General features: G+C 56.8%; 45 protein-coding genes and 1 tRNA gene (1 of these 46 running past the window's edge). 30 read left to right on the forward strand and 16 right to left on the reverse strand.

Translation table 11 applies throughout. The features are described 5' to 3' along the window. A partial coding sequence (locus tag VM163_13235; GenBank protein ID HUT04844.1) for a two-component regulator propeller domain-containing protein occupies positions 1-1838 on the reverse strand: 1838 nt, incomplete at its 3' end. A 699-nt stretch (positions 1839-2537) separates the two neighbouring features. On the opposite strand from VM163_13235, the gene VM163_13240 reads away from it, so the two are divergent. Continuing rightward, positions 2538-4271 (forward strand): 1,4-alpha-glucan branching protein domain-containing protein, encoded by a 1734-nt coding sequence (locus VM163_13240; GenBank protein HUT04845.1) that lies wholly within the window; start codon positions 2538-2540, stop codon positions 4269-4271. A gap of 49 nt (positions 4272-4320) precedes the next feature. Here the strand turns inward: VM163_13240 and VM163_13245 are convergent, their stop codons facing one another. Then, the gene (locus tag VM163_13245; GenBank protein ID HUT04846.1) at positions 4321-4992 is read right to left on the reverse strand and encodes a tetratricopeptide repeat protein; all 672 of its coding nucleotides are present in this window, start codon (positions 4990-4992) and stop codon (positions 4321-4323) included. A gap of 873 nt (positions 4993-5865) precedes the next feature. Here VM163_13245 and VM163_13250 point away from each other — a divergent pair. The 4 genes from VM163_13250 to rsmI all read left to right on the forward strand — a co-directional run bounded on the left by VM163_13250 (position 5866) and on the right by rsmI (position 11416). Further along, complete coding sequence (locus VM163_13250) at positions 5866-7347, forward strand: hypothetical protein (GenBank protein ID HUT04847.1); 1482 nt, start codon at positions 5866-5868, stop codon at positions 7345-7347. 109 nt (positions 7348-7456) lie between these two features. After that, positions 7457-9964, forward strand: coding sequence for a DUF3160 domain-containing protein (locus VM163_13255; GenBank protein ID HUT04848.1), 2508 nt, complete (start codon positions 7457-7459; stop codon positions 9962-9964). An 88-nt stretch (positions 9965-10052) separates the two neighbouring features. Continuing rightward, positions 10053-10616: a hypothetical protein gene (locus VM163_13260; GenBank protein ID HUT04849.1), complete on the forward strand. Its 564-nt coding sequence runs from the start codon at positions 10053-10055 to the stop codon at positions 10614-10616. A gap of 23 nt (positions 10617-10639) precedes the next feature. Beyond that, positions 10640-11416 carry a 16S rRNA (cytidine(1402)-2'-O)-methyltransferase gene (gene rsmI, locus VM163_13265; protein ID HUT04850.1) on the forward strand — a complete coding sequence of 259 codons (777 nt, stop codon included), beginning with the start codon at positions 10640-10642 and terminating at the stop codon, positions 11414-11416. Between the two features lie 114 nt (positions 11417-11530). Here rsmI and VM163_13270 read toward each other — a convergent pair whose 3' ends face one another. The 5 genes from VM163_13270 to VM163_13290 all read right to left on the reverse strand — a co-directional run bounded on the left by VM163_13270 (position 11531) and on the right by VM163_13290 (position 15516). Further along, positions 11531-12031, reverse strand: coding sequence for a hypothetical protein (locus VM163_13270; protein HUT04851.1), 501 nt, complete (start codon positions 12029-12031; stop codon positions 11531-11533). 609 nt (positions 12032-12640) lie between these two features. Continuing rightward, positions 12641-13690, reverse strand: coding sequence for a lipopolysaccharide heptosyltransferase II (gene waaF, locus VM163_13275; protein HUT04852.1), 1050 nt, complete (start codon positions 13688-13690; stop codon positions 12641-12643). Then, positions 13687-13869 carry a hypothetical protein gene (locus tag VM163_13280; protein ID HUT04853.1) on the reverse strand — a complete coding sequence of 61 codons (183 nt, stop codon included), beginning with the start codon at positions 13867-13869 and terminating at the stop codon, positions 13687-13689. Before VM163_13280 ends, waaF begins: the two co-directional genes overlap by 4 nt. A 23-nt stretch (positions 13870-13892) precedes the next feature. Then, positions 13893-14729: a hypothetical protein gene (locus VM163_13285; GenBank protein HUT04854.1), complete on the reverse strand. Its 837-nt coding sequence runs from the start codon at positions 14727-14729 to the stop codon at positions 13893-13895. 22 nt (positions 14730-14751) lie between these two features. Further along, the gene (locus tag VM163_13290; GenBank protein ID HUT04855.1) at positions 14752-15516 is read right to left on the reverse strand and encodes an SDR family oxidoreductase; all 765 of its coding nucleotides are present in this window, start codon (positions 15514-15516) and stop codon (positions 14752-14754) included. 341 nt (positions 15517-15857) lie between these two features. Here VM163_13290 and VM163_13295 point away from each other — a divergent pair, with 341 nt between their 5' ends. The 5 genes from VM163_13295 (at position 15858) to yidC (ending at position 20050) form a co-directional block, all read left to right on the forward strand. After that, complete coding sequence (locus tag VM163_13295) at positions 15858-16676, forward strand: MotA/TolQ/ExbB proton channel family protein (GenBank protein HUT04856.1); 819 nt, start codon at positions 15858-15860, stop codon at positions 16674-16676. Between the two features lie 17 nt (positions 16677-16693). After that, positions 16694-17092 (forward strand): biopolymer transporter ExbD, encoded by a 399-nt coding sequence (locus tag VM163_13300; protein ID HUT04857.1) that lies wholly within the window; start codon positions 16694-16696, stop codon positions 17090-17092. A 182-nt stretch (positions 17093-17274) separates the two neighbouring features. Then, entirely contained in the window at positions 17275-17409 is a 135-nt protein-coding gene (gene rpmH / locus VM163_13305; protein ID HUT04858.1) for a 50S ribosomal protein L34, read from the forward strand. 39 nt (positions 17410-17448) lie between these two features. Continuing rightward, positions 17449-18084: a ribonuclease P protein component gene (gene rnpA / locus VM163_13310; protein ID HUT04859.1), complete on the forward strand. Its 636-nt coding sequence runs from the start codon at positions 17449-17451 to the stop codon at positions 18082-18084. 13 nt (positions 18085-18097) lie between these two features. Then, entirely contained in the window at positions 18098-20050 is a 1953-nt protein-coding gene (gene yidC / locus VM163_13315; GenBank protein HUT04860.1) for a membrane protein insertase YidC, read from the forward strand. An 89-nt stretch (positions 20051-20139) separates the two neighbouring features. Here yidC and VM163_13320 read toward each other — a convergent pair whose 3' ends face one another. Together VM163_13320 and VM163_13325 are read right to left on the reverse strand one after the other, a co-directional pair. Continuing rightward, positions 20140-21567: an interleukin-like EMT inducer domain-containing protein gene (locus tag VM163_13320; GenBank protein HUT04861.1), complete on the reverse strand. Its 1428-nt coding sequence runs from the start codon at positions 21565-21567 to the stop codon at positions 20140-20142. 484 nt (positions 21568-22051) lie between these two features. Then, the gene (locus VM163_13325; GenBank protein HUT04862.1) at positions 22052-22372 is read right to left on the reverse strand and encodes a TRL-like family protein; all 321 of its coding nucleotides are present in this window, start codon (positions 22370-22372) and stop codon (positions 22052-22054) included. A 319-nt stretch (positions 22373-22691) separates the two neighbouring features. Between VM163_13325 and VM163_13330 the strand changes: the two genes are divergently transcribed. Beyond that, on the forward strand, positions 22692-24458 hold the full coding sequence (locus VM163_13330; protein HUT04863.1) for a right-handed parallel beta-helix repeat-containing protein: 1767 nt from the start codon (positions 22692-22694) through the stop codon (positions 24456-24458). Between the two features lie 99 nt (positions 24459-24557). Then, positions 24558-25148: an endonuclease III gene (locus tag VM163_13335; GenBank protein HUT04864.1), complete on the forward strand. Its 591-nt coding sequence runs from the start codon at positions 24558-24560 to the stop codon at positions 25146-25148. Between the two features lie 378 nt (positions 25149-25526). Here the strand turns inward: VM163_13335 and pyk are convergent, their stop codons facing one another. After that, positions 25527-26930: a pyruvate kinase gene (gene pyk, locus VM163_13340; protein ID HUT04865.1), complete on the reverse strand. Its 1404-nt coding sequence runs from the start codon at positions 26928-26930 to the stop codon at positions 25527-25529. Between the two features lie 641 nt (positions 26931-27571). Here pyk and VM163_13345 point away from each other — a divergent pair. The 10 genes from VM163_13345 (at position 27572) to VM163_13390 (ending at position 43136) form a co-directional block, all read left to right on the forward strand. After that, positions 27572-27991: a hypothetical protein gene (locus VM163_13345; protein HUT04866.1), complete on the forward strand. Its 420-nt coding sequence runs from the start codon at positions 27572-27574 to the stop codon at positions 27989-27991. A gap of 118 nt (positions 27992-28109) precedes the next feature. Further along, entirely contained in the window at positions 28110-30317 is a 2208-nt protein-coding gene (locus VM163_13350) for a hypothetical protein (GenBank protein HUT04867.1), read from the forward strand. Between the two features lie 778 nt (positions 30318-31095). Beyond that, the gene (gene rho / locus VM163_13355) at positions 31096-32349 is read left to right on the forward strand and encodes a transcription termination factor Rho (protein HUT04868.1); all 1254 of its coding nucleotides are present in this window, start codon (positions 31096-31098) and stop codon (positions 32347-32349) included. A gap of 36 nt (positions 32350-32385) precedes the next feature. Continuing rightward, complete coding sequence (locus VM163_13360) at positions 32386-33366, forward strand: glycosyltransferase family 2 protein (GenBank protein ID HUT04869.1); 981 nt, start codon at positions 32386-32388, stop codon at positions 33364-33366. Positions 33367-33489: 123 nt separating this feature from the next. Further along, positions 33490-35709: a hypothetical protein gene (locus VM163_13365; GenBank protein ID HUT04870.1), complete on the forward strand. Its 2220-nt coding sequence runs from the start codon at positions 33490-33492 to the stop codon at positions 35707-35709. Between the two features lie 232 nt (positions 35710-35941). Then, a complete protein-coding gene (locus tag VM163_13370) occupies positions 35942-37261 on the forward strand; it encodes a cation:proton antiporter (protein ID HUT04871.1) in 1320 nt (439 codons plus the stop codon). Then, on the forward strand, positions 37251-38540 hold the full coding sequence (locus VM163_13375; protein ID HUT04872.1) for a cation:proton antiporter: 1290 nt from the start codon (positions 37251-37253) through the stop codon (positions 38538-38540). Before VM163_13370 ends, VM163_13375 begins: the two co-directional genes overlap by 11 nt. 121 nt (positions 38541-38661) lie before the next feature. Then, positions 38662-39132 carry a PTS sugar transporter subunit IIA gene (locus tag VM163_13380; GenBank protein HUT04873.1) on the forward strand — a complete coding sequence of 157 codons (471 nt, stop codon included), beginning with the start codon at positions 38662-38664 and terminating at the stop codon, positions 39130-39132. A 35-nt stretch (positions 39133-39167) separates the two neighbouring features. Further along, the gene (locus tag VM163_13385; protein HUT04874.1) at positions 39168-39500 is read left to right on the forward strand and encodes a hypothetical protein; all 333 of its coding nucleotides are present in this window, start codon (positions 39168-39170) and stop codon (positions 39498-39500) included. Positions 39501-39539: 39 nt separating this feature from the next. Further along, complete coding sequence (locus VM163_13390) at positions 39540-43136, forward strand: ATP-binding protein (protein HUT04875.1); 3597 nt, start codon at positions 39540-39542, stop codon at positions 43134-43136. Positions 43137-43146: 10 nt separating this feature from the next. On the opposite strand, the gene VM163_13395 is transcribed toward VM163_13390, so the two are convergent. From VM163_13395 to prmC, 5 genes are all read right to left on the reverse strand, one after another. Then, positions 43147-43734 (reverse strand): hypothetical protein, encoded by a 588-nt coding sequence (locus tag VM163_13395; protein ID HUT04876.1) that lies wholly within the window; start codon positions 43732-43734, stop codon positions 43147-43149. A 77-nt stretch (positions 43735-43811) separates the two neighbouring features. Next, entirely contained in the window at positions 43812-44183 is a 372-nt protein-coding gene (locus VM163_13400) for a hypothetical protein (GenBank protein HUT04877.1), read from the reverse strand. Between the two features lie 175 nt (positions 44184-44358). Continuing rightward, the gene (locus VM163_13405) at positions 44359-44934 is read right to left on the reverse strand and encodes a polymer-forming cytoskeletal protein (GenBank protein HUT04878.1); all 576 of its coding nucleotides are present in this window, start codon (positions 44932-44934) and stop codon (positions 44359-44361) included. A gap of 39 nt (positions 44935-44973) precedes the next feature. Beyond that, positions 44974-45049 (reverse strand) — tRNA-Gly (locus tag VM163_13410). Positions 45050-45115: 66 nt separating this feature from the next. Beyond that, on the reverse strand, positions 45116-46024 hold the full coding sequence (prmC, locus tag VM163_13415) for a peptide chain release factor N(5)-glutamine methyltransferase (GenBank protein HUT04879.1): 909 nt from the start codon (positions 46022-46024) through the stop codon (positions 45116-45118). 133 nt (positions 46025-46157) lie between these two features. Between prmC and VM163_13420 the strand changes: the two genes are divergently transcribed. The 4 genes from VM163_13420 (at position 46158) to VM163_13435 (ending at position 51792) form a co-directional block, all read left to right on the forward strand. Next, positions 46158-47477 (forward strand): acetate kinase, encoded by a 1320-nt coding sequence (locus tag VM163_13420; GenBank protein ID HUT04880.1) that lies wholly within the window; start codon positions 46158-46160, stop codon positions 47475-47477. A 215-nt stretch (positions 47478-47692) separates the two neighbouring features. Continuing rightward, complete coding sequence (locus VM163_13425) at positions 47693-50602, forward strand: YfhO family protein (protein ID HUT04881.1); 2910 nt, start codon at positions 47693-47695, stop codon at positions 50600-50602. 1 nt (position 50603) lies between these two features. Further along, the gene (locus tag VM163_13430) at positions 50604-51185 is read left to right on the forward strand and encodes a hypothetical protein (protein HUT04882.1); all 582 of its coding nucleotides are present in this window, start codon (positions 50604-50606) and stop codon (positions 51183-51185) included. 223 nt (positions 51186-51408) lie between these two features. Next, complete coding sequence (locus tag VM163_13435; protein ID HUT04883.1) at positions 51409-51792, forward strand: CBS domain-containing protein; 384 nt, start codon at positions 51409-51411, stop codon at positions 51790-51792. Positions 51793-51900: 108 nt separating this feature from the next. Here the strand turns inward: VM163_13435 and VM163_13440 are convergent, their stop codons facing one another. After that, positions 51901-52677, reverse strand: coding sequence for a methyltransferase domain-containing protein (locus tag VM163_13440; GenBank protein HUT04884.1), 777 nt, complete (start codon positions 52675-52677; stop codon positions 51901-51903). Between the two features lie 273 nt (positions 52678-52950). Here VM163_13440 and VM163_13445 point away from each other — a divergent pair, with 273 nt between their 5' ends. From VM163_13445 to ybeY, 4 genes are all read left to right on the forward strand, one after another. Continuing rightward, positions 52951-53721, forward strand: a complete 771-nt coding sequence (locus VM163_13445; protein ID HUT04885.1) for a hypothetical protein — start codon at positions 52951-52953, stop codon at positions 53719-53721. Between the two features lie 69 nt (positions 53722-53790). Next, entirely contained in the window at positions 53791-54810 is a 1020-nt protein-coding gene (locus VM163_13450; protein ID HUT04886.1) for a PhoH family protein, read from the forward strand. Between the two features lie 38 nt (positions 54811-54848). Next, positions 54849-57326, forward strand: a complete 2478-nt coding sequence (locus tag VM163_13455; GenBank protein HUT04887.1) for an HDIG domain-containing protein — start codon at positions 54849-54851, stop codon at positions 57324-57326. Positions 57327-57369: 43 nt separating this feature from the next. Further along, positions 57370-57671, forward strand: the 5' portion of a protein-coding gene (gene ybeY / locus VM163_13460) for an rRNA maturation RNase YbeY (GenBank protein HUT04888.1). Its footprint extends 145 nt past the window's final position; 302 of the gene's 447 nt are visible here — the first part of the coding sequence; the start codon lies at positions 57370-57372; its stop codon lies off the right edge, out of view.

Below are 57671 nucleotides of genomic sequence, written 5' to 3' on the forward strand. Positions count from 1 at the left end.
TCGTATGAGAGCGCAACCGTCATCGTGTCGCCCGCGTGATACTCGTCGCTGTCAGTCCCTATCGTTATCGTCGGTCCCGGCGGCTTGACGCCAGACTCGTGGCAGAGAAGCCCAGCCGGCGTGGCAAACCAGACGTCGCCGTTCGGGGCTATCGAGATGTCGCGTATCTCGTTGACCGGAAGGCCGCTGTCGATGTCCCACATCGTCCACTCGTGGCCGTCGAAGTAGCCCAGGCCATCGTTCGTCCCAACCCAGACGTTGTTCGCCGCATCGCACTCGATACAGCTTATCGCGTTCGAGGGAAGCCCATCATCGACGGTGTAGTGCGCCAGCTCCCCCGAAAAATCGACCAGGGCTAGTCCTGTGTCCTTGAACCCTAGCCAAAGCGCGTCCCCGCCTGCACAGGCGATCGCCGTTACGTTCTGATACTCGGGCAGCCATTTGACAACGCTGTTGCCCAGAAAAGCCGCGACGCCCGCAGGGATGCTGACCCAGACCTTGCCGAGCTGGTCGAGCGCGATGGCCTGCGGACTACTCCACGACTCGGTTGGCCACGACATCCACAAGGAGCCATCATATCTCGCAAGGCCGTCCAGAGCGCAGACCCAGAGCCTACGCTCGTAGTCGCAGCATAAGGCTTTGCAGTAGCTGAGAGGTATCCCTTCGTTCCCTGCCCTGGAGTAGTTGATGAACGTGCCCTGCCACTTTCGCAGCATGTCCTGTTGGCCAAACCAAATCGCGCCTGTTCCGTCGAAAACGATGTCATAGACGGCGTTGACGCCGTATGCCTCAGGACGGTAAAGGACCTCCCAGTTCGGGGCGTCGTAGTATCCGATTTCGGCCTGTCCACAGCCATAGAAGACCTTGCTTCGCTCATCAACGGCGACGGAGTGCACGTCGTTGCTCATCAGCGTGTCTCCGGCGTAGTTGCTCCAAAGACCGTTCTTGTAGCTGGCTATGCCCGCCGGTGTGCAGATGAACGCCGTGCCGTCCGGGGCGCAGGCGACGCCGGTGGTGACGTTCGATAGCAGCCCGCTGTTCAACGTGTTGAAAACAGTCCAGTTCGCCCCGTCGAACATCGAGACGCCTCGATTATAGCTGCCGACCCAGACTCGCCCGTCTGGAGCTACGTCCACATAAGTCGCTGTGTAGGCAGGCAGGCCATCGTCCGGCCCGTATGAATGCACGAGGACGCCATCCTGAAATCGATGCGCCATATTCCAGTCGGTGACCCACACCTCGCCCGGCGCACCCACGGCCATGTCCGTCGGCTCCCCGAAGGGCAAGTTGTCGAACACCCTCCACACGCCGTCTTTGTACCTGGCAAGCGAGCCTGGTGGGCCCATGTAGGCAAACCATCCGGTCCCATCATCCTCAAAAACTACCCGCTTTGCACAGTCGTCCGCGGGTGCGCCATCCACAGGCTCCCAGGCGTCGCCCTCGAAGCGCCACAGCTGACCCCACGTCGAGCACCACACACTTCCATCGGGCGCTGCGGCCAAAGCCCCAATACCATCGTCGAACTCGTGCCAGGCAACGAAATCCTCAGCTATGCAGAAGACCTTGTTCCACGAGCCGACCCACACCCAGCCCTGGGTATCGATAGCGAGACCTATCGACCAGGAGTTCGCCTCCACGTAGTGGGTCTTATACTCGCCGGTCGATGGCACAAAGCTGACGACTGCTGCATCACCAGCCCTAAACCATAGCGTCCCATCGGAGGCGACCTCCGGGTAATCGCCGTTAACGAACACGTTCTGATACCACACGAACTCCTCAGCATAGCCAACCGAGCAAAATACGAACAGAATCAAACAGCCAAACACAAACCTCTTCATCTAATCCTCCTCAATTCAGTAAATTGTGCATGGGGCCCGGGCACGGCCCGGGCCGCTCTGGCTGGCCGGCCGAGGGGCGTTACGCCTCTTGGTCGGCTTTTTCATCTCGGGATTATCGAGGCGAAAGTTCTGCGCGGCGCTCATAGGTGGGCCTCCTTCGGTCGGGCCCGCCTTCGCCGAAGTTATGGCGGACGGAGAGGAGCGGCGCCTAGCTATCTCCGTACTACATATTGTAGCACCTGAGAATGACAGCACAGGATGCTGAAACCTCATCCCATTCCCCTATTTTATCCTACAACCTTACTTAAAATATGACGCCTGCAACCAGAAGAGTCAAGCACTTTTTTGCGGACGTAAACGCCGTCCAAAGCACCGGTTGTGTTTTAGGGCGCTTGACAGGCGCCGCGAATCCCTGGACGAATCCCCCTGAAGTGACTGTGTTTGGCGTCGGCAAGCGTGTCTGGGTCGGTGTTGCCCCGCCCTAGTGTCTGCGCTGCCAAAGCTGGTCTTAACAGCGAGCGAACTAGTGCGGCGTCGCTGAAACTGAGCCCACGTCAAACTGTGCGCCTCGCAGTAGGCTACAGCCGGAGGTGATAGCTTTGAGGCGAGCGCGGCTTTTTGGGGTTCATGTTTTGTGCGAATACGTTATAGTCAGTCTGGTTAGTCGAAAGGCGCAGAATTTATGCGGGGATGCGTGCAATGAAAGGTTACTTGTCAATAGTCCTACACTCTCATCTTCCTTATGTTTTGACTCACGGGGTCTGGCCGCACGGGGCCGATTGGCTGAACGAGTGCTGTGCCGAGACATATATCCCGCTGCTTGACGTTTGCTTTCAGCTTGTCTCGGAGGGAGTCTCGCCGAAGCTGACTATCGGGCTGACGCCAGTGCTGTGTGAACAGCTGGCGGACCCGGCATTTGTTGGCTCGTTCACGACCTACGTCGATCACAAGATCGAGAGCGCCGTCTTGAACGCTGACGAGTTCGGGCGCACCGGTCTGCGGGACAGGGCACGGCTGGCGGAGATGTGGCGTGATTATTATATTGGAGTTAGACGAGCCTTTCTGAAGACCTATGACAAGGACCTTGTGGGCGCATTTAGGAGGCTTCAAGATGATGGCCACGTGGAGATAATTACCAGCGCCGCGACGCACGCGTATCTCCCGCTGCTTTATGAGGATGGCAGCATAGACCTTCAGATCGCCGCTGGCAAGGCGAATTACGAGAAGTTCTTTGGCCGCGAGCCGTTTGGCATCTGGCTTCCTGAGTGTGCATACCGGCCGGGCTACAGGTGGAGCTCTCCGCTGGTCGAGTCGGGCGATGACCGGGCTCGGCCCAGGAAGGGGATAGAGTATTATGTCGGAAAGAATGGGATGCAGTATTTTATCGTTGATTCGCACCTGCTCCGAGGCGGTAAGCCAATCGGGACCTATCTTGCACGATTTGATGCTCTTCAGCGGCTTTGGAAACAGATCGAAGAGCAGTACGTTCCTCGTCCACAAAAGGAGGACCTGTCGCCGTACAACGTTCACTGGGTCGGGTCAACATCGGGTGAAACCAGTGTGGCCTTTTTTACCCGCGATCCCAGGACTGGGCTCCAGGTGTGGAGCGGCGAACGGGGTTATCCGGGCTCACCGGAGTACTTGGATTTCCACAAGAAGCATTTTCCGGGCGGGCTTAGGTATTGGCGGGTTACGGGCCCCCAGGTGGACCTGGGAGAGAAGCAGCCCTACAGTTTGGAGCCAATAGAGGGAAGGCTCAGGGAACATGCGCATCACTTCTTGGGCCTGGTGGTGGAGAACCTGAGCGGAGCGCGGCTGGACGGAGGCCGCCCGGGAGTCGTCTGTGCACCGTTCGACACGGAGCTGTTTGGACATTGGTGGTTCGAGGGCCCGAGGTGGATATATCATCTCGCCAAGGCGGCCCACGAGTCTAGCGAGGTCTCGCTTGTAACTTGTGGCGAGTACTTGCACAAGTTCCCGCCCTCGACGGTCGTCGATCTGCCCGAGGGCTCGTGGGGGGAAGGTGGGTTCCATTTTATATGGCTGAACAAGGATACCGAATGGACGTGGCGTCATATCCATTCCGCGGAGCGGCGCATGAAGGAGCTGCTGGCCGCTTACGGAGGCGATAGCGACCCCCTTATGAGGCGCACTCTGGCGCAGGCTGCTCGCGAGTTGCTTCTCCTCGAGAGCTCGGACTGGCAGTTTTTGATCAGCACTTGGTCAGCGCGGGACTACGCCCAACAGCGTTTTGCCGAACACGACGCCTGTTTCAATCGGTTGGCCGAGCTGATCGAGCGCTACGCGAGCGCTCGCGACATGGGAGAGGACGACCTCAACTACCTTCTAAGATGCGAAACAATCGACCCGATATTCCCCGAGCTGAAACTCACAGGCCGAACCGATGAGGACAGTCCACACGAATCGGGCTGATTGAGCCGCCATCCACAGCCGGAAACGTGTGAAACTGCCCCAACCCTACCTAGTGCATAATCGCACTGCCGCCGGTCATCTCGTCGATGAGGCGCTGCGTCTTGGCAAACTCCTTGTCGGCGCTGACTGATTTTAGCATGTCGGCCGCGTTGAAAAGGACGGACAACCCCTCCTGTTGGGAGCCTTGCTGACACATAATCACGCCTATGTATCTCATGTCAATCGCCTCCTGTCGCCTTGCGCCGAGCTCTCTGTGTATCAGCATCGCCTTCGCCAACATGTAAAGCGCATGCGACCAATCCCCCTGCGCATCATAGACGCGGCCGATATTGCGCATGACGTCGGCCTCGCCACTGCGATCGCCAATCGTTTCATAGATAGATAGCGAGGAGTTTAGACATGCGAGCGGGTTGCCGATCTGGCCGCGCTCATAAAGCATCACTCCGAGCCTACAAAGCTGCTTTGCCTTGCCCTTCGGATCGTTCAAGGCCACGAACTTGCGCAGCGATGCCCTGGTCGAGACAATTGCATGCGTATGCTGGCCGGCTTCCCAGAGGCACATCCCGATCTCGCCGAGGGCGTGCGCCTCGCCCAGCTCGTCGCCGGACGCCTTTGCCTCTGAGAACCTTTCGCGGAGTTTCCTCAGCGAGGTGATAAGTTCATCTTGCTCTTCGCTCTCTGAGCGGTCATGCGTTGCGTCAGTGGCCTGGTTGTCAACCATCTGCTTACTCCCAATACACCATACCACTATGTGAAGAGCTTATCGATGTTAAAAAGCCAGCCATCAGTCGGGTGGCCGAGCAATTGCATCTACTCATGGAGTAATCATACTTTGTTTGGTTTGATTTCTCAAGGTGTAAGACGAGTCCCCAATAATCAGATTGAAGAGGGGAATGTCGTGGCCCCCTCGGGGATGGGGCGCATGAGATTGTGCCCGACAGGGCACACCACGGGTAGCCGCAGGCGCAGCCTGACGGTAAGAGGAGAGCTCCCTATGATAACCCTCCCGTTGCGTTGCACGCACGGCTACCCACGGTATCCCCTGCCGGGGATTGCAGCGTGGGTCCCTCATTTCCACCCGGCAGGTGAAGGAGGCAGCTGTTCGGACTGCAACATGAACTCCTCTATCTACCTGTCGAGCTGCTGCAACAGACAACTTCCCGGACCGCCAATCTGATTATCGGGGGAGTCGGACGTGCTTGACGGATCCGGCGTCTGTGCATTATATTGTATAAGTACGTGGATTGCTAATCCATAAGCATTAATGGGTTCCTGATTAGGGAGGTGCTTCTAAGGATTCACACATATTCCAGCTCTCGGAGAAAGGATCGATACTGGATTCGGGACACCGGTTCGGTACTAAAGGCATTTGAGAGCTCAGAGGATTTGGGGACACGTTTTCCCCGGGTCATATCTGGTGAATACGCATGTTCTTAAGAGGACGACTGTATAGCCCGACAGTCACCGAGGGCATACTTGATCTATCAATCGCACTCTCGAGATGCTCCCGACACTTTGATGGTATGCAATGACCTAAGAACCAGGAATCGAGTCTGGGCCGCAATGTTGATAGTCAGGACAGGAGGGATGGGCGTTGAATGAGGCCAAGAGAACATACTCCAAGATCCAGGAGGATTTTGCCAAGTGGGATTCTGAGACGAGGCGCCTCCTCAGAGAGGCCAACCTCGCAGGACGAGAATCGATGGGTCGGGACGATGTAGCGAGCGCCATCGACGCACATCATGCTTACGAAGCGTGGCGGGTCGGTGACGAGATCAAGGCCCTGGGCGCGGAGCTGGCGCGCGACTATCCCGACTCTCACCTGTGCAAACTGGTCAATGACCACCTGAGGCGTGAGGAGAAATCGCATCGGATGGTCTCCATTGTGAAGGACCTAAATGAGAGGCTCGCCAAAGCCTGTTCAGGCTTCAGGTTCAAGGTCGCACCTGAACCAGTGCGGTTGGGTGAGATTCGCGCCCTCATGGCGGGTCTGACTGAGGAGTCAGACAGAGCAATGCTATTCAGCCAGCTAGCGGTTCTCAACGAGCAGATTGAACCGCTGATAAGAGAGGGCCAGAGGCGCCTCGCGAAAGAACACGACATGTCTCTCGCTGATTACTGCAGGCTCTTTCTTCAGGAACAATGGCAGTTAACTGGCAATACTGCGAAGCTGCTTTACGCTGTGTTTTCTGCCGGCAGGCAGCTCGTCCGACTGGTTGAGCTGGATGGATGCGGCTTACAAGACCTGTTCCATTATCACAAGAGATCACTTGACGAGGCCGATGCTTATTTCGGACCTGAATTGCCGACCGAGCAGTGCTTTCAGGCACTCAAGGCGCTGGGTTTTGACGAAACTCAGACTAGGCGAATCAGAGTGGTTGTTAAACCAGGCACCACACCAGCGCACGCATCTGCATTGAATCTCGATGAGGATCTTTGCGTTGAGGGCAGTTTCTCAGCCGGCGCGTGGTGGTTTAGAGTACTAGTGCACGAGATGGGCCACTGTCTCTGCAACATCTTCTCGCCAAAATGGCCTACGATACGAGGCGACCCGATTTATCTACATTACGGCGAAATCCTGGCCGAGCTGCCTGCCGCTGCCGCGTCCACCGCGCATGTTCTGGGAGAAGTGCTTGCGGTTGATGATATTCAGGCGGAGCGAATTGGCGCCCTTATCCGACGCTCGAGGGCGATGGCGTTCGTCTATGACGCTGTGAGAGCGGATTTTTCGATGAGAATATGGCAGGACACATCTTCATCATTTGACGACCTCTATGCGCAGGTCTGCGCAGACTATGGGCTTGGCGTGCCAGAACCGGGTGCTTTTTTCCCACCGGTTATCTTCGATGTTCTTTCCCCGGTCTTCATCACTCACGCGTTTGGCTCATGCCTTTCAGACTTGTTCCTCAACCTGACGCTCGAGAGGGCTGCGAAGCTCTGGCCGCGGCCCATTATTGCGCCGCTTTTGATAGGCGAGACGTACCATCTGTGGTGCAGATGCAGCGTTGCCGACTATCTTCTGGAAAGCGGCTGCAAACTCGAACCCGGCGAGATTCTACCTTCCTTTCTTGCGTAGTCCAGTTGATTGTACTTGACGGATCCGGTGTCTGTGCATTATATTGTATAAGTACGTGGATTGCTAATCCATAAGCATTAATGGGTTCCTGATTAGGGAGGTGCTTCTGATGACTGCTTCGAGGCGTCTGTTTGTGCTTGTTGCGGTCGTGGTTTCGCTGCTCGCGGCTGGATCGGCCTTCGCTGGTTTCAAGACCATGATGGCGACAATCGACAAGGATATCGAGACTCGGTTTGGTGTTTACAGTCCGCTCGCGGTTGATGTGAACCCGTCGCTGGAGCCGCAATACGTCGCTTGGGACTTCAGCAACGTTGCCGATTTCGACGAGGTCGCAAGCCGGTTGAGCGACCGTGCTAAGGCTCTGTTGGCCAAGAACGGGTTCGTGGTTGTGCCGACGCATAGCCCGAACGTGCTCACCATGCAGGGCTTGTATAAGGACCTTAACACGTTTGGGCGGCGCGTCTTCGTAACAACGGATTCGATGCTGACCACGTATCATGTTCTGTTCGACTACAGCCTCCGGGTCGCGGAGATGCAGAGGTTCAACGCTGCGGCCGGTGCGTTGACGCAGGGGATGGTTGGGAAGATGGACGAGATGTGTCGGAGCGCGGCGGAGCCTTATACTCAGGAGCTCCTGATGAGGGCGCTCGCATACTTCTGTGTTCCGGCCAAGCTTCTCGACCCGGACTATGTTGTTCCCGAAGAGGTTTCGGGCCTCGTGTCCGAGGAACTGGCTCTCATCGAGGCGCATCAGGGCAAGGCCTGCTCCCCGATCATGGGCATGTACGAGGACTACAGCCAATACGTTCCCCGCGGGCATTACACGCGGAACGAGACGTTGAGCCGCTATTTCAAGGCGCTGATGTGGTATGGGCGGCTGATGTTTCGGCTTGATACGAGCTCCTCGTTGAGCTGTGTCGAGAAGGGCGCTTACGACGAGACATTGCAGGCGCTCTTGATAGTTCAGGGGATTGTAAACCTCGAGACCTCGGAAGGATCGGGCCTTGAGCTTTACGACCAAATCTACACCCCAACTGTCTTCTACGTGGGCGAGGCGGACGATTTGACTGTCCAGGAATACCTGACGCTTGCCCTTGAGGTCTATGGGGATGCTTTCGCATCGATGCCGCCTGAGCAGCTCGTGGACGAGGCTAAACTGGCCGTATTCACCGAGGCGGCCAAGGAACTGCACGACCCGCTGATCAATTCCACGTTTGTTCAGGACTACGAGGACCATGCGGTGACGACCAAGGGCTTTCGGTTCATGGGCCAGCGGTTCATCCCGGATTCGTATGTTTTTCAGCAGCTGGTGCACAATAAAGTCTGGGGCAGGATGATGCCCAAGGGGTTGGACGTTATGGCCGCTCTTGGCTCATCGAGGGCGTATAGCATTCTTGATTTCGTGTATCAGGACACCCGCTATCCGGACTATCCAGAGCGGATGAGTCGCGTCAGGACATGGTTCGCGACGCTGCCGGACGAGTCGTGGGTCCAGAACCTCTACTGGGATTGGCTCTATTGCCTGATGCCGGCTCTCGTCACGAAGGGGGAGGGTTTCCCGCTGTTCATGCAGAACAAGGCCTGGACGGACAAGGAGCTGGGGACGGCGCTTGGTTCCTGGACGGAGCTGAGGCACGACACGATCCTTTACGCCAAGCAGAGCTACTCTTACGAGACGGGAACGCCCGACCTGACGATTGGTTACGTTGAGCCCAATCCGCTCGTCTATGCTCGGCTGGCCTCGTTGTGCGACATGACAATATCGGGTCTGTCCAAGTACGGGCTGCTTCTTATGGACTATCGGACGCGGTTCGAGAGCCTTCGCGATACTCTGCTGCTTATGAAGAGGATCAGTGAGCGAGAGCTTATAGGCGAGCGACTGGATGAGGACGAACATCTTGCGATATGCCACATCGGTAGCAGGCTGTCAGAGATTCTGACTTTCCCGGCGGATGACCCATCTAGTCAAAACGACGAGGATGGTAAAATGGCACTGGTCGCGGACGTTCACACCGATGGCAACAGCTCAAGCGTGCTAGAGGAGGCGATAGGTCATCCCGCGTGGGTTTACGTAGTAGCGCCGACCGACGATGGGCTTGCGATGTGCACGGGCGGGGTCTATTCCTACTACGAGTTTAGCTGGCCAATGAGCGACCGCCTCACAGATGGCGCTTGGCAGGAAATGCTCGCGAACGGCACGAACCCGCCCCAGCCAGAGTGGGTGTCTTCGTTCGTTGCGGAGGGCGTTTCGGAAGGTCATGCGCCAACCACGAACATCCTCTCGGTCGCGCCCAGCGATCTCATCGTGGCCGATGGCGACGAGCTTTCTGTCTCAGTGTCGGCGTTCGCGCACGACGAGCTTGTCAATTGCACGGCTTACATCGCTGCCCTTGATCCGGCAGGGAGGCTGCTGTTCTATCCCGACTTCTCCCAAGTGCCTCAGCCCTTACCGTTGTCTCTAGCAGCCGGAACCCTGATCAAAGACGTAACGGTCTTCCGTTTCGGGGTCGTGCCCTGGGTGGAGAAGGGCTATTACATTCTGATGACTGCTGTGTTCGACAACACATCCACGCTGATCGAATCTTCCGTGAGTTCTGCCCCCCTTATGCTCAGATAGCGCTTGAAAAGGTATGAAATACCGGCATACTGCGAGCATACGCAATACTGTTGCTAGCTAACTCGCTCTACACCAAGAAAGGATAATAATGCCCGCGATAACCAAGAAGCTCGTTGAGGACCTTCGGCAAAGGATCATTGCGCTTCAGGTTCGTGATAAGGATTTCGTGCTGTCTTCAGGAGCACAAGGTCACCATTTCATCGACATCAAGGGCGCGTGCCTGGAGCCCGAGTCGCTCTACGTAATCGCTGGTACATTTGTCAAATGGATGAAAGCGATGAACGTCTCTTTGGCCGGGGGCGGTGCTTTGGGCGCTGACCCAATCATTGGAGCAATGGTCGCGATATCGCAGCTTGCCCCTTTCAAGCACCCTATTAAAGGCTTCATTGTGCGCAAGAGCCTAAACGAGTTCGGAACGGACAGTCTCGTCGAAGGTTGCGTCGAGCGAGGCGCTGCCGCGGTCATCGTGGATGATGTGCTATCGACCGGTGGTTCTACGCTATGGACGGTTCAGATGGCCAAGAGCAGTGGCATGAGGGTCAAGGCTGTGTTCGCAGTTATTGACAAGATGAGAGGCGGTGCCCAGAAGGTTGTTGGGGCCGGATATGACTGTCGGTCGATTTTCACGCTCTCCTCGCTGGGTTTCTCCTAGCGTCGCGTCTTGAGGCCGCCGGTATGGTCGGGCCCACGCAGCCACAAAGAAGCACTCACTCGAAAGCCTCAGAACCGGGAACTCTCTACGTCGTCGCGACTCCGATCGGCAACCTCGACGACATCACGCTCAGGGCAATAGAGACGCTCAGGTCTGTCCATCTTATTGCCTGTGAGGACACTCGTAGGACGCGCAAGCTGCTTTCACGGCTTGAAATATCGGCTGGGGGAGCAGGCGCCCTCCTCAGCTATTTCGAGGGGAACGAGCTTGCGCGAACAGAAAAGATCATCGCGCAGCTCAGAAGCGGGAATGATGTCGCGCTCGTCTCCGATGCCGGCACGCCGGCAATCTCAGACCCGGGCTTCCCTCTGCTTAGGGCTGCTATTGAACATGGGATCAGAGTCATCCCGGTCCCGGGCCCATCGGCCCCAACTGCGCTCCTGTCTGCTGCCGGGATGCCGACCGACCGGTTCCTTTTCGAGGGCTTCTTGCCGAGAAAAAAGGGGAAGCGAGCTGCACGCATCTCCGAATGGAAGGAACTTTCGGCGACCGTCGTTCTGTTCGAGTCCCCAAAGCGCATCGCCAGGACGCTACAAGAGCTGCTCGAGCTGCTCGGCGACAGAGACGCCGCGATAGGGAGAGAACTTACCAAGCTCCATGAGGAGATCGTTCGGGGCCCGCTCTCTGAGTTGGCGCAGCGTTTCTCCGGTGGCGACGTGAAGGGTGAGATCGTGCTGGCAATTGCTGGAGCTGGCAAGCGAATCTTGCTCAGGTCCAAGAGCACCAGCCCAAAGAGGTAACTGCGGCCCGGTTGGCGCGAAGGCCGGCCTCCGCATCAATTTCATCCTACAAGCATAAGCCGAGAACCCACAATTCATGGAGACCGTATTGAAGCTGTCGGGGCTCTACCTGCGTTATTTGGCCTTCATGTTGCGGCCTTTCAGCCGCTCCATCTTGGCGTAGGTGTCCTTGATTTTCTCGTCCGCCGAGCTGACCCAGCTAGGGTCTGGAGAGATTCTGACCGTCCTGTAGGCCGAAAGCGCCAGCGAAAACTCGTTCTTGTTCAGGCAGTCGTCCCCAAGCCATATTAGGGCCTCGGCAGCGATTGGCAGATACTCGTTGAAAGGCGTGTAGGAATGAAGGCAGTTATCAAAGGCAGTGATCGCCTTGACGACGCTTTGATAGTAATCGTATCGGACCTGCTCGAATCGCTTTGTCTCCTCCTCGGAGAGAAGGCCTTTCTCATTGCGAGGAAGCAGCTTCGCATAGGACCTATAGTGCCCCGCGATGCTTGTCACCTGCTGCTCGCCTCGACGGATCTCTGCCCGTGACCTTAGGAACACATGCACCCAGACCGATACATAGACAAAAGCGAACAGGCAAACAATCGAAAGTGCGATCTCTAGCTTCTTCATGGAACTCTCAAACTCAGTCGAGAAAACACCACGGCTTAACTCTCTTGGAGCCTATCGTGCGAACGCCCGCGTTGTCAAATCGAGCATATTGAGAAGTTCCCCCATTCTGTTTTGGATTGGTTCGTGGCACGGGTTTTCGTTTCTGGGGATTTGATAACAGCTGTGCGTTGGTCTTTTGGCAGCAAAGTAGGACAGGACATCCGCTGCAAATCCCCGCAAGGGGGTTAACGTGAATAGCCCCACGTGTAACGTGGGGAATCCGTGCCAGCTGACAACCCTCTCCCCCAAAGGCCTCGGGCAATCTCACAGAGATTGCCCGAGGCCTTTGGGACCAATAGATTCTTGTCCGTTTCAATCCGTAGGTTGCATCTACGGCTACTGTTGTCGGCCCCCTATCGGGGAGCCAAAACACAGCATCACGGCAATCCTAATTCCACTTTTGTCTCGCCCAAAACCAACACACACAGCCAACTACCCGGCAAATCAGCAGTCTGTTTTGGGGAAACTCCTGGAGGATATTACAGAGGGTGAGGCGCTGCTGTGTCTCAAGGGTCATGACGCAAATGAGGACAACCTACAACTGCTAATAAGAAGCTTATGGCCTGGGACCTACAACTCACGACGTCGCTTTATTGTCCTGCCGATCGCCTCGCAGACGGCCTCAACTGTGATCGCCAGCATGCAGTCGTAGCTGTGGGTTCTGCACTCGCGCTTCAGGCACGGTGCGCAGCGGACGCCTGAGGTGATGATGGCGTGTTTCTCGCCGAGCGGCCCTGTCGCTGCCGGGTTGGTCGATGTGAAGATGGCGACGACGGGAGCCCCGGCAGCGGCCGCAAGGTGCATCAGCCCCGAATCGTTTGACAGAACCACCTGCGCCCGTGCGAGCACGCCAGCGGCCTCGACCAGAGACGTCTTCCCACCCAGGTCAATGCACTTTCCCGATGCCATCGCAGCTATCTGCGCAGTCAGCGGCGACTCGGCTGCGCTTCCGAGCAGGACCGAGGGCATGTTGTGCTCGACCCAAACGAGGTCAATGACTTTCGCAAAGCGGTCGGGGAACCAGCGCTTTGCTGGCCCAAAAGACGCTCCCGGGCAGATGGCGAGATATGGCCCGGAGGCCGGGGAGCCCAGGACCTCGGCCGTGAGCTGTTTCCCTCTCTGGAGAACCTCGTCGGGAAGCGTGAGCGACGGAGTGGCCTCGCCCTCGATGGCAACGCCGACCGCCTTCAGCATGTTCAAGTAGTATTGAACGTGGTGGAGGCGTTTGGCGTCGGGTGTGATGGGCACGGCCGTCGTGAGCAACAGGGCCCTCCCGTCAGTCGCATACCCTATGCGCTCGGGGATGCGCGCCATGAATGCCAGCAGCGCTGCCTCGAAGGCGTTCTGGAAGAGGAAGGTCTTCTGAAAGCGCAGCTGTCGGATCGCCCGGACGGCTTTCCAGAATGTGAGATGGCCGCGCTCGATGGACCCACGCGGGTGAACGCCAACGTAAGGCATGACCCCTGCGACCCCATCGACTAGCTCGAAGATAGGCGCTAGCTGCGGCCTAACAAGAACCCTGACCTCAGCGCCGGGGTAGTGCTCGATGATCGCCCTCAGGGCCGGCAGATTCATGACAACGTCGCCCACCCAGTTGGTGGCTCTGACGAGTATTCTCACTGCGAGTCTCGTTTCCCGAGGCTAAAGGCTTGAGAGAGGTTTGTGGCCCCATAATCTATGCGCTGATCATCGCCCCGTCCGGGGTCATGGGCTCGTCGCTCGGCGAACCGGGCGCCGGGGACGTTTTTCAAGGCCTCGGTCATTGCTTTGTCAGGTCGGACGGTCGCGGGTTTCTTCATTTGTTTCCCTCGGACTCTAGTGCTCAAGGTCGGCGCGGCGAAGTCCCGGTTGCTGTGCCAAGCTCCTCTTTTTCCGCCATCCTACGCAGGACAGCATTCAGCCTGAACAGCGACGTGATGCGCCTGGCCAAGATTGACCAGACGTTTGGGGAGTAGTACTCCCCGAGCGGGACCACCATCTCTTTGGAAGGCAATGGATGGCCGTTGACCCAGATAGTTACGATAACCTTGGCGCCTCGAGCGACTACGGACAGAAGGCTGAAGAGGACGCCGGCCGCGGGATACATATATTTCGCCCACTGGCCGAACTTCTTCAACAACAGGGTGCCAGCAAAGATGAAGACCATGCTAAGGGAGTACAGAACCTTCTTGAGCCAGTACAGCTGCTTGCTGGCGGCGATCTTCTTTCCGCAGCGCGGGCAATTCGTAACGCCCAACTTCGTCAGTGCGGACTTGCACTTGCGACAGCTGACCTTGTAGTCCACGTGAACACCCTGAAGCTCGAAGGAGGCCACGCCAGCAGTTGGGGTCGATGTTTTTGCCGCCGCCTGGGCCGCCGCTTTGGACGACCTAACGCTTACCGAAGGCCAGGGGGGCTTGTGAACCGACGCTGCTTGTCTCAGGTCGCTCTGTTTCTGCACCCGTGCAACGCTTTTGGCCGCCCCGGTGCTCTCGGCCAAGTCCTTCCTCTGAGCCCATGCGCCCGCAAAAAAGTCCAACTCGCTAGCCTTGGCCCATTTGCCGCCCGTCAATTCGTCCGACTTGATGCTGAACCACGGCTGAATCTGCCCCTCACGAGCCATTCGCAGAAGCCCGGCCGCCGTAACGTTGAGCCTCTTACCCTCGACCTCCACTTTCATTAACGCACCACCTCGAGACAAATCATGCTGTAGCGCCTCCGTCCAGAACAATCAGCGAGCCCGTCATCCAAGAGCTTTGGTCAGAGACCAAAAAAACGGCGAGAGACGCGACGTCCTCGGGCATGCCCCGGCGGCCCAGCGGATACAGCGAATCGATCTTTGCCCTGTCGCTCTCAATGCCTATGCTGTTGAAAAAGTCGATCGTGGTGTCCATGATCCGCGTATCGATATGGGCGGGGCAGATGCAGTTGACCCGTATCCCGTCCTTCGCGTAGCCCTTCGCCAGGCTTCGCGTCAAGATATGCACCGCTGCCTTCGAGGCGCTGTATGCGTCTGCATAGGTAGTGGCCCTGATGCCCGAGACTGAGCCGATGTTCAGGATGTTGCCCGCCTTTCGATCGATCATGTGCGGCAGCGCCGCCTTGCAGCATAGATAAACGCCCTTGACGTTGATGGCGAACATCTCATCCCAGTCCTGTTCACTTGTGCTCAGGATGTCCTTTCTGAAAAGAATGCCAGCGTTGTTGACGAGAATGTCAATGCGTCCAAAGCGGTCCACAACGTTCCCAACAAAGCGGTCAACGTCGGCCTTCCTCGAGACATCTGCCGTCTGCCAATAGGGCGCCTCATTGGCGTTGCCAAGCTCGCGGCCCACACGTTCGAGTGGCTCGAGGCGCCTCCCGCAGATAGCAATCTTGGCGCCTTCCACAGCAAATCGGTGGGCGATTGCTCGCCCGATCCCCGTCCCGCCGCCCGTTATGATTGCGGTCTTATCCTTCAGCTGCATGTTCTATGTCTCCCCAATTCTGGATGATCATACAACCCGGCAAGTTGCCTTTGCAACCGACCGGGTCTGCCCCACCGATGGAATTAACTATGTTGGAGACCGCTCTTTTGGAGTGCGGCGGGTTCACGCCGCTTTCATTGGTGGTGGCTCGACACCACCCTCTGATAGACATCCATCCTGAACCTGGAAGCGGTCATCGAAACAAACGCACGCTTCTTAACAGAGCGCACGCCGCGTCAGGCCACGGCGAGACAAAGCGGTGTCAAGCCACCGCACTCCAAAATCAGCCAACGGGAGTGCTAAGTGTCGTTGACATTCGACGTCATGGCGAATTAGCCTCTATGGTGCCACGAGCAATTGCAGAGTGTTTCGCGCAGAACGCCATGAGGTATGAGCATTTGGACCTATTGCTAGCTGCAAAGGACAGCGTTGTCGTCTCGCTGTTCTCTCAGATGGACCCTCTTGGTGTTGCGATCACGGTGTCTTTACTGGTGGTCTCGCTCTATTCATGGTCGGTGATCCTTGAGCGCGTTTTTTTCTTCAGGCAGACGGAGCGAGGATTCTGGGAGTTTGAGCGCATCTTCAGGAAGTCGCACAACCTAAAAGAGGTTGCCGACAGCCTTGGCGACATCCCGCCCAGCTCCCTGTCTAGGATATTCAACAGGGGGCACGCTCTGCTGAAGGAGTCGCTTCAGCTTCTGGACATCGCCGGCTCAGGGCGTGCTCAGGAGCCCGGGCTCAGGTCCGGGATGGTTGAGATGCAGATCGATCTTCTGAAGGAGAGCCTCGCTATCTGTGCTGACGAGGAGGCGGCTTTGTTCGAGCGTCGGCTTGGCGTTCTGGGCACAATCGCTGCTGCCGGGCCGTTCGTGGGATTGCTGGGAACGGTGTGGGGGATCATGGTCGCCTTCCATAGTATGGGCGGAGTGGGAACCGCGGAGTTCAGAGTCGTGGCCGCCGGAATCTCGAGTGCGCTTCTCACGACAGTCGCAGGCCTTGTGGCAGCGATTCCGGCGCTCGTCTCTCACAACTACTTCATTCAGAAATCCCGGCAGTTCGGCGCCAGGATTGACGACTTCAACGACAGGTTTCAGCGGCTTGCGGGACACTGGTTGGTGCGTGCTATCTCGGGGCCAAGAGAGGCGGGGTCCGAGCCATGAGCCTCGGCAGGCGCCGAATGGCTGCTATATCGGACATCAACGTAACCCCTATTGTCGATGTCATGTTGATGCTCCTCGTCATTTTTATCCTGACCGCCCCGGTGATTCGATACGGGCTGGACGTCGGCCTGCCGAAAGGGGACTTTGAGGAGCAGAAGACTCGCCGGGCCGTTATAGTGTCGCTTCGGCATGACGGCCAGGTTTTCGTTCAGGATAAGAAGGTGGACCTGGGCCAGCTTCCTAAAGTCCTGACCACGGAGCTTGCCCGGATGCCTGCCTCGAAGGTGATGATTGCCGCGGACAAGCGCTGCTCGTACGAGGGGGTGATGGAGCTTCTAGAAAATGTGAGGGGCGCTGGCGTCGAGAATGTTTATCTAATGACTGAGTCGCCAAAAGTTCTCCCGAAGGCGAGATGATCTCGTGCGGCATCCTCACGCTCGCGCGGGCAGGTGTCGAGGATTGCCTGCAACCGCTTGGCGTTGGTGTCGTTGACAGGGCTTGCCTTGCGTTTTAGTATCCGGCGTGTAATCCCCTGGAGGGATACCTTTCTACTGATAAGACCACGTTACGAAAAATGAGCAACTGAGAAGGTAGCAGAATGAAACGGACATATCAGCCTCACAATCTGAGGCGCAAGAGGACACATGGCTTCCTGGTTAGAATGCGATCCCGGCAAGGCAAGCAGGTGATTGCGAGGAGACGTTCAAAGGGCAGAAAGCGACTCTCAGTTTGAGCGCCACGGGCATCATCAGCACTTCAAGGGTTAGCGACATTGCCAAAACGGGGGGTTGACTACGAGCGGCTGAGGCTCTCATCGGAGTTTCGGCTGATCTACGACAGCGGCAAGCGCGTTGCGGGAGCGAACTTGGTTGTGTTCGGCGTGAAGTCTGACGAGAGAACCATTCGGCGATTCGGGGTGTCCGTCAGCCGGAAGGTCGGGAAAGCGATCGTCAGGAACCGCGTCAAGCGGCTGCTGCGCGAGGCGTTTATGAGTCTTTTGCCACATCTGGGGCCGGGCTGGGACGTTGTCATCTGTGCGAGGCCGTCGATAGCCGGCGCCTCGTTTGTGGAGGTCCGAGATGACCTGGAGCGTGCGCTGAAAAGGCTGGTGGGCAGCCCTCGCAAGCACGGCTCATTTGCGTCTCTGGCCAGCAAAGGCATTAACACAGTGCTGGCAACCCCCGTTATCATGACGCTCACCGCATACCAGAAACTAGTGTCGCCCATCATGCCTCGCTGCTGTCGCTTCTCGCCAACTTGCTCAGAATACGCCATCGAAGCGTATCGAGAGTTCAGTCTGCTTCGAGCCACGCAACTTGCTGTTTATAGGCTCTTGAGGTGCCAGCCCTACTGCGCCGGTGGCTACGACCCATTGCCCCGAGCAGAGAAACACACAACCGCCGGTTGAGGACTGAGCTTATATGGAAACAAGAAGACTCATTCTAGCGATCGTTCTAATCTTCGCCGTAGTGGTTCTTTACAACTACTTCTTTGTGCCTAAACCCGAGCCCGGACCAAAAGAGCCCACTCAGACTCGCGCGAAAGAGGTGGGCCCGGCTTCAGAGTCGCCAAGCACTTTGGAGCAGTATTTAGAGCGCGAGATGACTGGCAAGCAGGCCAAATCGCGGTTGCGGCCCGTCGTCAAAGAGAAGCGTCCAAGTGAGGTTGTTGTTGATTCTGACCTGTTCAGAGTGGTCTTCTCTACTGACGGAGGAGGGATCAAGAGCCTGCGTTTGAGACGCTACAAGGACCTTCCGCCCAACTTCATAACGGCCAAGGAGAAGCTTTTGGCCAAGAACACGGCGGCCGAGGCGCTGAACGAGTTCCAGCTTGCGAACGCAAAGAAGGTGCTTGGCGAGGTAGTCTCCGATTTCCGCAGCGACTTTATGGGCCAGAGGGAGCTTTCTTCCGAGCAGAAGGACCGCCTCAAGGAGCTTGCGGAGCAGTTCCTGGGCGCTGCGAGTCGCATTTCCTTCTCCGACTTAGCCAAGCGCCGCGCCTCCGCCGGACGATTGCGGACGAGTCTGTCAAAGGAGCTCTCGTATGAACGGTCAGACAAGGGTGAGACGATGCGCCTGATAGAGCTGCTCGAGGGCGTGGAGATGGTGCCTCCGTATCTTTCTGCTATTGGCGAGTACATGCTGAAGACCGTCTATCCGTTAGGGTCGGAAGAGAAGGGGAGGCCGTCGTTTGAAACCGTGCAGTTCACCACAACTGCCCCGGCCAGTACCGTTCTCGCATCGGGCTCGGACCCCTGGGTAATTCGATTCGAGGCCGACTTCAACGACGGCAAGCTGATCAAGGAGTATCGCATAAGACCCGACAGCTATATGATGGACCTGTCTTACACGTTTGAGGCGTCGTCGTCGGCCACGGTCGCGGGGCAGAGCTTCGAGACCTGGCTTGGCCCCGATGTGGGCTCATCCGGCGTGGAGCCCAAGGGGAGATACTCGAGCGGCGGAATAGTTGCCTCGGATAGGGAACATCTGCTCAAGGACGCGTTTGGTCTCAACGACATGTTGTCCTGGGCGGCGCTTCAGGACAGATATTTCATTGTCGCGCTGGCTCGGAAAACATCCTGGCTGGTCGGCTCGGAGCCGTTCTTACAGGGATTTAATGTTAGATGGGTAATCCCTCTGTCCGGCAGGAGCACCTCGAGCGTAACGGTCTTTGCGGGGCCAAAGGACACAGACGAACTCGAAAAAGTGCACGTTGGCCTGGAGAAAATCATTGATTTTGGCTGGCTCACCATTGTGGCAGAACCAATCTATGTCTTGCTAAAGTATATCTACAAGCTTGTCGGCAACTACGGCCTGGCCATTATTATCTTGGCGCTGCTGATCAAGATTGTTTTCTACCCACTAACAGTCAAACAGACAAAATCGATGAAGAAAATGCAGGTGGTCGCACCTCAGATCAAGGCGCTTCGCGAGAAATACAAGAACGATAAAGAGCGCCTCAACAAGGAGATCATGACCTTATATAAGACGCACGAGGTGAACCCGATGGGTGGGTGTCTGCCGATGCTGATCCAGTTCCCGGTCCTGTTCGCTCTTATCAGGGTTCTGCCCATCGTTATCGACTTGAGGCAGGCGCCGTTCATCCTTTGGCTCCATGACCTCTCCGAGCCAGACCCTTACTACATAACACCCATCCTCATGGGAGTCGCGATGCTCGTCCAGCAGAAGATGACGCCCGCCGGCGACCCCAAACAGGCCAAAATGATGATGATGATGTCGGTTGTTTTCACGTTCTTTTTCTTGAGCTTCTCATCCGGTCTCGTGCTCTATTGGCTCACCGGCACCGTTTTACAGGTGGCCCAGCAGGTCTGGACGAGCAAGAAGGAACAGAAGGCAAAGGCACCCGCATCGTGATGCTCCAGGGGCTCGCGGCATAGCTGCCGCTTAGCGGGCCTCGACCAAGCCCTCTCGCTCTGACCGAGGGGCCGCTGGCCGCCCGTTCCTCAGGGGGCCGCGAACAATAGCTCGCTGCCAAGCTCCTTGCCTGATAGATAGATCACAGGACGATGGTCGAAAGCGGCCTTCTTCCTCATATAGGCCTTGATTGACATCTCATCTGAGCCGAAATCCGTTGGACCACATACCTCGAGAAAAGATGCCCCTCGGCAGTGCATCTCGAGCGCAGAGCCGGCCGGTGCGCCCTTAACACCGATTGCGCAGTGCGACCAAAGGTATCGGTCGGGCTCGGTCATGGCGAACGTGGCGCCGATCCCTCTAAACGCTTCCAGTAGATCGGTCTCGACCTTCGTCTTGCCCTTGGCTGCCAGTATCACGATGGCCCCGGCAGGGAGCTTTCTGATGCGTTGCCTAAGCTGCTGATTATCGCCCTTGTCTTTGATTGTGTCGAAGTGGTCCGATACGAGAAGCTCCCCCGACTTCTGCTCGAGAGCCACGAGATTGTAGCCCCTAAGACCTGTCGCGACATCAACCCCATTGACGACGATGTTGCCATAGTCGCCGTGGTCCTTGCCGGCGCTGCGAACAACGATGTCGCAAGGTGCAGCGACGCCAGTCGAGCCGATCTTGTCATTGCCGGGATGGACCAGCTCCATCCCCATTCGCTCGACAATCTGAGCAAGCTCGAACCACTTGAGCTGTCCGGCAAGCGTCCAGATCGGCCAGAGCTTCTTGGGCACGAGAGACCTAAGCGTTGTCTCGACCACCTTCTTGCTGTTCGCCTGTTTCCCGAAGCCCTCCAACAGAGAACCCATGCCCGAAGTCTTCATTAGTTTCTCTATGACTTGCGGCGCTGCCTCCCAGTCCCATGTAATCAGATAGACATAGGTCTCCCAAAAAAGCGCCGAGGACTTGTCCAGCGCATCCCTCTCACATTCCTGCATGCGAGGCCTTGCCTTGTCCCATTCGCTTCTCAACGAGTGGACTTTCGCCATCAGGCACGAGTCATCTTTGATGGTGTCCAAGAGCTTCAGAAGCTTATCCTCCTTTGGCGCCCCGAACTCATCCGAGGGAAAGACAAAAAAGTAATCGTTTGAAAGCGCCATTGCCGCCGTATATTCCGCCAAAGCATTCTGAATCTGTCCTTTGTTAAAGAGCTCCTTGCTTTGCTCATAGTGCTGTCCAATGCCCGTGAGCGCGATATCACGCATCTTCGGCTCGAAAGGTTTGCTTGTGTGCTCGATGCGCCGAATCTTGATATAGTGCTTCATTGCCGTGGCGAAATCGCCCGCCGCTAAGGCCCTCTCGGCTCGATACTTCAGCGCTGACGGCAGGTTGGCTATCTGCATCCCCAGGGCAAAAGCGCCGGCCAGGCAGAGCAAGACAACGACAAGGATGGAAAGCCACCGTCCCTGCCCGTCGCCCTTCGGCGTGGCCAATTCTTCGCTCACACGGTCGTTCTGTGTTTCAGACACCTATCTTCTCCCAGCGAACTCACTTTGACATAAAGCGCTGCCAGAATCGTATAGAGGCCGCTCCGTCCTGTCAACACACGCGATGTGAGGAGTTTCCCCCATTCTGTCCTGGAGTGCTTCTGGGCACCGCTTTCGTTTCATGGGGCTTGATACTGGCTGCGCGTTGCTTTTTTTACAGCAAAGTCTTAGGACATAACCCCGGTCGAGGCTCACGAGACCTCGACCGGCCCTTTTCATTTCAGGGCAGACGTCGAGATCAGACGTGCAAGGATTAGCCCCAATGCTGTTCACTTAAGTTGATCTTCAGTGTTCTGCTCGCTTTTGCGACTCCTGAGATGAAGGGGGGTAGTATCGCGGAGCGTTGGTGGCTTTTTAGATGCGATAATCACCGATACTTCATGCTTGTCCCAGGCCGCGACAGTGGCCTGAATGTCTCAAGAGGTCAGGAGGGGGAGCGATGGCACCTGCGACTTATCTTGATTGACTACTCGCCGTAAACAATAACTGTTAGTTTGGCATAAACGCCCAGAATGACCTCTGCCTTGTAATCTACGTGATGAATCTTGGTGATGCCTCCGTTCTCCATGGCGGCCTTAATGCTAGCATCACCGGTCGCGATCCACCCCAGGATTGAGGTGCACTCGGAGGTCCCAACCTTTGAGTAGTCCGCATTGGCAGTTACCGAATGGGGACCCTTGACGTCAGAGTACAGAAAGCCTGTCGCGGGGCTCAAAACCATCGCACATCCTGACAGAAGCAAAGCTGCCACCATCAACACAGTCATCGGAAGAAGCGCCATTTTCATGTTTAAATCCCTCCAAAAGATTTTTGGTCGCAGGTGCCTCTCCATACTTTCCACCAAGCATTAACAGGAGACGATTCCCGTTATGAGAATGATAAGGCACTCTTTACGATTGTCAATGATTTCGAGAACATTTACGAAACAGTCCCAACATCCACGTTTGTGTTCAAGAGGCTGAACCACGAGTGGCCTGAACCAACGCGATACGCACCTACCGAATAGATGCTCGATGAAGCTCTGGTGAAATGACTTGACACAAATCGGCAGCCTCGTATCATGCGAATGAAATTGTAACTGACACTAGTTTGAATAGGAGGCTGTTATGAAGCTATTACATTTTGCTTTTGCTGCGGCGCTCGTATGCGCGCTTGTTTGGCCATCGGTTACTCAGGGCCGCACGATAACGGTGCCGGACGATTTCCTGAGTATTCAAGATGCTGTTTATGATGCGAATACCGGGGATACGGTCTTTATTAGGGAAGGATTGTATTATGAGACGTCGATCTCAATCAGCCCTATCGGCCCGAAGGCCCCGGAGCGTGAGGCCGTAACGATCGTAGGCGAGGGTACGGGCAAGACGATCATCGATGGGTCCAAGGGCGGATTCGATATTTTCATCGTCAATGCTCCCTACACGATCATCCGGGACCTTACAATTCAAAACAGCAAGGCCTCGGGCATCTGCTTCCGGGGCAAAGGAGAGGTCTCGGTGGCCATCAACTGCGAGAGCACGGGCAATCGGACCGGCATCAAGTGCCAGATTACGAGCTACGACCAGAACCTTAACACTGACATCTCCAAGGCGCTCATAATCGACAACCGGCTTGTCGATAACGAGTACTATGGGCTGTATCTCGAAAATGGCTGTCAGGCGAGTGTGATGCACAACTGGATCGAGGGCAACGGCTACGCCGGCGTCTATTGCAGGATGGACGCTGTCCTGACGCCTTGTGAGCCGACCATCCGCAACAACCACATAGTCAACAATGCTCCGGGCTCAGAGGTGTACGGGTTTGTGGTCGGGGGGATGGCACAACCGACCATTCGTAACAACGTCATCGTCGGTTTCCCAACGGGCGTTTACTGGTATGAGGGCAATCACGTGGACTGGTTCAGGAACAACGTGATCACGGAATGTGCCGTTGGGGCAGAGTCGCAGGTGAGGAAAAGGCTCGACTACTGCCTATTCTATGACAATGGCCAAGACGTAAATAACCTCCAGCTTGGTTCAAACGTGATAGCCGACGAGGACCCGCTATTCGTCGATGCGGAGAACGGCGACTATCATCTTGCGGCAGGTTCCCCTTGTATCGGGACAGGCGACCCAGATATGCCAGATGAGACTTCCGAGACGAATTACGACGGCACCGACATCGACATGGGTGTCTATGGAGGCAAGGAGGTCGGCCCTGTCTGCAAAATCTTGCTGTCCAAACCGTCCAAGGACGGAGACGGCGTCAAGACTTATTACGTGGCCGAGTATTACGAGGACCTCAACGACAACGGAAGATGGGACCTTGGCGAGCCGTTCGAGGACGCTAACGACAACGGCAGGTGTGACGAGGGTGAGACCTTCACGGACGAGAATGGGAACGGCGTTTGGGACGGAGGAGAGCCCTATATCGACGAGAACTACAACGGGCGATACGACAATGGTGAGCCGTTCACTGACCTGAACGAGAACGGGCGCTGGGACAATCAGCGCGAGCCATACACGGACAGCAACAGGAACGACAAGTACGATCGGGGGGACGCGTTCACCTACATCAGCCTTTACACTAATTTTGGGTACCAAGTAGGGGATACGGACCTCTTTCTGGCTTTCTTGCTGGAGGACGGCAGCTACTTCTCATACAACGTTGACGGTGCTTGGGTTCCGGGCGCACACGGCCTTCTTGACCCAGCTCCGTTTGCTGATGACAACTATGCGTTCGCAATTCACGCAATGACGCTTCGCTTTTTCTATGGCTTCCCGCTAATTGACCAGAACATAGGCCTCTTTGCCGTGATGGCGCCGGCTGGGCATGTGTTCGATCAGCCCTGGGATGCAATCGCGGGCGAGACGATCACGCTTACCGAGGCTCAATAGAGCGGGCAATACATGACGGGCGGTGAGCGGCCAACTAACCTCATCTCGCTCGTCAATCAGAGGTTGCTGGGCAATTTAGGCTTGCCTAGACGGAGGCCTTTGAGGTCTCCGCTGGACGAGCTTATTCTCACGATCCTTTCCCAGAACACGACTGACGTCAATTCTCTCGCAGCCTTCAGACGGCTCAAGAACAGGTTCCCTCAATGGCACATGCTGCTGTCAGCAACTTACAGCGAGGTTCTCGATACTATCAAAACCGCCGGGCTAGGCCCCACAAAGACGAGGCGCATCCTCGATCTGCTCCCCCAGGTCAGGCAGAACGACCCAGACCTCACGATGGACTTCGTCTGCTCAATGTCGCTTGAGAAGGGATATGAGTTCCTGACAGGCTTCAAAGGAGTCGGCGCCAAGACGGCAGCGTGCGTGCTGCTATTCGCATGCGGCAAGCCGGCATTCCCGGTCGATACTCACGTTTTCAGAGTGGCGAGCAGGATCGGTCTGGACCACGCCTCGCGCACGCGCGAGCAGCTGCAGCGATTCCTCGAGCAGGCAGTCCCTGAGGACGATAGATACAACTTGCACATGAACCTCATCCGGATAGGTCGAGAGGTCTGCCTCGCCCGTGCGCCCAGATGCGGCCGCTGCTTCTTGCAGGATGTCTGCGAGCACCATCTACATCAAGGGAGTTGAGATTCCCCCAGAATCAGATTTGAAGTCATCGACGTTTCGGATGCAATCTATTCAGCCACTTTACTGGGCGATCGTGGCGGCTCTTGTTGCTTTGTGAGTTGCACCTGTTGGGTGGTTTGGAGTGCGGTGGCTTGACACCGCTTTCACCTGACGCGGCTTGACGCGTCAATCTGTCTGCTCAATGACTTGTTGCTGGTGCAATCGCCTCTTGTGGCGGTGCCAGGTCACCGCCAACCAAAGCGGTGTCAAGCCACCGCAGTCCAAAAGGTCTCTGCCCGCTTCGCTCAATCTGATTCTTGGAGAGATTCAATAAGGTTCCCGCTGGAAGTTCGGCTCGAGGCCCGGGCCTCAGACCTGAACGCTCCTGGCCGGCGACCACTATAGCCGGGCGGCGCGCATGAAATTCGTGGGGGTAGTTTCGGACGCCGGGAGCCCCGCCGTTACAATATAGAGCTCCTGCTTGTGGATTATTCCCCGGTCCAGCAGCACTCGCTCCGCCACCTCGAGCATGTGGTCGGTGCTCATTATCTCCTCGACAAGGATCGGCATAATACCCCACAGAATGTTCAGCCGCCGCAGCGTGGTCCTGTCCGGCGTGATCGCGACAACGGGCATCGGCAACCTGTGCTGCGAGATGAGCTGAGCCGTTCGGCCAGTCCGCGTGAAAGCCACGATCGCGCTTGCGCCAAGATCGTGGGCTGCGGTCGCCGCCGAGTGCCCTATCGCCGCATCGATTCTGCATCTGCCCTCATCTTGCCGTGTCATTATGGGACATACGTGCGGCTCGGTGTAGGAAGCAATGCTCGCCATCATCTTGACCGCCTCAATCGGATGCTTGCCGATGGTCGTCTCCTCAGAAAGCATCGTCGCATCAGTGCCATCCAGTATCGCGTTCGCCACGTCCGTCGTCTCCGCACGAGTAGGCCTGGGGTTCTCGACCATGGAGCTGAGCATCTGAGTCGCCGTAATCACGGGCTTGTTTGCCGCGTTGGCGCACGCGATGATCTTCTTCTGCGCGATCGGCACCTCATATATCGGTATCTCAACGCCCAAATCGCCCCTGGCAACCATCACACCGTCCGCCACGTCAACGATCTCCTCGATCCTATCGACCGCCTCTTTCTTCTCTATCTTGGCGATAACGGGGATGTGCGATTGCAGCTCCGCCAGGGCCTGTTTCGCATCGAGAACGTCGCTCGCCTGATGGCAGAACGAAAGCCCTATGAAATCCACACCGACGCGAACAGCGAACGCGATGAGCTCCCTGTCCCTCGGAGTGAGCGCCGGAATATCGAGCGACGGCCCCAGCACATTCACCCCCTTGTGGCTCGATAGTTCCCCTCCCTCCTCGACCACGCAATCGACGTTCGTCCCGTCCGTTCCCTCGACCACAAACTGCAAGGCGCCGTCCGCAAGGAGTATCCGCTCGCCAGCCTTCACCTGCTTTGCGAACGGCTTATAGCCGATCGATACTCGCTCTTGATCGCCCACAACGTCCTCGACGGTGATCCTGAACTTGTCGCCCTTCGTGAGCGTGATCGGCTCCTTCTCGAAACATCCGATGCGCATCTTCGGCCCAGGTAGGTCCATCAATATCGCGATCGGCTTGCCGGTGTCCTCCGCCACCTGCCGAATCTCGGAAACCACCTGCGAGTGCTCCTGCTCCGTGCCGTGTGAAAGGTTGATCCTGGCCACGTCCATGCCAGCGTCCACCAGCGCCGCGATCATCTCTCTGCTAGCTGTGGCCGGCCCAACTGTGCAGACTATCTTCGTTTTTCTCATAAGCGTCGTTATCCATTGTTTTGTCGCGGCCGCCCGGCTGCGCATATAAAGAAGATTGGATATTAAAATCCTACAAGACTGCCAAAAACTTTGCAAGCGCCGACATTGTGGCCTTTATGGCTCGATTGTGGGTAGGGAAAAACTGGAATCGAGGTTGACAGGGAGGATGTTTTAACTCCCTGAAAGGGAGCAACGTGAGTAGCCCCGTGTGAAACGCGGGGTCATGGGTGTGCCCAGATCCGTCTTGGCGACCCTAAAGGGGTCGAACAAATCCAGAGATTGACGGTATCGTTCGACCCTTTGCAGGGTCGCTTTTGAGGAGGTTTGGGACAACCTGTCCGTAGGTTCCACCTACGGCTACTCACGTCCATCCCCTCGCGGGGAAAGGCCCCATGACAAGGGAAGCTGGGTTATGGCCCTAGACATTCCGAGCCGGCTGTCTGGAGAAGAATAGGGCGACTCCTCAAGAAAGCACTTGACATGTCCGCCAGCTGCTTTCATCATGAATAATGTCTAAGTGTATAAGAAAAACGTACAGTTATGATAAGCTCGTTTAGAAAAGAGAGGTTGGGGCCTCGAGTTTACAGGCGCTTGGGACGGGAGTGTTGAAGAACCTATTCAGAAAAGACAAGGAGTGTGTTATGAGAAAGAGAAACCTCATAGTTGTTGGTTTGGTCGCTTGCGTGGCAATAACGTGGGCGATTATTGCCCTTGCAGGGCAGTGTGGAGACGAGAGTGATTGCCTCTCCAATGGTGCCGTTTTCGCAACACCGACGCCGTGGGTCTTCGTCTTTGGGGTGACGGGTGATGTGACGGAACTGGGCTTGGAGTGTCCCAAGGTGTATATCAAGCCACCGGGCTCCAGTAACTGGACAGATTACACCCTGACCGAGTGGGAGCTGATCACACCGGTATGCAAACACTATTGGAAAGACGTGGATTTCGAATTTGAAGGCTGGGGCAGCGGCGAATACACATACCACTTCGATTCGAGCTGCGGCCGAGACCCCAATTCAGGCGAATACTACTTCAACGTGAACGAGGACGGGGAGAAAGAGTAGCCGGCTCAGGAGAGACTTACGCTGGGCTAACACATTGGCGATGTTAGTTAGGGAGGCCCCAACCCTCAGCAATGGGAAGAACTTGACGACAGTCTCTTAAACATGGAGGGATAGTGAAATGACGAGGTCTAGGTGGACGGCGATTCTGTTGGTCTTTTTTCTGTTTGCGTGCGTTTGCGGAGCGGGATACTGTCAGACTTGGAAGAACTACGTGAAAGAGGACGGCTATGGGAAGCTGCTCGTTGAGGGCGACCATCTCTGGTCAGCGGGCGCGCTCCTCTACCGATTTGACGTCAACACGCGCGCCGCGAGGGTCTATCGGCGCGGCGAGGGCCTGCCGGAGAACAACCTCAGCTGCATTGCGATTGATTCCAGGGGCGTAAAATGGCTGGGGACCGCCAGTCGGGGCCTGTGGCTCTTCGATGGCGCAGCGTTTGAGCCGTTCGGGGCGCAGCAGCAGCTGGGCAAGAGCAGCATAGGTTGCCTTGCCGTAGATGGCGACGATAACGTCTGGACCGCGGCCTTAGGCGCCAAAGGGCTCAGTTTTTGGGACGGGCAGCTCGTGAGGTTCTATGGCGAGGAGAGCGGCCTCGAGGGAACCATTCGGGGCGTCACGGACAATGGCGATGCCGCGTGGTGCTGCACCGCTAAGGGCATATTCCGACTTGGTGAGGAGCAATGGGTAAAGGAGAAGGAAAAGGCTCACTATGAGATATTCAGCGACAGCGAGGGCAATATATGGGCAGCGAACTACGGGGGCTCGGACAATGTGGTTTGCTTTGACGGCGCCCAATGGTCCTCATACTCAGTCGGTTCCGCACGGTCAACACCGTTTGGTTTCTCAGAAGCGCCGGACGGCTCGATTTGGGTGGGCATCTATAACGGCGTGGCCCGGTTTGACGGCGAGTCCTGGACCAAGTATAGCCCCGGGGACGGCATGCCCGAGACGTGGGCCGAAGTTGTGGATATCATGAGCACTGCGGTCGATGCGAACAACGTCCTGTGGGCGACGAGCTCGATGGGGATAATATCGTTCGATGGCGACACTTGGTCTGATCTGCCCATGAGTTTCAGTATCCCGATGGGCCACCTGATGTGCGCCTGTTGGACGCCGGACGGCCTGCTGTTTGAGAGCTACCACGGGGGCAGGGGCTTTTTTGATGGGGTCTCGTGGAGTGTGTACAGCGCAGAAAGGCCCGGAGTAGTATCCGGCAGCCCCTCGATGTTCTACGATCAGGCTCGCAATTGCGTGTGGTTAACCGGCCGGGCCGGCCATCTCAGTCTCTTTGACCTGGCATCGAGAAGCACATTTAAGCTGCCGGGCGACGACGTTCCACTCAATCCTAGCGGGGCAATGGCTTTCGATGTGAGCGGCAACCTCTGGGTCGGCTCCTCTATGGGCATCTATCGCCTGGAAAGCGAGACCTGGACGAGATTCAGCACAGAGGACGGTCTTACCTCAAACGACGTTAATGGAATCGCCATCGCGGCTAACGGCGACATCTGGGCGTGGGCCGGCTCTCCATACACGGAGCCCACAATCGACGTGAACATCTTCAGCGAGGGCAGCTGGCGCCAGCAGCCCATCGCGGCGTCGGCCTGCACCATAATGGGCCTCGCCTCTGACGACCAGCACAGTATCTGGGCTTTGATACAGACCTCCTGGTCGCCCGCCTCTTACACAGTTATGAGGCTTGACGCGGATGGCTCCCTGAAGCAATGGCCGCTCGACACCGGTATAACGGGCACTCTCCAAGGGATGTTCGTCTCCCCCCGAGGCGACGTGTGGATAACGGGGTCCTTCGGCGCGCTGAGATTCGCCGACGATGAATGGCGGCCCGTTACGCCCGCAGATGGCCTTGCGACCGGGGCGATCGAATCCGTTGCCTTCGCCCCTCACAACGAGACCTGGGTTTGCACGGACACCGCGCTTTCGCGCCTCGATGAGAGCCCGATTCCCTGGCTTGACCTTGATCTCACGGGCACTACTGGCACGACAGTGGACTTCGTCCCTGGCGACACGCTCAGTCTTTACGGCGAGCTTCACAATCCCATGGCGCCCTGCGCCGTCTCAATCTACGTAGCCTTTCAGCTGCCCGGCGATGAGACGCTCTTCTTCTGGCCAACGTTCTCGACCGCTCCTACTCCTGCGTTCACGGGGGCGCTTCCGGATAAGCTCTTCTGGGGTCCTGCGAACTTGTTCCAGTACAGTTTCGGAGGCTTCGAGCCCGCCGGTGAGTATTTCGTAAAGGCGGCCATCATCTCCAACGAGACCGGCGAGCTGATCGACGAGATCGTTGAGGCGCCGTTCACGTTTACGCCGTAAGGGAAGCTGTCTCCCTCAGCAGACCTGGATTGAGGCGCACGCCTGCGATAACGCTCGCAGGAGTGGCTTTGTGATGACGTTGTAGAGGCTGTCCGGCCTATCCGGCATGGTTTCTGACCGGAGCGGGGATTCTGCGCCGGGAGTTTGCCCGGTCTTAAGCGGGGGCTCGTCGGTTTATTTGGTATATGGGTCTGCTTCTGCATGGTCCCAGCTGGAATTGGACCGGACCGGACGCCGCGCATGAGCGCGCCGAGGGGGATTCGCAGCCGGCGTCAAGCCCCCTGAAACGAAGGCGGTGCCCTGAACCACTCCAGGACAGAATGGGGAAACCCCTCTCAAAAAAACAGCTTGACTTTATCGGACTGAGAACCGATAGTTAAAGATAGAAACACGAAAATAGCCTGCCTGAGCCGCGATCGAGGCAAGGTATTGCCATCGTGGTATTGTGTCAGGTTTATCCTTCAGAAATCCGAGTCCCGATGATATATAGCCGGTATGGTGGCAATTAAGTGCTTGTCGGTTCAAGATTTGGTCTTTGCGAGGGTGTTTATAGCTTTTCACGATTCGTTCATCGACTGATCACTTAGGCGTTGGTTTCGGTCATTAGGTCTTGGGCTGTGTTGCCTTTGATTTGGCGGGTCCGAGCAATTCACAACAATAATCAGGGGAAATCACATTGGCTAGACCACGAAAGAGGAAGGTAGAAACAGCGGCAGTTCCGCCCAGGAATCAGGTTCGAGAGGATACTGGGTACATGCCGAGCGGCGTCAGGCCGACGATGAACCTCGTCGAGCTGAAAGCCAAATCGACCTCGGAACTGTCGAAGCTCGCTCAGGAGCTTAGTGTTGATGGTTCCGCCGCTCTCCCAAGGCAAGAGCTGATCTTTAAGATCATGCTTGCCCAGATAGAGAAAGAGGGGCTGATCTTTGCGGAGGGTGTTCTCGAGACGTTGCCCGAGGGCTTCGGCTTTCTGCGGTCTCAGGACTTCAACTACCTTCCTGGGCCTGACGACATCTACGTCTCGCCGTCGCAAATACGGAAGTTCGGGCTGCGAAAGGGCGACACAGTTGGCGGGCTGATCCGTCCCCCCAAGGAGAACGAACACTACTTCGCTCTCTTGCGAGTGGAGACGATAAACAGCCAGGAGCCCGACAAGATCAAGGAGACAATCAACTTCGACAATCTGACACCGCTCTTCCCGGACCAGAAGATCCAGCTCGAGACCGGCAACGGCAACATATCTACTCGCATCATAGACTTGATTACGCCGATCGGACTGGGTCAGAGGGGCCTGATCGTGGCGGCTCCCAGAACTGGGAAGACGATGCTGCTCCAGGCCATCGCCAACAGCATCACGGCGAACCATCCGGACGTGATACCGATCGTTTTGCTGATCAACGAGCGTCCGGAGGAGGTAACCGAGATGCGTCGCTCGATAAACGCAGAGGTTATCGCGTCAACTTTTGACGAGCCTGCTGAGCGGCACGTGAAGGTTGCCAGCATGGTGCTTGAGAAGGCCAAGCGGCTTGTCGAGCAGGGGCATGACGTTTGTATCCTTTTGGATAGCCTCACCAGGCTTGCCAGGGCTCACAACACTGTCGCGCCTCCTAGCGGCAGGGTCCTGTCGGGCGGGCTCGACTCCAACGCTCTTCAGAAGCCGAAGCGGTTTTTCGGGGCCGCGAGGAACATCGAGGAGGGCGGGAGCCTCACCATTATCGCTACCGCGCTTGTCGAGACGGGGAGCCGAATGGACGATGTTATCTTTGAGGAGTTCAAGGGCACCGGCAACATGGAGCTGCACTTGGACAGGAGGCTGGTTGACCGCAGGATATATCCTGCCATCAACTTCGAGAAGTCGGGAACGAGAAAGATAGAGCTTCTTGTGTCCAAGGATGTGCTCCAGAAGCTCTGGATACTAACTCGTTTCCTACAGCAGAACTATGACCCGGTCGACGCGATGGAGTTCTTGATTGACAAGGTCTCCAAAACCAAGTCCAACGAAGATTTCCTCAACTCAATGAACACGATGTAGCGGCCAGCCGCCCTTCTGAGGGAGACATCCTGGAGGATGACCTGGCCAAAACTAGTCTCGATCAATGTCCTTGCCACAAACGAGAAGGATTGCTTGAGGCGCTGTCTTACATGCATCCAACGTCAGACGTATTCGCCAATCGAGGTCATTGTAATTGACAACGCCTCGACCGATGGGACGGACGAGATGCTCAGGAGCACTTTCCCCGAGTTTGCTGTCATAACCAATCCCGATAACCTCGGCTACTGCAAGAGCCACAACATCGCCATTAGGCGGTGTCACGGCGATTATGTGATGCCGCTAAACGCAGATGTCTTCATGGAGCCAGGCTTCGTCGAGGCGAAAGTGTGCGCGGTGCAGAGCGCCGCCAACATCGGCATGGTTGAAGGGAAGCTCTTGCGGATTGCGGGCCACGACGCCGCTATACCTGACGAGAAGATCATTGACGGGGTTGGCACCGTGCTGACGAGAGCGCGAAGGAACTTCGAGCGAGGCCAGCGCGAGCGCGACGAGGGGCAGTACGCCGAGCCGGAGTTTGTTTTCGGCGCATCGGGCGCCGCACCACTTTATCGGCGAGAGATGCTGAACGACATCGAGGTCGAGGGAGAGTTTTTTGACGAGGACTTCTTCATCTACAGAGACGAGGTGGACCTGGCGTGGCGTGCTCAATGGCTCGGCTGGAAGTGCCTTTTCACGCCAGATGCGGTCGCATATCATGTTAGGGCTTATGCCCCGGACAAACGGCTTAAAGTGCCAAAGTTCCTCCGACAGATTCAGCTTCGCAACCGATATCTGATGATAATCAAGAACTCCTCTGTCACCAACATCCTGCGGGACCTGCACCACATCCTCTGGTTCGAGTTCAGGCAGTTAGCCTACGTCCCCATCTTCGAGCCTCACCTGGTGAAAGGGCTTCTGGGCGCTATCAGGCTCGCCCCCAAGATGCTCAAGAAGCGCAGAGTAATCGTCGCCAGACGCCGTGAGACCCCTAGATACATCCATTCTCTTTTCGGTTGATCGCCCCCGTCACCAGCAATGCGAGGGGCTGGCCCAAATTCGCCTCGAAAATCATTTGTGAGATTGCCAGCCCCGTGCCCACGCAGTTGCGTTCGGTATGCAGATTCGGATAATCTATCGGGCATGAGATTCCGGCAAGCGCGGCACTCGGACAATGAATCTGACATAGAGCACTTGGGCGAGAGGGGCGTTCCTACGCCGATCAATGGTCGAGGTGCAATAGGCCGTGTAGGGCTGCCCGGCACACTGCTGTGTCTGGCACTAGTGGCCGCGGCCGGACTTGTGCCGTTCCTTCCGACGTTCCACCTATTCTTCAGCCACACGGATGACTTCCTCTTCTTCTATCCGCTTCCATTCTCCGAGTATCCTAGGATTTTCATCCCGCACTGGAGCTTCTACAGGCCGCTGCCTGAGATATTCTGGCTGCTGGAATACCGCTTCCTGAACGTCGATCCGTTCGGGTATCGTGTCGTTGCCTGGTCTCTCCACCTTCTGTGCCTTCTTACTGTTTTCTGGCTGGGATTTGTGCTCTCCAGAAGCCGCTTCGTCGCGACCGGCGCTGCGCTGATAGTCTCACAGCAGCCAGCGCTCCATGACACAGTCTGCCGGATTGGTGGTGGGATTGACATCATGTTCACCATCCCTTACCTCCTGTGCCTCATTGCGTATTTCCGCTACCGGCGGGCGCGAAGCACCACAGCCCTGGTCGCATCGCTCGTCCTAGCTACCATTTCGCTCTTATCCAAGGAGATGGCAATCACACTTCCGCTTGTCCTTCTTTTGATCGAGCTTGTTTTCTTTTCAGGTCGCGGTCGCAAGGAAACTGTCAGAAGGTGCGCCTCGGCCATTCGCCGCACCAGCCCATTCTTCCTACTCACCGCCACTCACGTCATCCTGTTCGTTCTGCGGCCATTCTGGCCAAAGCCAAGCCAGATCGGCCTTCTATCGAACTTCCGGTCAACCGCTCTTCATGTCTTGAGCAACACAGAGCTGGTCTTCAGCCACCTTTTTGCCCCACTTTGGCTCGTCGTGCCAACCATTCTTCTTGGCATCTATATCATGCTGCGAGCTCGCACGACCGGCGGCGTAGGTTGGGAGGACTCTGCACGGCTGCGACGGCTAATGCTCTTTGCGCTTGGATTCACGGCGCTCTCGCCGATCCCGGTAGTGCCCCTGCCCGTGATGATCGAGCCGCATTCGTTCTATCTTCCAGTAATCGCCTCGAGCCTCGTGACAATGGCCTCGCTGGCCACCATCCGCGCTCGCCTTGCCCGAAGTCGCAAGGCTGCCGTGGCGCTGCCAGCCGCAATCTTGTGCGCAGCGCTCCTGATCCTCAACGCCGATCTTCGAGGCGAGCTGGCTGAGTTTGTGAAAACGAATGAGGTCAAAGGATCGATTCCGATGTCGGTCGCCCGTAATATCGATCCCAAGACCGCTAATGGCCAGATATCGCTCGTCTTCATGCCCGGAGACAAGGTCAGGAGCGTCGGCACGGATGTCATCTACTTCTGGGTTGCAGGGACACGGTTCATGTTGCACGACTCGATCGAGGTGATGTGGGTTCACGAGTACCTGACCAGGGCGCTTGTGATGGGCCGACCAGCCCCCGAACCACAGTTTTGGGAATGCAAGGATTCTGAGGCGCGCGCGAGTCCGGAGTTGACCGAACACATAAGGCGGCTGTTGAAGTACCGGGCCAGCCTGGGAACAGCTCTTGGGACACCCCCTCCTCTCGATCGCAGCAAGGCCGGCCTATCGTTGACCGGGCCTGTGCCTGAAAACACACTCGACTGGGATTTCTCTGAGGGCCTGGACGGCTGGATAGTTAGGCGCGGCAGCGCCAAACTGGCCAACGGATACTTGGATATATCATCAGATGACGGGCTGTTCGTGCTTGAAAGTCCCAGAATCTCGATCGATCCATGGTATTTCGCCACGGTCAACGTGGTCGCTAAGTGCGACCACAAGCCCGACGATTCTGTGTGGCGAATCCACTACCGTTCCAACGGCGACGATGGCTGGCCAAAGTTCAAGAATCGAATCGCTCCCATAAACCGGGATGGCAACTTCAACGCCAATCTTGCCCTCATGCTGGTCCAGTTCTACTGGGGCTACGGCCGAAACATCGCTGGGTTGCGCCTCGTCATCGAGGGTCTCTCCCCGGGCACTGCCCTGCAGCGCATTTCTCTCTCTCCTGCCCTGGCCCCACTGTCGATTAGCGGCTTCAGAACGATCTCACCTGGCTTCAGCATGAAAGGGCCGCCGCGCCTCGATAACTTCGTGGACTGGTCTCGGCCTTGCGACGTGAAGTCGGCCAAATCAAAAGCTTCAGTGGGCAAGTAATAGACGAAAAGGCATCCAAGTCCGGCAGTAGAGGCCTGATACCTGTTACACTGTTGCTATAACTGGGAAACTCGGGCCAGTGCCGTTCAAGGAAATGCTGGCGCTGGTTTATGCTGCCTAATCTGTTTTTTTCGAGACGTGCTGGTCTGCGTTGCAAAACTGCACCGGGCGTGTAGTATGCCGCGTTGAAGCCCGATTTGGTGGGAACTATAGCAGAGGTTGTCGATCTATCATGCTTTTGGAAGAGGTTGAGCTCATCTTCGTTTTGAGCGTCCTTCTTCTCTCCGGCTACGCACTGGGCATTTTGGCCAAGAGAGCCAGGCTTCCCGAGATCACGGGTTACATCGCGGCCGGGATAGTCTTAAAACAGGCGATCTTCTGGCTCGGGCTGATGTCGGACATCAAGTTCACGAAGCTCTTCTCACGCGACCTCATTCCGATTAACCATCTAGCACTTGCACTCATAGCGTTTGCTGTGTGCAGGGGTCTGCGGCTCGAGCAGATGAAACAGCTGGGCAAGGGCATTATCTGCATAGCTTCGGTTCAGGCCATTGTTACGTTCGTCGCAGTTACGATTGGCGTTGCAGTCATCGGTTCTTACGCCAATCTCGGCGGCGCGCCCGCAGGCAGTTTTATGAATGTGCTGCCGCTTGCGATCGTCTTTGGTGGTATCGCGACTGCGACCGCACCGGCGGCAACAGTCGCCGTGATAAGGGAGTTAAGGGCCAAGGGCCCCTTCACTACGACGCTGCTGGCGACGGTTGCTATGGACGATGCGATCGCGCTTTTGATATTCGCTTTTGGCATTACGATAGCTGAAAGTCTGCTCACGATGGGCGTTGCCACCGCTGGTTATGGGGCGTCTCGGCTATGGCTTAGACCGCTGGTGGAAGTGGTTGGGTCTTTGTGTCTTGGGCTTCTCGTCGGCATAGCTCACCATTTCGTCGGGGCAAAGGTAGTGGGAAAGGTCGAGATGATGACAGCATCACTTGGCATAATCACGTTCACCAGCGGCCTCTCCATGCTTCTCGGGCTGTCACCACTGCTCACTATCATGGCCGCCGGTTTTGTCCTGGCCAACATCTCCAGACGTAATCAGCGCATCTTCGCGTCCATCGAGGGCGTTCAGGGCCCTGTATTCGTGATCTTCTTCACGCTAGCGGGGACACAGCTTCACCTTGAGAACTTGTTCACCTGTGGGATAATCGGGGCAAGTTTTCTTGTCTTCAGGCTTTTGGGTAAGGTGGGTGGCGCCCGTTTGGGTGCATCCATAGCACATGTGAAGGGACCGGCGAGGCGCTATTTGGGGCTTGCGCTGCTTCCGCAGGCTGGTGTTGCGATCGGCCTGATGCTGGTGGCTCAGGAGAACCCTTACTTGTTTGCTTATAGGTATGTGCTTGTCGATGTTGTCCTCGCATCAGTTGCTTTGAACGAGCTTATCGGGCCGCCCTTCGCTGCCTACGCCTTGAGGCGCTCTGGCGAGGCGGGTCTCTCGAGGAAAACAGAGACCTCGAAAACTCTGGGCGCATCAGAGGAAAGATATGATTCCTGAGGGAGCAGACCTAGTATTCCTTGTTGGACTGATCCTCACCGTAGCCTTCATTGGCGGGCGGCTCTCAAATCGCGTTCGGCTGCCTGAGGTTACTGGCTACATTTTTGTGGGGATTCTTCTCAAGCTGTTCCTGGACCTGCTCGGCCTCATCAAACACCAGAGGCTTGAACTGCTGCTTGGCGAGCATCTCGGACAGGTCCCACAGATCACACTTGCTCTCATCGCGTTCATCATCGGCGGCAGTTTGCCTATTGGCCGGCTCAAGCGGCTTGGGCGAGGCATCGCCTGGATCGGCATGATGGAGGGTTTCGGAGCTTTCTTCTGTGTTACCTTGCTGACATTCGTAGTAGCGCCTCATGTGTGGGCCGTGCCCCCGATCGAGGGAATCTCGCCAATCAAGTCTGTGTTTGCATTTGCCCTGCTGTTGGGAGCGCTCTCGGCTGCCACAGCGCCCGCCGCAACTGTGGCCGTCATAAGAGAGCTCAGGGCGCGAGGCGACGTTACGACAACGCTTCTGGGGGTGGTCGGCTTCGACGACGCTGTGGCGCTATTCATCTTCACTTTCGCGAGCGCAACTGCCTCAGGTCTGCTGACCATTGGGGCACAAGTGGGCAGCAGTCTTTACGAAACAGTGGCTTTGCCGCTGATCGAGATCGTTGGCGCCGCCCTGCTGGGTATAGGGATGGGGTTTGTGGCTCACTTCGGCTCTCGCTTCTTCAGGACCAAGCGCGAGACTACCGTTGGCGCCTTGGGATTCGTGCTGCTTTCTGGCGGGATAGCAATTGGTCTTGGCGTATCGCCGCTCTTCACAAACATGTTCGTGGGATTCACTTTGATAAATCTCTCCCCGCGGAACATCCGAATCTTCCGGTCGCTCGGCGATATCGACGCGCCGATCTATGCGATGTTTTTCACTCTGGCAGGGACACATCTTGAGTTCAGCAATCTGGGCATGCTTGGCGCGCTGGGAGGGATCTACATCGTTGCGAGGTTTGCTGGTAAGCTGTTTGGTGTGAGAATCGGTGCCAGGCTGGGGCGAGCCCCACCAACGGTCAGAAAGTATCTCGGGTTTGGCCTCCTGCCGCAAGCGGGCGTGGCAATTGGACTTGTGTTGGTAGCTAAAGCCAATCCGGCCTTTGCATCTTTTGCGCCTATGCTGACGAACATCATACTCGGGACGGTGGCGGTCAACGAGCTGGTTGGACCACCGTGCACCGCCTATGCCTTGAGGAAAGCTGGTGAGGTGGCGGGGGAAAAGCCCCCGGCAAACAGCTCTTGAAAGCAAGATGATTCTCGTGTTTGATAACGCTCAGGCAATCGCAGTGAACTAACTTCGAGGCTTTGATTGACTGGCACGCACTCCCAGTTGACGGTATTTAAGCTCTTAGAAGAGGTAGAACATGGTTGAACTGACATCCTTCATGAAGGAGAAGCTGATCTGCCTTGACCTCAAGTCCACCACGAAGGCAGATGTGTTTGACGAGATGTCAGATATCATCTCGCAATCCGAATCCGTCCCGGACCGCGACATGTTTCTGGCCGCCCTGAAGGAGAGGGAGGCAGTAATGACAACGAGCCTCGGCGACGGGGTGGGGATTCCACACGCCAGGTCTGATTCGATCAAGAAGCTCGTAATCGCGGTCGGCCTGTCTCGCAAGGGTATAGACTTCGGGGCGAAGGATGATCCGCTGGTTCGCATAGTGTTCATGTTCGGCATTCCGGCCAAGGAGACCAAGCTATACATCCAGGTGCTTGCCAAGATCTCACGGTGCGCTCGAAAGAAGGCCAACCGGGATAGACTTTTGGCAGCCGGGAGCAAGGACGAGGTTTACGCTATTTTCGAGGAATTTGACGCTTTGACACGGGGATGAGGGTGTCTGCCCTTTTGAAACCCAGAGGGAATGTCATGTATTTAGTGATCGTGGTTCTGTTCCGAGAAGATCAGCTGGACGACATGTTGTCAGTGTTTGCCGAGCTAGGACTGGAGAACGCTGTTGTGGTCGAGGCGACGCGGATGCAGGAGGTGCTCGCCTTTGACGTGCCGATATTCGCAGGTCTTGTCGGCGGTTCCCTCGGAGGCAAGAGGTACATCAAGATGGTGATGGCCGCATCTGATGATGAGCACATCGGCACGAGAATTAGCAGTGTAGCTAAAGATCTGGACATAGATTTTTCGAATAGGGAAGTAGGAATGGTCCTAACCCTGCCGATTAGGGAGTATGTATCGGCGGAGGATTAACAACCCAGAGTAAATGAGAGAAGGCGATGATCAGGTGAGATGACCGCGCTCGAGCTTGGCTTTCTGATCTCATTTGTTACTTGGGTGTTTCCTCTTCTCGCTCTGGGGCTCTTCTCTTACGGTCTAGCTTTACACTCCAAGAGAAGCACTGGCGCTGTTCATTTCTTCTTCGCTGCGTTCGCAGCATTCTGCCGCAACCTCATGTTTCTGATCGACTACGGGACGCGCTCCCCGCTCGGCGGTCACGAGATTAGGCAGCTTTTCGACCTGATCCTGCTGCTGGCGATGGCTCTTGCCGCTATCGGTTCGCTGTCTTTCCTCTCGGCCCAAGGGATAAAGATTAGTCAGTCGCGGCGCCGGGTCATGATCACAGCATCGTTTGCGGCCTGGGCCATACCGGCCATGTCGGGGATGCTCGGCTCTTTCACAGCGATCGGGGTCCTGCATCACGCCGTTTACAACTCCGCCGTGGTGGGCCTTATGTGGGTATATCTCGTCCTGGGCGCGGTGGCTGCCCGCCACTTCGGCAAGAGCGGCCAAAAGGCTCAGAAGCTCGCCATCTCAGCCGCCGTGCTGATTCTCATCAATCCTATCCTGCGCATGTATTTCTTCCATAACATGATAGTGCCAAAAGCAGCGCTATGGTGGTGGCTGGATGCTGTCCTGCTCGGTGCGAGCACATCCTTGGCCGGAATGGTTGTCATATTCATTGCCAAGAGCGCTGGGGCACGGGGACTGAGCTCGCTTGTGAGAAAACAGTTCAGGGCCAACAGAATCATGTCAAAGCGCACCTTCGCAGTCATTGGGGCCGTTGTCGTCATCGCCGTGCTGATGTCGCTCCTTCTGATCCAGAGGTCCGGCGAGGAGCTTACCTGTGCAGTTGCCAAGCAACTTCAAAGCAGGCAGCTTTCGCATATTCTCGGCGTCGGTTCCGAGCTTCGAGCAGCAAGCAAGACGCTTGCCTCGTGCCTCGCCGGGTTGAGCGAGCTATGTAGCAGAGGGTTGCAGCACTGGGACGATGAGGTCTTCAATAATCTTGTGGCGATGGCGAACGACCAGCTGCCATGCAGCCTGCTGATAACCGACCCGGAAGGACGAATACTCAAGACCGACGCCCAGCAAGGAACGGTGCGGCAACTGCTCGGCTATCTTGCAGCAGTCCCGTTTGAGAAGACCGCCGCTGGCAAGGAGGTGCGCGTTGCAGGCCCCGTCTTCATTGGCCCAAGAGGTTCCCCCAGAAGCTTCTTCGTGTTTCACGCCCCGGTCTTTTCTCGCGGCGCTTTAGACCAAGCGATTCTCTATAACGCTTATCTCTTCGCCCCAGCTCAGGTCGTGGCCAGCACCTTTCTGCGAGGCGCCGGCTCTGAGTTCGGCCACACGATTCTCGCTGACGACGGGGGAAAAGTTCTCCTCTCCACCGAGGTCAACTCAACTGCCCACTCGATACCCCATCGTGTCCCGCACTCCCCGACTGAGAGAACAAAGCACTTGCTTTCGAGAATGAGGGCGCATAGCCCAGGCTCAACCATTCTCAAGTCGAGGGATTCCTCGGAGCTCGCCTCATACTGCTCGGTTCGTCTTGGTGACAGCAGCTACTACCTCGTGGCAGCGGCCCCATGGAACGTCGTCCTGTCCTCCATTGACGAGGCGTACCTCAAGCAGTACCAGCTTCTGGGCTTCATAATGGCCCTCGTTCTCTTCGGCAGCGGGACCGCGGTCGAGGTCTCGACACAGTGGGGGAAGGCACTTGAGCGCATGATGCTGGTCAAGACTGAGCAGTTGCACCACGAGAAGGTCAACCTTGAGCAGACGATGCGCAGTATCGGCAACCCGCTTCTCGCCGTGGATGAGGAGCTCAACATCACCTACGCCAATCCCGAGTTCGTGTCAGCCTTTGGCTCGCCTGACGGGAAGAAGTGCTATCAATTGGTGTTCGGTCGGAGCGAGCCCTGCGAGGACTGTCTCGCCAAAAAGGCCATCGAATCCGACCACGTCTGCCATGCGATTAGGCAGCGCGAGGTTGATGGGCAGCCCCGGAGCTTCGACATAACCGCGAGCCCCAAGAGGGACATTGAGGGGAACGTGCTGGAGTCGATCCTTCTGTTGAATGACATCACAGAAAGAAGCACGCTACAACGCGAGATAAAAGAATCGGAGGAGAAATATAAGCGTCTGGTTGAGGCCTCACCAGACATGATCTGTATCGTCCAATCCGGTCGGCTGATCTACGCCAACCAGGTCTTGACGCGGAAGCTGGGATTTGCCCCACGCGAGCTCTTTTCTAGCGATTTCGACCTCGTCTCGAGGGTTGTGCATCCTGATTGGCGCACAAAGGCCATAGAATCTCTCGAGCGCCTTCAGAAGGAGGGAGCTGCGTTGGAGACGGAGCTTCTGCTGATAACCGCGAGCGGAAAAGAGCTGCAGGTCCTCTTCAAGGGCGTTCCGATAACCTACAGCGGCCAGGATGCAGTCGAGTTGATCCTGGTCGATATTACGAAGCTCAACGAGCTTCATAAGCAGCTGCTCCAAGCTGAGCGACTCGCCTCGCTGGGCGAGCTAACCGCCTCGATAGCACATGAGCTCAACAACAAACTGGCCCCGATACTTGCCTACTCCGAGATGCTTCAGGACAGGGTCTCTGACGATGCTGTCTCCAAGAGGCTGATGTTCATTGAGAAATGTGCGATTGGTGCGAAATCGGTCGTTGAGTCGTTACTTGCGTTTCCGAGAACCGGTGCCTCTGTCAGGAAGTATGTCAACCTGAACAGGATACTCGAGGAGACCGTCCAGCTGGTCAAGTATCGGCTGGATGCCTTCAATATAGACTTGATATGGGAACTTGATAAGGGCCTGCCCCGGACAATGGTTGACCGTAAACAGATGGAGCAGGTCTTTCTCAACATCATAAACAACGCCTACCAGGCGATGGAGGATAGGGGAGGCACGCTCTACATTCAGTCGTCAGTCGAGGGCGACAACATCGTGTTCCAGATCACGGACACCGGCCCTGGAATCCCTGAGGCGAACTTGACGCGCATATTCGAGCCGTTTTTCACGACAAAACCTGTTGGGAAGGGCACTGGACTAGGCCTGCCTTGCTCCTACGGTATAGTCAAGACGCACAATGGGGACCTGCGCTGCGCCAGCAAGGTCTCAAGGGGGACGACCTTCACAATAGAGATGCCCATAGTTGAGGGTGAGCCCGAAGAGGAAGCTCCCAAGGGGGCGCAGATTGTCTCTCAAGAGGTGCAGCGGGGTGCCAGTATCCTCGTTGTCGATGACGAGGAAATACTCAGGGGGATGGTGCGCGAGATACTCGCCCCTGACCACACAGTGTTTCTGGCCGGCAACGGCCGAGAAGCGATAGACATCCTAAAACGAGAACCAGTAGATATGATTATCACCGACCTGCGCATGCCCGGACTCGACGGCTTTGCGCTGTTCAAATGGGTCAAGGAGAACATACCCGGACTTGAGAAGCGGATGCTCTTCACGACCGGCGACATCTACGAGCCCAAAACACGCGAGTTCATCAGGCAGGTGGAGTTCAGGTGCATCTCAAAACCCTTCTCGGTAAGTGCTTTTGTCCAGCAGGTCAGCTCCCTACTTGTTGAACAGCCCGCCGCCCCGGTCTGATAATCGGCGCCTACAGGTCCTCTGCAATCCTCACAGTATGGTCCTTGTAAAGCTGTGAGACCGAGTTGTAGGCCAACAGGTAACGGTTCATATCGCTGCCAGACAACAACTCATCGCCCTGCATACAGCCCACAAACTCGCTGTGCTCAAGAGACTTGAGCTCCTCATACTTACGCTCAGCGAGCTTCATGTGCATCAGAAGATACCCCACTGAATCCCTAGCACGCTGATAGTAAGATTCACGATAGCGAGCGATCTCCTCAGCGCTCTCCTTGTAAAAATTCGTGATAAAATTCTGCTGCTTCTCAATTAGCCCACCATGTTTGTGAGCAAAATAGCCCGCTCGAGACTCGTCCAACAATATGTCAAGGTGCTCGAGAAAATCCAACTCGTCCTGAGATACCTCCGCAAAGAACATCAGCGACCGCTCTGAGTTGGCGAGAGCCCGCTTCAGGTAGTATATGACGTTGACCGGATTCTCCTCCATGCTCGCGAAAATCGCGTCAAGATCACCAGTCTCAAGAAGGGCCCGAGTCCGGTCGTAGTACGCGTCGCGCCGCCCAAACAGGGGGGCTTTGTTATTGTCAATCTCTACCACGCTATCACCTTGCCTAAATCCAAGTAATGCTCGGCGCGTAATACCATGCCCCACCATGGACGCCCAGAAACGTGGGCTCAGGCCACAAGGTCAAGCTGCCGCCCAGTCGTCGAGGCCTCCAGGAACTGTCCTGAGCGGCCGTAGATTAGGCACGCAAACTCCGCCTGAAGACAGCGGCCGGAAGTGCTATATCCATTCTGGTAGGACTGGGAGTCTGCCAAAAACTGATCCTCTCGCTTCGGCTCAATCAGGGCGCACGAGCTCTGAGAGCTCCGCGAAGCGATGGCTCCCGTATTCTCATTCTCTTGCAGCCCGAGACAGATGGCAGCGTTGTGCCCGCCAAACCGAGCCACAAGCCCCATACCCATCGCTGGGAGCCTCTGCTCGTCTCGTAGGTAGCCAATCGCCCCCCTAAGCTGGTAGCTGGGGGTTGCGCTCGCCGGAACCATTGTCAAATCCCCGCCTATCGCCTCCGTAACTCGAAAATCACCGGTTCAGAAGCTCCCAACAGACCCTACTGCACCCCAATACTAACGGTCAGAACTGGCGCCATCAGGAATTGCCGCAGCCCACCGCAGCGAGCTGTCAGACACCCGTAGAGAGCGAGTCCCCCAAGACGCACAATCAAGCACCTCCATTCTTCTCAGGAATCGGATTGGCATCGCCTCGCAAAAACTCCTTCTTCTTTTTGATCTCTGCCTCGCCGATCTGTTTCGTCGCCTGCGGTGAGCCGGTCTGCATGTTGATCTTACCGATCACGCGCCCGCCCTCGTCGATCTTGACGCTCTTGGCCACGATCTCGCCTTCTATCGTTCCTGTCTTCTTAAGCTCAAAGAGGTTCCTCGCCTCGGTCCGGCCCTTCTTCCGACCGGCTATCGAGACGTTCTCCGCGTTCACATCCGCCTCGACCAGCCCAGACTCGGCCACTATGAGGTCGCTCTGGATATGCACCTTGCCCTTTACGATACCGTAAACAATGACGGTTCTGTCGCTCTGAATGTCGCCGTTCACCACCGTCCCCTCGGCTATGATCGACTCGCCACCAGCGACAGGCACGTCACCTTGACTCTTAACGTTTGCTTTCATGTTTCCTTTGACCATTGGTCTCGCCTCGGGCTTACGCACTTGTGAGGCAGTTTGCTCTTTTTTTGAACCAGTTTGAGAATCCTGCTTCTTCTCGTCCTTGTTGAAAAATCCCATCTCATACTCCTGCGCCACGAATAACTCAAATCCACTTCCTGGAGCGGGCAACGGGGTTCGAACCCGCGACATCAAGCTTGGGAAGCTTGCACTCTACCAGCTGAGCTATGCCCGCCACACTCAATAACACTATAATGCAACCCCATGCCGCACGCAACTTTTTGAAGACTCTCCCTCGACCTCACTTCAATCGGTGAAACACTGCCGCGCGCCTGCGGCCAGAGAGATCGGCCACGAAACGCGGCTCGCTCATTCTATCGCGCATCGCCTGCTGCATGTCCCTGATGGCCGGGGGCATATCAGGTGCGATTTCGCAGACCAGCGCTCCGCCTCTCTTGAGCAGCCCCGCCGCCGTCTCTATCAATCGCGGATAGAAGTCCAGCCCCGATGCGCCTCCGTCAAGAGCAATTGCTGGCTCAAATTGCGAGATCTCTGGCTGAAGCCTCTTGAGGTCTTGGGAGCGAATGTAGGGCGGGTTGCAGACGATCAGTTCCACTCTTTGGGCAAATGCTTCTGGCGAGAGAGCGTCCGCCATATCGCAGCAGACAAGGGCAACTGTGTGCTGCAAGCCAATGCGGGACACGTTCGCCTCTGCAACGGCAAGCGCGGCCCGTGAGATGTCGGTCGCCACGATCCTGCACTCGCCGCTTAGCTCCGCGGCAAGCGCGATGGCGATGGCGCCCGACCCCGTGCCTATATCTATTATGAGAGGACGGGCCGAGGGCGCGAGGCCAGAACTGCCCTTTAGCTCCTGTATTGCTGCCTCAACAAGGGTCTCGGTCTCTGGACGGGGGATGAGAGCGCCCTCTTTGACCACGAGGTCGATTGACCAGAACTCCCAATGACCAAGAATGTACTGTATCGGCTCGCGGTTCTGCCGGCGCTTGGCGAGTCGCCTTACTTGTTGAAGCTGTGCATCGCTGAGGGTCTCCTGCGATCTCATAGGCAGGACCGAGCGGTCAAGGCCAAGACAATGCGAGACGATTAGCTCCGCGTCGAGGCGCGGTTGCTGTACGTCTGCGCGCGAGAGGGCTGATGAGGTCCAGCGCACTGCTTCGGCAACAGTTTGTGGCGTCCTTCGGATTGGCATCAGCGATCACACAATGACGTTCTGGATGTTTATACTTGCGTACGAGAGGACATGTGGTATAACGCCTCTTTTCGCCGCCAGGTTGACAAGGTTGCGGTCAAAGTCAAATGGAACCCACAAGAAGAGGGATATCATGGCTCAAATCATTCTTTCTCTGAACTGCGGCAGCTCTTCGGCCAAGTATCAGGTCTATAACTGGGACGAGAAGAGGACCATGGCCAAGGGCATCGTGGAACGAGTTACAGTCGGAGGGTCGTTTATCAAGCACGAGGTCCCCGGTCAAGAGGAGTATATCGAGAACCATGAATGCCCGAACCACAAAGAGGCGCTCTCGTTGATTACCGATATGCTTCTCCGGAGGGACCATGGCGTCCTGAAAGACATTTCTGAGATAAGTGCTGTCGGGCATCGCGTCGTGCACGGTGGCGATAAGTTCGCCAAATCGGTGAGGATCACCGAGGAGTCCCTGCAAACGTTCAGGGAGTTGTCGCCTCTTGCGCCTCTTCACAATCCACCCAACATTCAGGGGATCGAGGCGGCGATGGAGGTCTTGCCGAACGTGCCTCACATTGCGGTGATGGACACGGCCTTTTTGCAGACGATGCCCGCCACAAGCTATATCTACGCCGTCCCCTATGAATGGTATGAGGAATACGGTGTGAGGCGCTATGGCTTTCACGGGACTTCGCATCTTTACGTCTCGAAGCGAGCAGCTGTCATGCTCAAAAAACCTCCTTTTGAGTGCAATCTCATCACTTGCCATATCGGCAACGGTGTCAGCTTCACTGCGATTCGGGACGGCGTGGCGTTCGATCATTCCATGGGCCTTACGCCGCTAGAGGGTCTTGTGATGGGCACGAGGTCCGGCGATATTGACCCGGCGATCATCCCGTTTATCTGCGGCAAAACAGGGATGACAGTGAAAGAAGTAGAGTCAACTCTCAACAAGAAAAGTGGTCTGCTCGGCATAACAGGCAAATATACGGACTGCCGAGACATGCTCAAGGCTGGGGCAGAAGGAGATGAGCGCGCGCAGCTTGCGATCAACATCGAGACCTATCGCATAAAGAAGTACATCGGCGCGTACTACGCGGCCCTGGGGCGGCTGGACGCGATCGTCTTTACCGCTGGAGTTGGCGAGATGAGCCCCGAGATCAGAGGCAAATCGCTTGAGAACATGGAAGCGCTCGGCATCAAGCTCGACAAGGAACGTAACGAGGCAGCGCGGACCAGAAACAAGGAGCTTGTGATAAGCGCCGACGACTCGAGGGTCAAGGTGTTGGTCATCCCGACCGACGAGGAGTATGTTTTCACGGCGGATGTTGTGGCCATTCTCGAGAACCGCTATGACGTCCACACTAAGTTCGAGTATTCCTTCCAACGGTCCGGTTACGTCAACACGATGCGTGATGAGTCTTACGCGAAGGAACAGGCTAACAGGAAACATGAGTAAGTAGCTTCGATGGGCGTGCAGCCCTGAAAGGTGATGAATAGCCGCCGGGCAGGTCATTTTGGCCTGCCCGTTTTCTTTTGGCAGCAATGCGCCCGCAATAAAGAGCTCGTTCAATCCATCGCTTGGTCTCGTCAACACCTATTGTTTGCCCTCGGGCGTAGTATAATCGCCCAAACGTGTCTCATGGGCAGAACTCAGTCGATTCGAGCGAGGCGATGCGCAAATACATGGTTTTGAATAAGCCGCTGGCTGGCCAGATACTTCTGGTTGTGGTTCTGGTTGCGGTCTTTTTCGGCAATGCCCTCTTCACGAACAAGCTCTACTTCTTCTACGACACGATCATGCAGAACTTCCCGTTCGGGCAGTTCTTTGCGGAGGGATTTGGGCAACACAAGCTGCGTCTTTGGTGCCCGAACATCTTCTGTGGTTTTCCTCTTTTTGCAGAGGGGCAGGCCGGCCCGCTGTATCCGCTCTTCGGTCCGCTGCTGCTCCTCGCTCCCTACTGGGTGATCTACAAGTACTCCGTGGCGCTCCACTCGCTCCTGGCGGGCATCTTCATGCTGGTCTTCCTGCGGCAGAGAAAGCTCTCGGCCCAAAGCTGCCTCCTCGGCGCGGTGGCGTTCGCCTTCAGCGGTTTTTTCGTAGCACAGGTCTCCCACATAAACATCATCCGAGGCTACTGCTACCTCCCCGCTATCCTCGCCGCAATCGAGGCGGTCCGCGCTCGTGGGATGAGGAGATGGTGGCTCATCCCGGCGCTTTCAGGCGCTTTTCTGCTGGGCACACATCCCTATGTCGCTATCTACGTCCTGCTGGCCGTTGGCCTGTGGCTCGCTTTCGGGCTGTTCGACCGGAGGCGCCTCCCAAAAAAGGCCTCGGCGGGACGGTGGCTGGCGATAGCTGGCGGCCTGGCTCTCGGCCTCGGGCTGGCGGCGTGCCAACTGCTCCCAAGCGCAGAACTGCTTGAGCACTCAACACGGGGCCAAGACGTTAGCATCGGGTTTCTGACCGCTGGCTCGCTGCCGGCAAGGAACCTCATCACGTTCCTTCTGCCCAACTTCTTTGGCACTCCCGCCACCAACTCCTACTGGGGGCCGGGCGAGATAGGGCTTTATGCCGAGTTCTGCGGCTACGTCGGCATTCTGACACTCATACTCGCCACCGTGGCCGTTCTGTTTAGGAGAGACGGGAGACTATTGTACTTCGTCGTCCTGCTTGCAGGCAGCATCGTCTTCGCACTCGGCAGCCGAACGCCGCTTTACCTCATCCTTGCCAACATCCCTGTTCTCAACGCAACCCGCACTCCGGCGAGGTTCATGTACCTTGCCGTATTCGCTCTCTCTGCCCTGTCGGCCCATGGGCTCGAGTACTTGCTCTCGCTTCACAGCAAGCTGCGCACGAGGCGCCTCGTCGGCGTGTGTTTGGTGCTGATCGTCGCGGCTCTCTCAATCACTGCGTATCATCTCGCGCTTGGCAATTCGCTCGCCGTGAGCCAGGAGCGATCGTTTCCCGCTCAATCCCGAAATCTTGTCAGCGACGAGAGCAGGACCTTCTTTGCCCGCTACGGCGAGGCGCTATCAGGGGACCTGTGGCGGTTCGGGACCATCTCCGCCTTGTCCGCCCTGCTGCTGGTTTTGATTATCAGCAGGCCTCGGCAGGGCCGCTACTTGGCATTCGCCCTGCCTGTGCTGCTTTTTATCGACCTTTTCTCGTTCGGGCATGGGTTCAATCCGGTCGTCTCGACGAAGGTCTATACGAGGCCCGGCAAGCTCGTCAGACTTCTGCGTGCGGACCCTGGCACATTCAGGACGCTGCGATGGCATGTCCACGAGCTCTGGCGCCCAGAATTGGGCGTCGGCGAAGGCGAAAGGCAGGCTGACCCGTTCACGCCTGGCTGGGTCAATAACCTCGAGAGATACCGCAATTGCACGGAGTCGCTCGTGCCCAATACCAACATGCTCTACGGCATCGACAGCGCCGACGGTTACACCTCGTTTGGGCTTGCCCGATACAACGAGCTGCTTGGCGCTCCGGGCAAGTGCGCATGGCCGAGGTTCGAGCCCTCGCCGGGCCTGTTGTCGCTGCTGAACGTCAAATACGTCATCTCGTCCGAGGTGATCGACAACGCTCGGCTCGCCCCGGTTTTCACGTCGGGTGACCTTTATCTATACCAGAACGGCGATTTCCTGCCTCGTTTCTTTCTCGTGGAGAGGGCGATCGTGCTCCCCAATGAGGCGGCTGTCCTGAAGGCCGTCAAAGACCGCAGCTTTCATCCGCTTTCTGGCGTGCTGCTCGCCGGGGGCGAGCTGCGGAAGGCGGGCGGTTTCAATCTCGGCTCGCTATTGCGCCAGTGGTCGATCGAGGGCGTTTCTGGGACGCCTCGCGGCGCGCGTCGTGTGGCGGCCGGCCCCCTGGGCGAAGTGATCGTTGTTCAGGCCGATCCTGGCGAGATAACGCTCGAGGTCCGGGCCAATCTGCCCACATTCTTGGTTGTCTCGGAGAACGACTATCCGGGCTGGGAGGCGTTCATAAATGGGGAGCGGTCGCCCATCTTGCGGGCCTACGGTTTTGTAAAGGCGCTCGCTGTCCCCAGAGGGAAGAGCGTCGTCAGGCTCGTGTTTGAGCCGAAGAGCGTTGGCATCGGTCTTCTTATCTCTCTCCTTTCGGCGATGGCTGTCTTCTGTGCGGCGATCGCTTTTCTGTCCTGCAAGCGTGTCGAGCCGCCGCCGGGCGACGAGCGCTGCGGCGGGGGATTCGTGTCGAGATGGGTGGTCATCTCGATTGCTGTTGGCCTGATCGTTGCTCCAGGGCTCCTCGGCCCGGAGGGCAGCCAGCGAGCTGCTGCTGGTCTGTATTTTGGCAACGTGGTCGCGAAGGTCTATTGCGATTCGGCGGCCGATGCCTTGCGACGAGGTGAGAACGATGCGGCCGCCGAGACCGCCAAGGCTGCGCTTGAGTTGACGCCCGACGGTGTTAGGGCACACTATCTGCTCGGAGCAGCGTTGTTTGGGCTCGAAGACTGGGACGGAGCTCGGCGGCAGTGGGAGCGGTGCTTGGAGCTTGAGCCCAAGTATTCGCCGGCGCTTCGCGGGCTTGCCGAGCTGGGCATGCGATTCGGGAGATAGGATGTTCTATTCACCACGGAAGAAACTTGCGGTTTTCAGGGCTGCCTTGTGGGGAGCAACGCAGTGCGGCAAGACCGAGACGCTGAAGGGCCTGATCTCGCAGCTACCGCGTGAAGTTACCAGGGGCAACTGGCTAGACTATGCGGACATTCCCGAGCGCGACACTGAGCTTTTCCTGGAATATGTCCCTGTCCGGCTCGGGCACATAAAGGAGGCTGACGTGATGCTGGAGCTCTTCGCGCCTCATGCAGATCAAGCTGGCCTCGAGGTGTGGCTAAAGCTCGTCTCCGGTGCGGACGGTATCATCATCGTGGTGGACTCGCGCACTTCTAGGCTCGCTAGAAACCTGGCCTCGCTCCGCCGGCTGCGGCAGCTGCTCGTTGCGGCCAATCGGTCGCTGGAGAGAATGCCCTCGGTCTGCCAGTTCAACAAAAGAGATGCGCCCGATGCTCTGCCGCTCGAGGTGCTGGAGAGGGCCATCGACCTCAGGATTGCGCCCGGGGTCGGGACGGTTGCGACGAGGCAGATGGGCCTCGTTGACGTGGTTCAGGTGTTGAGCAAGCTGCTTGTGCGGACGCTCTGAGCCGGCTGCGGCCAAGATGTTGTGGTGGCGACATATTAGAGCCCGAGATGTGCGACTTGTAGTCGCGATGCTGTGGGAATAATCCCGCAAGCCACACAATATCTTGATCCAGCTACAATTCGGGCTTGACTTCACACAAATTGTGCGTTTAGTATTCTTACAGGAAGTTAGGTGTTGTTTTTCTGTATTGTTGGTTTCTTAACCAAATGATGGAGGGATGGGGATGAAAGCAAGGGACCTTATGAACGAGGAGGTCGAGTTCATCGATGGGTCCAGGAATGTCGCGGACGCCGTCAGGCAGATGAACGAGCGCAACGTCAGCAGCCTGATCGTCCAACACCGGGGCATCGAGGATGCCTTTGGGATTGTGACTCGGAAGGATGTCGTCACTAAGGTCATCGCCACTGGCGCAGACCCTCACGCGACGAAGGTTGCGGACATCATGAGCAAACCGCTGGTGTTTGCGTCGCCGGGGCTTGAGCACAAGTATGCGGCCAGGCTTCTTGCTAACACGGGCTTCAGGCGGCTGCCGGTCTTCGATGGCAAGAACATAGTCGGGATGCTGTCGAACTCAGACATCTTCGCCGCCTTTTCTAAGACCATTTAGTCTCGCGACAACTGGCTCTTCTTTCTCCTTCGTACGGCCCCGCCGCCTCCGGGTGGCGGGGCCGTTCTGCTGGTGGCTGAAGATTGCTCAGCTCGCCTTGGGCCGAGTTCAGGCCCTCTTTTGGCCGCAGATAACCATCCTAAAACTGTGCTTGCTAAGTGGCACCTTGACGTTGTTTTCTCCGTATGCAGACGTAATCTGCAGCCCCAGTCGTGCAAGGATACCTGCCATCTCGCTATAAGTATAAAGCCGCACCCAGCCTTGTGAGCGGTGAAACCTAAGACCTCTCCACCGAACAGAGCAGACGTCCGTTCTGAGGCGTGACTCCTTACGATCGTAGCGAAACCGGTAAACCCCAATAGCCCCCTTGTCGAGCTGGAACTTGACGCACGGGCATCTTTGCATCGCCCAGCCGGCATTTATGACCCCTATGACGAATCTGCCGCCCGGAACAAGAACTCTCGCCAGCTCCGCCAGCATCGCCTCGTTGGCCTCGTTTGTCTCTTTGTATCCGATGCCACCCTCTGCCATGCCAATTATGCAATCGAACGAATGGGTGTCGAACGGTAACAGGCCGATGTCGGCGGTAACAAAGCTCGCTCTCGCGGAAGTAATCCTGGCCCGCTTCATAGCAAGTCGTGGCAGGACATGGGAGATGTCAACGCCAGTAACCAAAAACCCTCCTTCGGCAAGCAGAAGACTGTGCCGTCCGAACCCGCACCCGGCGTCGAGGAGGCGTCTTGCCCGCCCCGGACCGAGGACCTCCAGCAAAAACTTCACCTCCCGCGCGGTTATCTCGGGCTTTGCCCAGGGAGCATAGACGGCTCCCTCACCAATCTTATCTAGTTCGTCCTTCCACCAGCCGGGCGCAGTCCCTTTCGGCATCGTCATGGCCACAGAGTATTGCCCGGCCATGTTTGATGTCAATCGTGAGGGAAGCGGGCGAGAAGTTTTTGTGCTTTTGGTGCTTGACAAGCTTGGACAGTGGCACTAAATTGGGCTTCTGAGGAGGTCTGCTGGTGAGACCTCTGCAAGATTAAGCAGCCTTTGTGTGTGGTTGGGTTAGCCAAAGATGGGAGGATACCTGCTATGATGATGGCGCGTCGTTGTGCTCTGATTATATTGGTTCTAGCGCTTGCTGGGCTGCAGGCGGCCTGTATGCTGTTTTACAAACGTCCTGACGTGGAGTTGGAGGCCGCCTCAACGAGCATCTCTAACTCGAAGGAGGCATGTGCAGACATTTACGCCTCGGACGCCTTCGCGGAGGCGCAGGATAAGCTGAAAGAGGCGCAAGTGGCGGCTGACCACAAGGAGAAGGGCGCGAAGGACTTGGCGCTCGAGGCCAAGGAACTTGCGGAGAAATCGAAGGCCGATGCGATCAGGCGTGGCGATGAGTCGCGTGCGATAACGAGCAAGAATCTTGCCGAGTCGCGAGATGTACTTGCCAATGTTGACGCGGCGCTGAGCGAGCTTGGCGAGGACGCGGGTGGTGCGCTGTTCGTAAGTCGAATGGATTCACTGCGTGATTTGGAGGTGAAGACAGAGACTCAGCTGAGGGAGGCTGGCTGCAGTCTTCTGGCTGCAGAGGAGGGGAGTAAGACGCTTTTATCTGGGGCGAATGAGCTCTTGGCAGACGTTGAGAGCTACTCGTTCTCGGTAAAGGCCGAGCAGCAGCCGGTTGCCCCCATTTTACATTCGGTGGTCCAGGGCGAGTGCTTGTGGTGCATAGCGGGTTATTCGACAGTGTATTCTGATCCTTTTCTATGGCCGCTTATCTATAGCGCCAACCGGGACCAGATCAAGGACCCCGACCTGATCTTCCCAGGCCAGGTTTTTGAGGTTCCGAGAGATTCAACGGACGTGGAGAAGGCTGAGGCCAGGCACGAGGCGAGAACGCGTGGCCAGTGGAGTCTCTACGACGGGAGGTAGGCGTTCGAGAGGTCTGCGGCTTTGGGACGCGGTGGTTTTTGCGGCGTAGTGTGAGCCGCGTTCTTTGAGATGGAAAGAGTCGTAGATTTCACGGAGAATGAGAGCCTGCGAAGGCTGTTGGGTTCTTACGATTCGGGTTCCAATCTAATCGAGGACGAATTCGGCGTCGTCCTAATTTCCCGTGGCAGCAAGGTCAAGGTCCGCGGCGAGGACAGCAAAGTTCTTATGGTTGAGGATTTCTTGCGGAAGATGGCTCCGCTATTGCACAAACACCTTCAGTGTGATGATTCGCTCGTCGCTGATGCGGTCTATGCGTATCTAAATGACGCGAATGTTGATCTGCCGGGGCTTTTCTCTGAGCAGATAAGAGTTCCGTCTCGCGAGGCGGATATATACCCCAAGACGTCGAACCAAAAGCGCTACGTTCGGCTGATGAGGACTTCCGACATAGTTTTCTCGATCGGGCCGGCTGGGACGGGCAAGACCTACCTTGCGATGGCAATCGCGGTCTCGTCGTTTCTCACCAAGAGAGTGAAGCGGATTGTCTTGACCAGGCCTGCTATCGAGGCAGGAGAGCGTTTGGGCTTCTTGCCGGGCGATTTCAAGGAGAAGGTGATGCCGTATTTGCGGCCGCTTTACGATGCACTTTACGACATGATCCCCATGAACAAGGCGACTTACCTCATAGAGAATGGGGCGATCGAGATAGCGCCTCTTGCGTACATGCGTGGTCGGACGCTCAACGACAGCTTCGCGATCTTGGACGAAGCTCAGAACACCACCCCTGAGCAGATGAAGATGTTTCTCACTCGTCTGGGCAAGGGCTCGAGGGCGGTTATCACGGGTGACATAACGCAGATAGACCTGCCGGCGGCGCAGGTCTCAGGTCTTGTGCAGGTTCAATCTGTTCTGTCGTCCATTCGTGGCATAGAGTTCATCTATTTCTCGTCTGCCGATGTTGTCCGGCACAACCTGGTGCAGAAGATCATAGATGCCTACGAGGTGTTCGGTCGGCCGCCAGTTGTGGCGCCTGAGCCGGTTCCTCAGACTTCCTTTGACACGGGAAAAGGTGAGAGCGCTGCTGGCTGATTTGGCGTAGCGTTTGTGGCAATCAGCAGGCACTGAAAATGAAAAAGAATGGCTCCAAGCACAAACCTAAAGGCCTGGTGCAGAATTCAGAGCCCCCTGACCGGCGTTCATCAGGGACTTCGCCTCCTGTCGCAAGACTGAGGGCGCTATTTGCCCAGAACCGCGTTCAAAGCGCGGTGATAGCATGTGTGGCGATAGCTCTTCTCACTGTTTTGCTCGTTCCCAAACGGCACACGATAGACCTGAAGCTGTTTCCCGTCGGGGAGATCGCAAGGCAGGATATCTGGGCGCCCACCGAGATCACTGTCGAGGACGAAGAGACGACAGTGGCCAAGAAAAAGGCCGCGGTTGCGAATGTGCCCTCCGTATATGACTTCGACGAGCGCGCCTTCTCCCAGACGACTAGAGCGATAGGCTTGACGTTCCGGGCTCTTCGAGCTGGTATCGAGAAGCGCAACGAGTTGCTGCGATCGCTTCTGCAGCCGGCGGCACCGGAAGGTGAGGGCAAGCAGGCGAAGTTGGCGGAGGATGTATCCGCCAAAGGCACAAAGGAGAAGTTATCCGGGCCTTCGGAGGCGCCGGCTCGGCCCGAGGTGAAGCCGACGATTGCAGACTTACATGAGGAGTTCAAGCAGTTGCTGGGGATCGATGTGTCCCCGGATGAGTTTGATCAACTAGTTGTATCTGGCCTCGACGTTTCAGTCGAGGACTGTGTTGTCAAGGCATTTGAGGACGCTAGCAAGGACGGGGTGGTTGGCGACAAAGCGCTTTTGCTGAGCAATTCTGAGAACGGCATCATTATGAGGCAGGTTGGCAGCGGCACAGCGAAGTCGCTTGGTGCGAGCTCGCTCTTCAGGGTCTCGGATAGCCAGGAGGCTCGAGCCAGGGCTGTTAGGTTTGTAAAGTCGGAATGCCCTGGCTCCAGCAAACTGCGCGCCGTTCTTGCCTCGGTCGTCTCGCGTCTTGTCAAGCCGACTCTCACGTTCAACAAGAGCGAGACAGAGAAGGCCAAGCAAGATGCCATGGCGGCCGTCGAGCTTGTTTATTTCAAGATCAAAAAAGGGCAGATGATCATCCGGGCGAGGGAGATGGTTACTCCTAAGCAGAGCCGGCTTATCAGGGAGATTTCCAAAAACATCCAGCCTCGTCGGCGTGTGAACTCGGCTGTCGGGACGCCGCTTTTTTTGGCGATTGTGGTCATCCTTCTCAGCCTTTCGGGCCGGCGGTTTGGGTTTGAGGCGGCATCGGGGTGGAAGAATCAGCTGCTGTTCTGGACAATCGCCATGCTGACTCTGCTTCTCTCGAAGGGCTTTTTGTGGGGCATCAGGAGCTTTGCAGATGCGATTGAGCAGTTCCCGTTCAACCAACAGGAGTGTTACTATTTCGCAGCGCCTCTTGGGCTTGGTGCGGTCTTGGCCACGCTTCTTCTGGGGAAGCGTTCGGGCCTGGCGGCCACGATTGTGTGTTCTGCGTTCGTGCCGCTTCTTTTCGGTAATTACCCCGTGATCATCATGGCGACATTTCTCTCCGGAGTGACCGTGGTGTTCGTAGCCGGAAGGTATGGCAGCGGTGCAGTTGTGTTCAAGATGGGCCTGTCGATCGGCGTGGTTGCCGCGGCGACGGTCCTTTCGATGCAGCTGCTTGACGCGAACGTCAAGTTTAGTCAGACAGGTTACTTCAACGCGCTTTGTGGTTTTGGACAGGGGCTGGTTGTGATCGCTTTTGCGGGGATTTTCTTGCCGATCTTAGAGCTTGTGTTCGGGGTCTGGACGAAGTCCAAGCTGCTTGACCTTGCCTCCAGCGACAGGCCGCTAATCAAGCGGCTCATGATCGAGGCGGGCGGCACGCACAATCACAGCCTCAGGGTTGGGGAGCTGGCACGCAGCGCGTGCGAGGATGTGGGCGCAAACGGCGTCATCGCGTTGGTCGGCTCGTACTATCACGACATCGGGAAGCTGAAACGGCCAGGCTACTTCATAGAGAACACCCCGGTAGGAGGCGAGAACCCCCACGACCGTCTGAAGCCGGCCATGAGCGTGCGGGTTCTTATCGAGCACGTAACTTATGGACTTGAGCTCGCACGGAAGAAGAAGCTGCCGCCGGTCGTCCAAGACATAATTGAGCAGCATCACGGCAAGTCCCTGATGAAGCCGTTCTATCACAAGGCGCTGGAGGCGGCCAAGCGAACGGGGGAGAAGGTGGAGGAGTCGGAGTTCCGCTACCCTGGCGTTAGGCCCAAGACCCGGCAGGCGGGGATCATAATGCTGGCCGATTCAGTTGAGGCTGCGTCCAGGGTCTTGATCGACCCCACACGGGACAAGATCTCCAAGATGGTCGATAGGGTTGTTTCGTGGTATGTCGAGGACCGCCAGTTGGACGAGTGCGACCTCTCGCTGCATGACATTCAGAGATGCAAGGAGAGCTTTGTGCACGTTCTGCAAGGAATGCTTCATTCCCGCATTGAATATCCTGAAGACCAGCCGGCTGGGCCGGTGCAGAGCGAGGAGGTTCGGTAGTCGTGGAGTCGGTGCTACTTGGTGTCATGGGGATTCGACGAAAGTGATCGAGGTCATCTTGGATGCGGGTGTGGACGGCGTGAGCGAGCGTCATGCCCGAAACATAGTTTCGCAAGTGCTGAGTATGATCGGCAGGAGCGGCGCCTCGTTGAACGTGCTCTTCAGCGGGGACGAGAGGATTCGGGAGCTGAACAAGAGGTTCAGAGAAGTCGACGCTCCGACTGATGTGATGGCCTTTCCGTCGGGGGACGATAGCGCCTTTCTTGGCGACGTCATCATCTCGGTTGAGAGGGCGCAGGCACAGGCCGTAAAGCTAGGCCACAGTCTTGAGGATGAGCTCGAGGT

The sequence above is a fragment of the bacterium genome, from assembly GCA_035527515.1.
Lineage (GTDB): Bacteria > B130-G9 > B130-G9 > B130-G9 > B130-G9 > B130-G9.

What these genes read in the sequence shown, in the direction of transcription:
- VM163_13240 (HUT04845.1), top strand. Translation starts at nt 2,538, where the DNA reads ATGAAAGGTTACTTGTCAATAGTCCTACACTCTCATCTTCCTTATGTT.
- VM163_13245 (HUT04846.1), bottom strand. Translation starts at nt 4,992, where the DNA reads ATGGTTGACAACCAGGCCACTGACGCAACGCATGACCGCTCAGAGAGC.
- VM163_13255 (HUT04848.1), top strand. Translation starts at nt 7,457, where the DNA reads ATGACTGCTTCGAGGCGTCTGTTTGTGCTTGTTGCGGTCGTGGTTTCG.
- VM163_13260 (HUT04849.1), top strand. Translation starts at nt 10,053, where the DNA reads ATGCCCGCGATAACCAAGAAGCTCGTTGAGGACCTTCGGCAAAGGATC.
- rsmI (HUT04850.1), top strand. Translation starts at nt 10,640, where the DNA reads ATGGTCGGGCCCACGCAGCCACAAAGAAGCACTCACTCGAAAGCCTCA.
- VM163_13270 (HUT04851.1), bottom strand. Translation starts at nt 12,031, where the DNA reads ATGAAGAAGCTAGAGATCGCACTTTCGATTGTTTGCCTGTTCGCTTTT.
- VM163_13280 (HUT04853.1), bottom strand. Translation starts at nt 13,869, where the DNA reads ATGAAGAAACCCGCGACCGTCCGACCTGACAAAGCAATGACCGAGGCC.
- VM163_13285 (HUT04854.1), bottom strand. Translation starts at nt 14,729, where the DNA reads ATGAAAGTGGAGGTCGAGGGTAAGAGGCTCAACGTTACGGCGGCCGGG.
- VM163_13290 (HUT04855.1), bottom strand. Translation starts at nt 15,516, where the DNA reads ATGCAGCTGAAGGATAAGACCGCAATCATAACGGGCGGCGGGACGGGG.
- VM163_13295 (HUT04856.1), top strand. Translation starts at nt 15,858, where the DNA reads ATGGTGCCACGAGCAATTGCAGAGTGTTTCGCGCAGAACGCCATGAGG.
- VM163_13300 (HUT04857.1), top strand. Translation starts at nt 16,694, where the DNA reads ATGGCTGCTATATCGGACATCAACGTAACCCCTATTGTCGATGTCATG.
- rpmH (HUT04858.1), top strand. Translation starts at nt 17,275, where the DNA reads ATGAAACGGACATATCAGCCTCACAATCTGAGGCGCAAGAGGACACAT.
- yidC (HUT04860.1), top strand. Translation starts at nt 18,098, where the DNA reads ATGGAAACAAGAAGACTCATTCTAGCGATCGTTCTAATCTTCGCCGTA.
- VM163_13325 (HUT04862.1), bottom strand. Translation starts at nt 22,372, where the DNA reads ATGAAAATGGCGCTTCTTCCGATGACTGTGTTGATGGTGGCAGCTTTG.
- VM163_13330 (HUT04863.1), top strand. Translation starts at nt 22,692, where the DNA reads ATGAAGCTATTACATTTTGCTTTTGCTGCGGCGCTCGTATGCGCGCTT.
- pyk (HUT04865.1), bottom strand. Translation starts at nt 26,930, where the DNA reads ATGAGAAAAACGAAGATAGTCTGCACAGTTGGGCCGGCCACAGCTAGC.
- VM163_13345 (HUT04866.1), top strand. Translation starts at nt 27,572, where the DNA reads ATGAGAAAGAGAAACCTCATAGTTGTTGGTTTGGTCGCTTGCGTGGCA.
- VM163_13350 (HUT04867.1), top strand. Translation starts at nt 28,110, where the DNA reads ATGACGAGGTCTAGGTGGACGGCGATTCTGTTGGTCTTTTTTCTGTTT.
- rho (HUT04868.1), top strand. Translation starts at nt 31,096, where the DNA reads ATGAACCTCGTCGAGCTGAAAGCCAAATCGACCTCGGAACTGTCGAAG.
- VM163_13360 (HUT04869.1), top strand. Translation starts at nt 32,386, where the DNA reads ATGACCTGGCCAAAACTAGTCTCGATCAATGTCCTTGCCACAAACGAG.
- VM163_13365 (HUT04870.1), top strand. Translation starts at nt 33,490, where the DNA reads ATGAGATTCCGGCAAGCGCGGCACTCGGACAATGAATCTGACATAGAG.
- VM163_13370 (HUT04871.1), top strand. Translation starts at nt 35,942, where the DNA reads ATGCTTTTGGAAGAGGTTGAGCTCATCTTCGTTTTGAGCGTCCTTCTT.
- VM163_13375 (HUT04872.1), top strand. Translation starts at nt 37,251, where the DNA reads ATGATTCCTGAGGGAGCAGACCTAGTATTCCTTGTTGGACTGATCCTC.
- VM163_13380 (HUT04873.1), top strand. Translation starts at nt 38,662, where the DNA reads ATGGTTGAACTGACATCCTTCATGAAGGAGAAGCTGATCTGCCTTGAC.
- VM163_13385 (HUT04874.1), top strand. Translation starts at nt 39,168, where the DNA reads ATGTATTTAGTGATCGTGGTTCTGTTCCGAGAAGATCAGCTGGACGAC.
- VM163_13390 (HUT04875.1), top strand. Translation starts at nt 39,540, where the DNA reads ATGACCGCGCTCGAGCTTGGCTTTCTGATCTCATTTGTTACTTGGGTG.
- VM163_13400 (HUT04877.1), bottom strand. Translation starts at nt 44,183, where the DNA reads ATGGTTCCGGCGAGCGCAACCCCCAGCTACCAGCTTAGGGGGGCGATT.
- VM163_13405 (HUT04878.1), bottom strand. Translation starts at nt 44,934, where the DNA reads ATGGGATTTTTCAACAAGGACGAGAAGAAGCAGGATTCTCAAACTGGT.
- prmC (HUT04879.1), bottom strand. Translation starts at nt 46,024, where the DNA reads ATGCCAATCCGAAGGACGCCACAAACTGTTGCCGAAGCAGTGCGCTGG.
- VM163_13420 (HUT04880.1), top strand. Translation starts at nt 46,158, where the DNA reads ATGGCTCAAATCATTCTTTCTCTGAACTGCGGCAGCTCTTCGGCCAAG.
- VM163_13425 (HUT04881.1), top strand. Translation starts at nt 47,693, where the DNA reads ATGCGCAAATACATGGTTTTGAATAAGCCGCTGGCTGGCCAGATACTT.
- VM163_13430 (HUT04882.1), top strand. Translation starts at nt 50,604, where the DNA reads ATGTTCTATTCACCACGGAAGAAACTTGCGGTTTTCAGGGCTGCCTTG.
- VM163_13435 (HUT04883.1), top strand. Translation starts at nt 51,409, where the DNA reads ATGAAAGCAAGGGACCTTATGAACGAGGAGGTCGAGTTCATCGATGGG.
- VM163_13440 (HUT04884.1), bottom strand. Translation starts at nt 52,677, where the DNA reads ATGCCGAAAGGGACTGCGCCCGGCTGGTGGAAGGACGAACTAGATAAG.
- VM163_13445 (HUT04885.1), top strand. Translation starts at nt 52,951, where the DNA reads ATGCTGTTTTACAAACGTCCTGACGTGGAGTTGGAGGCCGCCTCAACG.
- VM163_13450 (HUT04886.1), top strand. Translation starts at nt 53,791, where the DNA reads ATGGAAAGAGTCGTAGATTTCACGGAGAATGAGAGCCTGCGAAGGCTG.
- VM163_13455 (HUT04887.1), top strand. Translation starts at nt 54,849, where the DNA reads ATGAAAAAGAATGGCTCCAAGCACAAACCTAAAGGCCTGGTGCAGAAT.